The sequence below is a fragment of the Alphaproteobacteria bacterium genome, from assembly GCA_017308135.1.
Classification (GTDB): domain Bacteria; phylum Pseudomonadota; class Alphaproteobacteria; order CACIAM-22H2; family CACIAM-22H2; genus Tagaea.
The window spans coordinates 905,293-961,090 of the sequence record JAFKFM010000008.1; the positions used below are offsets into that span (position 1 = coordinate 905,293).

At 65.6% G+C, this 55,798-nt stretch carries 58 protein-coding genes (2 of these 58 running past the window's edge); 20 read left to right on the top strand and 38 right to left on the bottom strand.

Translation table 11 applies throughout. The features are described from left to right. From J0H39_12535 to J0H39_12550, 4 genes are all read right to left on the bottom strand, one after another. Positions 1-429, bottom strand: partial view of a PAS domain-containing protein gene (locus J0H39_12535; protein MBN9497575.1) — the beginning only. The gene continues 693 nt to the left of window position 1, outside the view; only the first 429 of its 1,122 coding nucleotides appear in the window; it begins with the start codon at positions 427-429; its stop codon lies off the left edge, out of view. Next, positions 429-1,460, bottom strand: a complete 1,032-nt coding sequence (gene dusB / locus J0H39_12540; GenBank protein ID MBN9497576.1) for a tRNA dihydrouridine synthase DusB — start codon at positions 1,458-1,460, stop codon at positions 429-431. Before dusB ends, J0H39_12535 begins: the two co-directional genes overlap by 1 nt. Positions 1,461-1,627: 167 nt before the next feature. After that, a complete protein-coding gene (gene ccsA / locus J0H39_12545) occupies positions 1,628-2,419 on the bottom strand; it encodes a cytochrome c biogenesis protein CcsA (protein ID MBN9497577.1) in 792 nt (263 codons plus the stop codon). Between the two features lie 22 nt (positions 2,420-2,441). Beyond that, positions 2,442-2,732 carry a DUF1330 domain-containing protein gene (locus tag J0H39_12550; GenBank protein ID MBN9497578.1) on the bottom strand — a complete coding sequence of 97 codons (291 nt, stop codon included), beginning with the start codon at positions 2,730-2,732 and terminating at the stop codon, positions 2,442-2,444. Between the two features lie 56 nt (positions 2,733-2,788). Here J0H39_12550 and J0H39_12555 point away from each other — a divergent pair, with 56 nt between their 5' ends. The 3 genes from J0H39_12555 (at position 2,789) to J0H39_12565 (ending at position 4,930) form a co-directional block, all read left to right on the top strand. Then, positions 2,789-3,934, top strand: a complete 1,146-nt coding sequence (locus J0H39_12555) for a bifunctional 2-C-methyl-D-erythritol 4-phosphate cytidylyltransferase/2-C-methyl-D-erythritol 2,4-cyclodiphosphate synthase (GenBank protein ID MBN9497579.1) — start codon at positions 2,789-2,791, stop codon at positions 3,932-3,934. Between the two features lie 62 nt (positions 3,935-3,996). After that, entirely contained in the window at positions 3,997-4,461 is a 465-nt protein-coding gene (locus J0H39_12560) for a phosphatidylglycerophosphatase A (GenBank protein MBN9497580.1), read from the top strand. After that, complete coding sequence (locus J0H39_12565; protein MBN9497581.1) at positions 4,436-4,930, top strand: CinA family protein; 495 nt, start codon at positions 4,436-4,438, stop codon at positions 4,928-4,930. Before J0H39_12560 ends, J0H39_12565 begins: the two co-directional genes overlap by 26 nt. Here the strand turns inward: J0H39_12565 and J0H39_12570 are convergent. The 7 genes from J0H39_12570 to pdhA are packed head-to-tail and all read right to left on the bottom strand — an operon-like array spanning position 4,927 to position 12,432. Then, the gene (locus J0H39_12570; protein MBN9497582.1) at positions 4,927-5,799 is read right to left on the bottom strand and encodes a pirin family protein; all 873 of its coding nucleotides are present in this window, start codon (positions 5,797-5,799) and stop codon (positions 4,927-4,929) included. The genes J0H39_12565 and J0H39_12570 overlap by 4 nt on opposite strands. After that, complete coding sequence (locus tag J0H39_12575; GenBank protein ID MBN9497583.1) at positions 5,796-6,254, bottom strand: type II toxin-antitoxin system RatA family toxin; 459 nt, start codon at positions 6,252-6,254, stop codon at positions 5,796-5,798. The genes J0H39_12570 and J0H39_12575 overlap by 4 nt, the downstream gene beginning before the upstream one ends. Positions 6,255-6,296: 42 nt before the next feature. Then, positions 6,297-7,253: a lipoyl synthase gene (lipA, locus tag J0H39_12580; protein MBN9497584.1), complete on the bottom strand. Its 957-nt coding sequence runs from the start codon at positions 7,251-7,253 to the stop codon at positions 6,297-6,299. 3 nt (positions 7,254-7,256) lie between these two features. Continuing rightward, on the bottom strand, positions 7,257-8,672 hold the full coding sequence (gene lpdA, locus J0H39_12585; protein ID MBN9497585.1) for a dihydrolipoyl dehydrogenase: 1,416 nt from the start codon (positions 8,670-8,672) through the stop codon (positions 7,257-7,259). A gap of 37 nt (positions 8,673-8,709) precedes the next feature. Continuing rightward, positions 8,710-10,020, bottom strand: coding sequence for a pyruvate dehydrogenase complex dihydrolipoamide acetyltransferase (locus J0H39_12590; protein ID MBN9497586.1), 1,311 nt, complete (start codon positions 10,018-10,020; stop codon positions 8,710-8,712). 24 nt (positions 10,021-10,044) lie between these two features. Beyond that, positions 10,045-11,409 carry a pyruvate dehydrogenase complex E1 component subunit beta gene (locus tag J0H39_12595; protein MBN9497587.1) on the bottom strand — a complete coding sequence of 455 codons (1,365 nt, stop codon included), beginning with the start codon at positions 11,407-11,409 and terminating at the stop codon, positions 10,045-10,047. Positions 11,410-11,421: 12 nt separating this feature from the next. Continuing rightward, the gene (gene pdhA / locus J0H39_12600; protein MBN9497588.1) at positions 11,422-12,432 is read right to left on the bottom strand and encodes a pyruvate dehydrogenase (acetyl-transferring) E1 component subunit alpha; all 1,011 of its coding nucleotides are present in this window, start codon (positions 12,430-12,432) and stop codon (positions 11,422-11,424) included. A 351-nt stretch (positions 12,433-12,783) separates the two neighbouring features. Between pdhA and J0H39_12605 the strand changes: the two genes are divergently transcribed. After that, entirely contained in the window at positions 12,784-13,335 is a 552-nt protein-coding gene (locus tag J0H39_12605) for a PAS domain-containing protein (GenBank protein MBN9497589.1), read from the top strand. Here J0H39_12605 and J0H39_12610 read toward each other — a convergent pair. After that, on the bottom strand, positions 13,332-13,772 hold the full coding sequence (locus J0H39_12610) for a hypothetical protein (GenBank protein ID MBN9497590.1): 441 nt from the start codon (positions 13,770-13,772) through the stop codon (positions 13,332-13,334). The genes J0H39_12605 and J0H39_12610 overlap by 4 nt on opposite strands. Beyond that, a complete protein-coding gene (locus J0H39_12615; protein ID MBN9497591.1) occupies positions 13,769-14,107 on the bottom strand; it encodes a hypothetical protein in 339 nt (112 codons plus the stop codon). The genes J0H39_12610 and J0H39_12615 overlap by 4 nt, the downstream gene beginning before the upstream one ends. Positions 14,108-14,237: 130 nt before the next feature. Here J0H39_12615 and J0H39_12620 point away from each other — a divergent pair, with 130 nt between their 5' ends. Next, the gene (locus J0H39_12620) at positions 14,238-15,170 is read left to right on the top strand and encodes a LysR family transcriptional regulator (protein ID MBN9497592.1); all 933 of its coding nucleotides are present in this window, start codon (positions 14,238-14,240) and stop codon (positions 15,168-15,170) included. 10 nt (positions 15,171-15,180) lie between these two features. Here J0H39_12620 and J0H39_12625 read toward each other — a convergent pair whose 3' ends face one another. Next, on the bottom strand, positions 15,181-16,944 hold the full coding sequence (locus J0H39_12625) for a DUF3365 domain-containing protein (GenBank protein MBN9497593.1): 1,764 nt from the start codon (positions 16,942-16,944) through the stop codon (positions 15,181-15,183). A 222-nt stretch (positions 16,945-17,166) separates the two neighbouring features. Then, positions 17,167-18,198, bottom strand: coding sequence for an ABC transporter substrate-binding protein (locus tag J0H39_12630; protein ID MBN9497594.1), 1,032 nt, complete (start codon positions 18,196-18,198; stop codon positions 17,167-17,169). Between the two features lie 43 nt (positions 18,199-18,241). On the opposite strand from J0H39_12630, the gene J0H39_12635 reads away from it, so the two are divergent. The 3 genes from J0H39_12635 (at position 18,242) to J0H39_12645 (ending at position 20,857) form a co-directional block, all read left to right on the top strand. Continuing rightward, a complete protein-coding gene (locus J0H39_12635; protein MBN9497595.1) occupies positions 18,242-19,300 on the top strand; it encodes a ring-opening amidohydrolase in 1,059 nt (352 codons plus the stop codon). A 134-nt stretch (positions 19,301-19,434) separates the two neighbouring features. Further along, the gene (locus tag J0H39_12640) at positions 19,435-19,869 is read left to right on the top strand and encodes a DoxX family protein (protein MBN9497596.1); all 435 of its coding nucleotides are present in this window, start codon (positions 19,435-19,437) and stop codon (positions 19,867-19,869) included. Between the two features lie 142 nt (positions 19,870-20,011). Then, on the top strand, positions 20,012-20,857 hold the full coding sequence (locus tag J0H39_12645; protein MBN9497597.1) for a fumarylacetoacetate hydrolase family protein: 846 nt from the start codon (positions 20,012-20,014) through the stop codon (positions 20,855-20,857). A gap of 27 nt (positions 20,858-20,884) precedes the next feature. On the opposite strand, the gene J0H39_12650 is transcribed toward J0H39_12645, so the two are convergent. From J0H39_12650 to J0H39_12685, 8 genes are all read right to left on the bottom strand, one after another. Beyond that, positions 20,885-21,211 carry a septum formation initiator family protein gene (locus J0H39_12650; GenBank protein ID MBN9497598.1) on the bottom strand — a complete coding sequence of 109 codons (327 nt, stop codon included), beginning with the start codon at positions 21,209-21,211 and terminating at the stop codon, positions 20,885-20,887. A 115-nt stretch (positions 21,212-21,326) separates the two neighbouring features. After that, on the bottom strand, positions 21,327-21,839 hold the full coding sequence (locus tag J0H39_12655; protein ID MBN9497599.1) for a MerR family transcriptional regulator: 513 nt from the start codon (positions 21,837-21,839) through the stop codon (positions 21,327-21,329). A gap of 6 nt (positions 21,840-21,845) precedes the next feature. Next, on the bottom strand, positions 21,846-22,220 hold the full coding sequence (locus J0H39_12660; GenBank protein MBN9497600.1) for an integration host factor subunit alpha: 375 nt from the start codon (positions 22,218-22,220) through the stop codon (positions 21,846-21,848). Positions 22,221-22,335: 115 nt separating this feature from the next. Beyond that, positions 22,336-23,325 (bottom strand): ketoacyl-ACP synthase III, encoded by a 990-nt coding sequence (locus J0H39_12665; GenBank protein MBN9497601.1) that lies wholly within the window; start codon positions 23,323-23,325, stop codon positions 22,336-22,338. A 26-nt stretch (positions 23,326-23,351) separates the two neighbouring features. Beyond that, on the bottom strand, positions 23,352-24,404 hold the full coding sequence (plsX, locus tag J0H39_12670) for a phosphate acyltransferase PlsX (protein MBN9497602.1): 1,053 nt from the start codon (positions 24,402-24,404) through the stop codon (positions 23,352-23,354). 38 nt (positions 24,405-24,442) lie between these two features. After that, positions 24,443-24,643 (bottom strand): 50S ribosomal protein L32, encoded by a 201-nt coding sequence (rpmF, locus tag J0H39_12675; protein ID MBN9497603.1) that lies wholly within the window; start codon positions 24,641-24,643, stop codon positions 24,443-24,445. Positions 24,644-24,776: 133 nt separating this feature from the next. Further along, positions 24,777-25,316, bottom strand: a complete 540-nt coding sequence (locus J0H39_12680; protein MBN9497604.1) for a DUF177 domain-containing protein — start codon at positions 25,314-25,316, stop codon at positions 24,777-24,779. Continuing rightward, on the bottom strand, positions 25,313-25,873 hold the full coding sequence (locus J0H39_12685; protein MBN9497605.1) for a ubiquinol-cytochrome C chaperone: 561 nt from the start codon (positions 25,871-25,873) through the stop codon (positions 25,313-25,315). Before J0H39_12685 ends, J0H39_12680 begins: the two co-directional genes overlap by 4 nt. Positions 25,874-25,951: 78 nt before the next feature. Between J0H39_12685 and J0H39_12690 the strand changes: the two genes are divergently transcribed. Then, complete coding sequence (locus tag J0H39_12690) at positions 25,952-26,437, top strand: outer membrane protein assembly factor BamE (GenBank protein ID MBN9497606.1); 486 nt, start codon at positions 25,952-25,954, stop codon at positions 26,435-26,437. An 8-nt stretch (positions 26,438-26,445) separates the two neighbouring features. Next, entirely contained in the window at positions 26,446-27,879 is a 1,434-nt protein-coding gene (locus tag J0H39_12695; protein MBN9497607.1) for a GGDEF domain-containing protein, read from the top strand. 8 nt (positions 27,880-27,887) lie between these two features. Here J0H39_12695 and J0H39_12700 read toward each other — a convergent pair whose 3' ends face one another. Both J0H39_12700 and J0H39_12705 read right to left on the bottom strand, forming a co-directional pair. Then, positions 27,888-28,703 (bottom strand): TIGR02391 family protein, encoded by an 816-nt coding sequence (locus J0H39_12700; GenBank protein MBN9497608.1) that lies wholly within the window; start codon positions 28,701-28,703, stop codon positions 27,888-27,890. 126 nt (positions 28,704-28,829) lie between these two features. Further along, positions 28,830-30,905, bottom strand: a complete 2,076-nt coding sequence (locus tag J0H39_12705) for a sodium-translocating pyrophosphatase (protein ID MBN9497609.1) — start codon at positions 30,903-30,905, stop codon at positions 28,830-28,832. 224 nt (positions 30,906-31,129) lie between these two features. On the opposite strand from J0H39_12705, the gene J0H39_12710 reads away from it, so the two are divergent. Both J0H39_12710 and J0H39_12715 read left to right on the top strand, forming a co-directional pair. After that, positions 31,130-32,443, top strand: coding sequence for an outer membrane protein transport protein (locus J0H39_12710; GenBank protein ID MBN9497610.1), 1,314 nt, complete (start codon positions 31,130-31,132; stop codon positions 32,441-32,443). 70 nt (positions 32,444-32,513) lie between these two features. Further along, the gene (locus tag J0H39_12715) at positions 32,514-32,996 is read left to right on the top strand and encodes a hypothetical protein (GenBank protein MBN9497611.1); all 483 of its coding nucleotides are present in this window, start codon (positions 32,514-32,516) and stop codon (positions 32,994-32,996) included. Here J0H39_12715 and eno read toward each other — a convergent pair. Next, entirely contained in the window at positions 32,986-34,263 is a 1,278-nt protein-coding gene (gene eno / locus J0H39_12720) for a phosphopyruvate hydratase (protein MBN9497612.1), read from the bottom strand. The two genes, J0H39_12715 and eno, sit on opposite strands and share 11 nt — an antisense overlap. 16 nt (positions 34,264-34,279) lie before the next feature. Then, positions 34,280-34,984, bottom strand: a complete 705-nt coding sequence (locus J0H39_12725) for a haloacid dehalogenase type II (protein MBN9497613.1) — start codon at positions 34,982-34,984, stop codon at positions 34,280-34,282. A 59-nt stretch (positions 34,985-35,043) separates the two neighbouring features. Between J0H39_12725 and cdd the strand changes: the two genes are divergently transcribed. Beyond that, complete coding sequence (gene cdd, locus J0H39_12730) at positions 35,044-35,811, top strand: cytidine deaminase (GenBank protein MBN9497614.1); 768 nt, start codon at positions 35,044-35,046, stop codon at positions 35,809-35,811. On the opposite strand, the gene J0H39_12735 is transcribed toward cdd, so the two are convergent. Further along, positions 35,805-36,503 carry an RraA family protein gene (locus tag J0H39_12735; protein MBN9497615.1) on the bottom strand — a complete coding sequence of 233 codons (699 nt, stop codon included), beginning with the start codon at positions 36,501-36,503 and terminating at the stop codon, positions 35,805-35,807. The two genes, cdd and J0H39_12735, sit on opposite strands and share 7 nt — an antisense overlap. 66 nt (positions 36,504-36,569) lie before the next feature. Between J0H39_12735 and J0H39_12740 the strand changes: the two genes are divergently transcribed. Both J0H39_12740 and J0H39_12745 read left to right on the top strand, forming a co-directional pair. Then, the gene (locus J0H39_12740) at positions 36,570-37,025 is read left to right on the top strand and encodes a PAS domain-containing protein (GenBank protein MBN9497616.1); all 456 of its coding nucleotides are present in this window, start codon (positions 36,570-36,572) and stop codon (positions 37,023-37,025) included. 26 nt (positions 37,026-37,051) lie between these two features. Then, the gene (locus tag J0H39_12745; protein ID MBN9497617.1) at positions 37,052-37,315 is read left to right on the top strand and encodes a GIY-YIG nuclease family protein; all 264 of its coding nucleotides are present in this window, start codon (positions 37,052-37,054) and stop codon (positions 37,313-37,315) included. Here the strand turns inward: J0H39_12745 and kdsA are convergent. The 3 genes from kdsA to secG all read right to left on the bottom strand — a co-directional run bounded on the left by kdsA (position 37,284) and on the right by secG (position 40,368). Continuing rightward, positions 37,284-38,114, bottom strand: a complete 831-nt coding sequence (kdsA, locus tag J0H39_12750; GenBank protein MBN9497618.1) for a 3-deoxy-8-phosphooctulonate synthase — start codon at positions 38,112-38,114, stop codon at positions 37,284-37,286. The two genes, J0H39_12745 and kdsA, sit on opposite strands and share 32 nt — an antisense overlap. Before the next feature lie 158 nt (positions 38,115-38,272). Next, entirely contained in the window at positions 38,273-39,901 is a 1,629-nt protein-coding gene (locus tag J0H39_12755) for a CTP synthase (GenBank protein ID MBN9497619.1), read from the bottom strand. 137 nt (positions 39,902-40,038) lie between these two features. Then, positions 40,039-40,368 carry a preprotein translocase subunit SecG gene (gene secG, locus J0H39_12760; GenBank protein ID MBN9497620.1) on the bottom strand — a complete coding sequence of 110 codons (330 nt, stop codon included), beginning with the start codon at positions 40,366-40,368 and terminating at the stop codon, positions 40,039-40,041. A gap of 171 nt (positions 40,369-40,539) precedes the next feature. Here secG and J0H39_12765 point away from each other — a divergent pair, with 171 nt between their 5' ends. Further along, the gene (locus tag J0H39_12765; GenBank protein MBN9497621.1) at positions 40,540-41,688 is read left to right on the top strand and encodes a hypothetical protein; all 1,149 of its coding nucleotides are present in this window, start codon (positions 40,540-40,542) and stop codon (positions 41,686-41,688) included. Between the two features lie 139 nt (positions 41,689-41,827). Next, positions 41,828-42,529 (top strand): pirin family protein, encoded by a 702-nt coding sequence (locus tag J0H39_12770; protein ID MBN9497622.1) that lies wholly within the window; start codon positions 41,828-41,830, stop codon positions 42,527-42,529. Positions 42,530-42,551: 22 nt separating this feature from the next. Here J0H39_12770 and J0H39_12775 read toward each other — a convergent pair whose 3' ends face one another. Together J0H39_12775 and J0H39_12780 are read right to left on the bottom strand one after the other, a co-directional pair. Beyond that, the gene (locus J0H39_12775) at positions 42,552-45,818 is read right to left on the bottom strand and encodes a CHAT domain-containing protein (protein MBN9497623.1); all 3,267 of its coding nucleotides are present in this window, start codon (positions 45,816-45,818) and stop codon (positions 42,552-42,554) included. 98 nt (positions 45,819-45,916) lie between these two features. Then, positions 45,917-46,672, bottom strand: coding sequence for a triose-phosphate isomerase (locus J0H39_12780; GenBank protein MBN9497624.1), 756 nt, complete (start codon positions 46,670-46,672; stop codon positions 45,917-45,919). Positions 46,673-46,805: 133 nt separating this feature from the next. Between J0H39_12780 and J0H39_12785 the strand changes: the two genes are divergently transcribed. Further along, positions 46,806-48,701: a SurA N-terminal domain-containing protein gene (locus J0H39_12785; protein ID MBN9497625.1), complete on the top strand. Its 1,896-nt coding sequence runs from the start codon at positions 46,806-46,808 to the stop codon at positions 48,699-48,701. 4 nt (positions 48,702-48,705) lie between these two features. Here J0H39_12785 and J0H39_12790 read toward each other — a convergent pair whose 3' ends face one another. From J0H39_12790 to J0H39_12810, 5 genes are read right to left on the bottom strand one after another with little or no spacing between them, the layout of a single operon-like run. Next, entirely contained in the window at positions 48,706-49,359 is a 654-nt protein-coding gene (locus tag J0H39_12790; protein ID MBN9497626.1) for a LysE family transporter, read from the bottom strand. 3 nt (positions 49,360-49,362) lie between these two features. Further along, complete coding sequence (locus tag J0H39_12795; protein MBN9497627.1) at positions 49,363-49,539, bottom strand: heavy-metal-associated domain-containing protein; 177 nt, start codon at positions 49,537-49,539, stop codon at positions 49,363-49,365. 5 nt (positions 49,540-49,544) lie between these two features. Next, positions 49,545-50,735: a divergent polysaccharide deacetylase family protein gene (locus J0H39_12800; GenBank protein MBN9497628.1), complete on the bottom strand. Its 1,191-nt coding sequence runs from the start codon at positions 50,733-50,735 to the stop codon at positions 49,545-49,547. A 45-nt stretch (positions 50,736-50,780) separates the two neighbouring features. Then, the gene (gene cueR / locus J0H39_12805; protein ID MBN9497629.1) at positions 50,781-51,206 is read right to left on the bottom strand and encodes a Cu(I)-responsive transcriptional regulator; all 426 of its coding nucleotides are present in this window, start codon (positions 51,204-51,206) and stop codon (positions 50,781-50,783) included. Beyond that, positions 51,203-53,410, bottom strand: a complete 2,208-nt coding sequence (locus J0H39_12810; protein MBN9497630.1) for a copper-translocating P-type ATPase — start codon at positions 53,408-53,410, stop codon at positions 51,203-51,205. The genes cueR and J0H39_12810 overlap by 4 nt, the downstream gene beginning before the upstream one ends. Positions 53,411-53,541: 131 nt before the next feature. Between J0H39_12810 and J0H39_12815 the strand changes: the two genes are divergently transcribed. Both J0H39_12815 and J0H39_12820 read left to right on the top strand, forming a co-directional pair. Then, complete coding sequence (locus tag J0H39_12815; protein ID MBN9497631.1) at positions 53,542-53,943, top strand: hypothetical protein; 402 nt, start codon at positions 53,542-53,544, stop codon at positions 53,941-53,943. Next, positions 53,940-55,798, top strand: the 5' portion of a protein-coding gene (locus J0H39_12820) for a PAS-domain containing protein (GenBank protein MBN9497632.1). It continues 760 nt past the right edge of the window; only the first 1,859 of its 2,619 coding nucleotides appear in the window; its start codon is at positions 53,940-53,942; its stop codon lies beyond the right edge, outside the window. The genes J0H39_12815 and J0H39_12820 overlap by 4 nt, the downstream gene beginning before the upstream one ends.

A 55,798-nucleotide genomic window follows, 5' to 3' on the forward strand; every position in this document is an offset into this window, starting at 1 on the left:
CGAACGCACCGTGTTGCGATGGACGAGCTGGCGGCCGATCGTGCGCGCGATCGAGCGGCGTTGCAGGACCAGCGCGATCTGCCCTTCCCCGCCCTCACCGACATAGCCCGCGCGCACCGAAACCAATTGATGGCCGATGCGCGGCGTTTCGATCGCGACTTCTTCTTCGGACACCGAAGCCCCATGTTTGCGCGCCTGATGCAGCACGCCGAACACGGGATTGTCGTCGGGAATGAACTCGGTCAGCGTCTTGCCGATCAGCACGCTCGCACCCGCTTCGAAAAAGCTTTCGGCGGCGGGATTGGCGAGCAGGATCGTATCGCCCGCGTCGACGACCAATACGGCGTCGGGGATCGCGGCCAGCACGGCGGAATGATCGAGCTTCACGTCGGGCAGCGGCGTCACGGGCATCGGCACGACGAGCGCCATTATGCGGCCTCCTGCAAGCCGGCGACGGGTTCCGATCGCGCGGGCGGTTCCCAGCCCGCCTCGATCCCGCGGCCCCAGGCCGCGCGCACCATTTCGCGCACGTCGGCGGGTTCGGCGACGGTCATGACCTTCGAGCGGAACTCGACAGCCCCCGGAAACCCGCGCGCATACCAGCCCAAATGCTTGCGCGCCACGCGCTTGCCCGCGTCCAGCCCGTAATGCGACAGCATCGCTTCATAGTGTTCGAGCACCACGTCCATCTGTTCGCGCAAAGACGGGTCGCGCGCGCGTTCGCCCGTCGCCAGGAACTTGATGACGTTGGCCGGGAACCACGGCCGCCCGCAAGCGCCGCGCCCGATCATCACGCCGTCGGCCCCCGATTGGCGCAAGGCTTCGGCCGCGTCGTCGTAGGTTTGGATATCGCCATTGGCGACGACCGGGATCGACACCGCGTCCTTCACGCTACGGATCGCCGACCAATCGGCCTTGCCGGTGTAGAATTGCTGGCGCGTGCGGCCATGGATCGCCAGCGATTTAATCCCGCATTCCTGCGCGATGCGCGCGAGCTTGGGCGCGTTCAGCGAATTGTGATCCCAGCCCAAGCGCATCTTCAGCGTCACGGGCACTTTCACGGCCTTGGCGGTCGCTTCCAGAATGCGCGCGGCCAGCAATTCGTCGCGCATCAGCGAGGATCCCGCATGGCCGTTGACGATCTTCTTCACCGGGCAGCCGAAATTGATGTCGATGATCTGCGCGCCGCGATCTTCGTTGAGCTTCGCCGCTTCGGCCATCACCGACGGCTCGCAGCCCGCAAGCTGCACGGCCATGGGGAATTCCTCGGGCTCGAATTGGGCCATCAGCAGCGATTGGCGGGTTTCGCGGATCATCGCTTGGCTCGCGATCATCTCCGAAACCACCAAACCGGCGCCGAAGCGCTTCACCAGCTTGCGGAACGGCAAATCCGAAATGCCAGACAACGGAGCCAGAACCACCGGCGCGTCGAGTTGAATGGGGCCGATTTGAATGCTCATTGATTGTGCAGGTCGCCCGGGGTGATTAGAGTTTGAGCGGTTTTACCCCGACCAAAGCCGTCTGGCAAGCGGCTGTTACACTGTCAGTATATTGCACTGCAAAACAAAGGATTTTCTAAGTACACGGCGATTCGCTGGGAATAATTCCGCAGCGCAAAAGTCCGCCGCTAACCCAAAATCACGTCCGAGACAAACTTCACGCCCGGATAGGCCAATGTGAGCAGCAAATAAGCGAACAGCACATAACGCGCGGCGCGGCGCCCCGAGATGCCGCCCCGGTGATGGACCCAGAGCAGGCCCGAAATCGCCAGGAACGCCGCGAAGGACAGCACGGTCTTGTGGTCGAGCTTCATCGGGGCGGCGAAAGTCAGCCACGACAACACGCCGCCGGAGATCAACGCGACAGCCAAAACCGCGCCCGACGCGAGAAGCAGCTCGGCCAACAACCGCTCCCCGTCGGCGATCGACGGCAGGCGGCGGGTGAAATCCGTCGGCCGTTTGTTTTTGAGCGCGCGTTCCTGCAGGAACACCGCAAGCCCCGCCATCGCCGCCAGCGTCAGCAAGCCATAGGCGACCAAGGCCACCAGGATATGCGCGATCAACCAGCCTTCCGGAGCCTGGCCCATCAGCGGGCGTTCGGGGGCGTGCTGCCACACGGTCGCGATGGCCGCGAGAATCACCAGATAAAACGCCAAGAGCGGCGCCAATCGCTCCGCCCCGCGCCGCAAGGCGACCACGCCAGCGAACAACGCCATGCTGACCAGAATCGCCAGCCACAAGGCGGTGGCAAGGCCGGTGCGCCAGCCCCCGGCGAAGGAATGGGTCAGCAGCACCGCAGGCCCCGCGATGGCGATGGCCAGCGCCAGCCAGGGCGCGCGATGCGCGTCGATGCGCGCCAGTCCCAACGGGACCAGCGACACGAGGGCGGATAGCGACAGAACGAAACCGGCAACCGACATAACGGCCGGGATAATGCCGTGGTTAGAGCCCTTGCACCACGATCATGTTGAACTTCGCCGTCGCCCCTTCGCGCGCCTTGCGGGCCTTCACGTAAAGGGCTGAATCGTAGAACGCCTTGGCGGTGGCGAAATCCGGGAACTCGGCGACGATCACCCGCGACGGGCGCCAATCCCCTTCCAGCACCTGGCTCTCCCCGCCGCGCACGATGAATTTGCCGCCGGCGGCGGCGATGGCGCCGGGCGACAACGCCTTGTAGCCTTCGTATTTCGCGGGGTCCGAGACGTCGACATCGGCGATGATGTAAGCGGGCATGGTTCCCTCCCCTCGAAAATCTTGCCGTGAGCTTCGCGCTAGAATACGACCGGATGATGACCGACACCATCGCGCTTGTTCTCGCGGCCGGTAAGGGTACGCGCCTGCCCGGCGCGGTGCCCAAGCAATATCGCGATCTCGGCGGCGCGCCGGTTCTGCGCCACACGCTGCGCGCCTTCGCCGAACATGCGCGCATCGACGCCGTGCGCGTCGTCTACGATCCCGCCGACGCCGATCTCTATGCGCGCGCGACACAAGGTTTGGCGCTGCTCGATCCCGTCGCGGGCGGACGCGAACGGCAAGACAGCGTGCGGCGCGGGCTCGAAAGCCTCGAAGCCCTCACGCCCAAGCGCGTGCTGATTCATGATGGCGCGCGCCCCTTCGCGAGCGGCGATCTGATCGATCGGATGATCGCCGCCCTCGACGATGCGCCGGCGGCCATCGCCGCAATCCCCGTGACCGACACGTTGTGGCGCGAAGCGGACAAGGCGGCCGACACGCTCGTCCCGCGCGACAAACTCTGGCGCGCGCAAACGCCGCAAGCCTTCCGCTACGCCGATATTCTCGCCGCCCATCGCAAAGCGGCAGGCTTGGCGCTGACCGACGACGCGGCGGTCGCGCGCCATGCCGGATTGAAGGTATCTTTGGTCATGGCGTCGGAGAGCAATTTCAAGATCACGACCGAGGAAGACCTTGCGCGCGCATCGCGCGACGTGGCGCGCGGCGATATCCGCACCGGCACGGGTTTCGACGTGCATAAATTCGGCCCCGGCGATGGTGTGTGGCTCTGCGGCGTGAACGTGCCGCACGAGGCGGGGCTCGACGGGCATTCGGATGCCGATGTCGGCCTGCACGCGCTGACCGACGCGCTGCTGGGGGCGATCTGCGAAGCGGATATCGGCGCGCATTTCCCGCCTTCCGATCCGCAATGGCGCGGCGCTTCGTCCGACCGCTTCTTGGCCCATGCCGCCAAGCTGATCCGTACACGCGGCGGCGTGATCCGCCATGTCGATGTCACGCTGATCTGCGAACGGCCCAAGGTCGGCCCGCATCGCGACGCGATGCGGGCGCGGATCGCCGAAATCCTCGGCATCGATATTTCGCGCGTTTCGGTCAAAGCGACGACGACCGAAGGCCTTGGCTTCGCCGGGCGGCGCGAAGGGATCGCCGCACAAGCCGCCGCGACCGTGGCGCTGCCGTGAAGCTGCAATTCACCTATGGCCGCTTGCCGGACGGATTCCGGCTCAGCGATCCGGCCGCGTTGCTGGCGACTTGGTTCGGCTCGGGCCTCGTTCCCTTCGCGTCGGGTACGTGGGGCACGCTTGCGGCCCTGCCCTTCGCCTATGTGATTTGGATCATCGGCGGCTGGACATTGCTGCTGCTGGCGACGATCGCCGTCTCGGCGCTGGGCATCTGGGCCTCCGCGCGCGTCACCGACAAGCTTTCGGTGAAGGACCCCGGCTTTATCGTGATCGACGAAGTGGCGGGCATGTGGCTCACACTGCTCTTCGCGCCGTTCGAGATTTGGGCCTGGGTTCTGGCCTTCCTGCTGTTCCGCGCGGCCGATATCGTAAAGCCCTTCCCCGCGAGTTGGGCCGATCGCAACGTGAAAGGCGGGCTCGGCGTCATGCTCGACGATCTGCTCGCCGCTTTGTGGTCGGGTGTGGCGATCTGGGCCGTTTCGACGTATCTACCGGTGCAAGATGTCATCGACCGAATCAAATTTTGAAGCCGCCCTCGCCTTCGACGTGCTGAACGCGTGCCGCCGGGCGGGCGTGATGCTCGCGACGGCAGAATCCTGCACCGGCGGTTTGGTCGCGGGCGCGCTGACCGCCATTCCCGGCTCGTCCGACGTGGTCGATCGCGGCTTCGTGACCTATTCGAACGAAGCGAAGATGGACATGCTGGGCGTGCCCGAAGCGCTTTTGCGCGCGTTCGGCGCCGTCAGCGAACCGGTCGCGCGCGCGATGGCGGAAGGGGCGCTGGCCAAAAGCCGTGCCGGTATCGCCGTGTCGATCACCGGTGTCGCAGGCCCCGGCGGCGGCACGCCGGAGAAGCCCGTCGGCCTCGTCCATTTCGGTCTCGCGCGCAAGGACAAGCCGACGATCGCGACGCACCGGATTTTCCCCGGCGATCGCGACGCCGTGCGCCGCCAATCGGTACAGCAAGCGCTGACGATGATCGTGGAGAACGTTTAGTCCGGCAGCGGGATAAATTCCGTTTCGCCGGGGACCTTCGGGAATTGACCGGCCTTCCACGCCGCCTTCGCGCGCTCCAGCCGGTCCTTGTCCGACGACACGAAATTCCACCAGATGGTGCGCGCGCCCGGCAATGCCTTGCCGCCGAGCAGCATCGCGCGCGTTTGTTCGCTCGCGCGCAAGGTCACATTCGTTTCGCCGTCGCGCAACACGACCAGTTCGCCCGGCCCGTAGCTTTTGCCCGCGACATCCAGCTTGCCCGACACGACATAGAAGCCGCGTTCTTGGTGTTCGTCGGTCATCGTCAGCGCCGTCCCCGCCGCGAACTCGGCATGGACATAGAAGATCGGCCATGCCGACGGAACCGGCGAAACCAGACCATAGGCGCTGCCGAGGATGAGCTTCAGCGCCACGCCGCCGATCTTGGTTTCGGGCAGCGTTTCCGCGGGATGATGCGAGAAGCTCGGTTCGCATTCCTCCAAATCCGGCGGCAGCGCCACCCAAGTCTGGATTCCGTGGATCTTCAACCCGCCGCCGCGCAACGCGGGATCGGTGCGTTCGGAATGGACGATACCCTTGCCCGCGGTCATCCAGTTGAGCGCGCCGGGCTTGATCGCTTGCACGAAGCCCAGCGAATCCCGATGCAGGATTTCGCCGTCGAACAGATAGGTCACGGTCGACAGGCCGATATGCGGATGCGGGCGCACATCCATGCCCTCGCCTTGCTTCAGCGTCGCGGGGCCGACCTCGTCGAAAAACACGAAGGGGCCGAGATGGCGGCGCTTGGCTTGCGGCAATGTACGCCGGACCATGAAAGCGCCGATATCGTGCGTCTTACCGCCCAGAACCAGTTCGACCGGATCGCTCATTTCGGCTTCTCCCCGTACAGCGCCTGGGCGCGGGTTTCGAACGCGGTGACCATGCGGCGCACGGCCTCGTTGAACAACATGCCCATGATCGATTGCAGCATGCGCGAGCGGAATTCGAAATCGACGTAGAAATCGATCTCGCAAGATCCGTCGTCCTGCGGCACGAAGATCCAATGGTTGTTGAGGTAGCGGAACGGGCCGTCGGCATAGGCGACGTCGATGCGCGCAAGGCCCGTGGGATCGGGCGGTGCGAGCGTCACCTTGCTGGTGAAGCGCTCGCGGATCATCTTGAAGCCGATGACGAGGTCCCAGGTATCGACATTCGCGTCGCGGTTTTTGAGGCGCGCGGCGATGCACCAAGGCAGGAATTCGGGATAGCGGTCGACCTCCGCGACCAGCTTGTAAAGCTGGGCGGAGGAATACGGCATCTTTCGCTTCTCGGCGTGCGTGGGCATCGTCAACGCGGATAGCGCGGAAGCGGTACCGGGGGCAATGCCCTATTCGGCGGCCGGCTTGGCCGAGGCCGACAATTTCGCTTCCCGCGCCGCGCGCAACGCCGCGAAATCGCGGTCCGCGTGATAGGACGAGCGCGTCAGCGGCGTCGAGGCGACCAGCAAAAAGCCCTTGGCCTTGGCCAGCGTAGCGTATTCTGCAAATTCGTCGGGTGTGACGAAGCGATCGACCGCCGCGTGCTTGGCCGTGGGCTGGAGATATTGACCGATGGTCAGGAAATCCACGTCGGCGACGCGCAGATCGTCCATCACCTGCATGATCTCGATCCGCGTTTCGCCGAGGCCGACCATCAAGCCCGATTTGGTGAAGATCGACGGGTCGATCTCCTTCACCCGCTGCAACAAGCGCAAGCTGTGGAAGTAGCGCGCGCCGGGGCGGATCGTCGGATAGAGACGCGGCACGGTTTCGAGATTGTGGTTGAACACGTCCGGCCGCGCTTCGACGACGATTTCCAAGGCGCCGTCTTTGCGCAGGAAATCGGGCGTGAGCACTTCGATCGTCGTGCCGGGGTTGCGCTGGCGGATCGCGCGGATCGTGCGCGCGAAATGCGCCGCCCCGCCGTCCGGCAGATCGTCGCGATCGACCGAGGTCAGAACGATGTGGTTGAGCCCCATCTTCTCGACCGCCGACGCGACGTTGTCGGGCTCGTGCGGGTCGAGCTTGTCGGGCATGCCGGTCGCGACGTTGCAGAACGAGCAGGCGCGCGTGCAGATGGCGCCCAGCAACATCATCGTCGCGTGCTTCTTCTTCCAGCACTCGCCGATATTGGGGCAGGCCGCTTCCTCGCAGACCGTGACCAGATTGTGCTCGCGCACGATCTTGCGCGTTTCCGCGTATTCGGCGGAGACCGGCGCTTTGACGCGAATCCAATCCGGTTTGCGCACCTGAACCGGATTGTCGGGCCGGTGCGCCTTTTCGGGGTGACGGACGCGCTGTTCCATCACCTAGAAATGGATCGCCCGGCCGTAAGCGTCAAGGACGCTCTCGTGCATCATTTCGGACAGGGTCGGATGCGGGAAGACCGTGTGCATCAGCTCGGCTTCGGTCGTTTCCAGCGTCTTGGCGATGCCGTAACCCTGGATCATCTCGGTGACTTCCGCACCGACCATATGCGCGCCGAGCAATTCGCCGGTCTTGGCGTCGAACACGGTCTTCACCATGCCCTCGGGCTCGCCCAGCGCGATCGCCTTGCCGTTGCCGATGAAGGGGAAGCGGCCGACCTTGACAGTGTGGCCCAGCTCCTTCGCCTTCTTTTCGGTCAAACCGACCGACGCGACCTGCGGCGTGCAATAGGTGCAGCCCGGAATATTGGTGACGTCGAGCGGATGCACGCCTTTGAGGCCCGCGATCGTTTCGACGACCATCACGCCTTCATGGCTCGCCTTGTGCGCCAGCCACGGCGGCCCGGCGATATCGCCGATCGCGTAGACGCCCAGCTCGCCGGTGCGGCCGAACTGGTCGATCACGACATGCGTGCGATCGACCTTCACCTTGGTGCCTTCGAGGCCGATCTTCTCGACATTGCCGACGATGCCGACGGCGGAGATCACGCGCTCGACGGTGATTTCCTGCGCCTTGCCGTTCGCCTCGACCGTCACGGTCACGCTGTCGGCGTTTTTCTTGAGGCCCTTCACGGTCGCCGAAGTGAGGATCTTCATCCCCTGCTTCTCGAACGCCTTGCGCGCGAAAGCGGAGATTTCCTCGTCCTCCACCGGCAACACGCGGTCCATCATTTCGACCACGGTCACGTCCGCACCCATGTTCTTGTAGAACGACGCGAACTCGATGCCGATGGCGCCCGAGCCGACGACGAGCAGCGATTTCGGGATGCCCTGCGGCACCATCGCTTCCTTGTAGGTCCAGACGAACTTGCCGTCGGGCTCCATGCCCGGCACCACGCGCGCGCGCGCGCCGGTCGCGAGGATCACGTTCTTGGCGGTCAAATCCGCGACCGGCTTGCCGTCCTTGGTGACGGCGATCTTACGCACGCCCGCCGCACCCACGCCGTTCAGAGCACCCTGCCCGTCGAACACCGTGACCTTGTTCTTCTTCAGGAGGTGCTTCACGCCGCCCGACAGTTGCGCCGCCACTTTGCGCGAACGGTCGACGACCTTCTTCGCATCGAACTTTATGTTCTCGACCGAGAAGCCGAACTGGTCGACGTGATGCAGCAGATGGTGGATCTCGGCCGAGCGCAGCAGCGCCTTGGTCGGGATGCAGCCCCAGTTGAGGCAAATACCGCCCAGATGCTCGCGCTCGACCAGCGCGACGTTCATCTTCAACTGCGCCGCACGGATCGCGGCGACATAGCCGCCCGGCCCGCCGCCGACGACGATCAGATCGAAATTCTGTTCGGGCATGTCCCGCGTCTCCTGAATGTTTCGACGGCGCGCGCGATTACAGCAGCATCGCCAGCGGGTCTTCGACGATCTTCTTGAACGCGGACAGGAACTCGGCCCCGACCGCGCCGTCGACCACGCGATGGTCGACCGACAGCGTGCAGCTCATCACCGTGGCGATGGCGAGCGCGCCGTTCTTCACGACCGGGCGCTGTTCGCCCGCCCCCACCGCCAGGATGCAGCCCTGCGGCGGGTTGATCACGGCCGCGAAATCCTTGATCCCGAACATGCCGAGATTGGAGATCGAGAACGTGCCGCCCTGGAATTCCTCGGGCTTCAGCTTGCCGTCCTTGGCGCGCGCGGCGAGGTCCTTCATCGTGTTCGAGATGTCGACCAGGCCCTTCTTGTCGGCGTCCTTGATGATCGGCGTGATCAGACCGCCGGGGATCGCGACGGCGACCGAGATGTCCACGTTGTCCCACAGCAGCATGCCGTCATCGGAGAACGAGGCGTTGGCGTTGGGCACTTGGCGCAACGCCACGGCCACGGCCTTGATGATGAAGTCGTTGACCGACAGCTTGAAGGCACCCGGGCCCTTCTCGGGCGCCTTGGCGTTCAAGGCCGCGCGGCCGGCAAGCAGCTTGTCGATCTCGCAATCCACCGTCAGATAGAAATGCGGGACCTGCTGCTTGGATTCCGTCAGGCGGCGCGCGATGACTTTGCGCATCGTCGACAGCGGAACCAGCTTGTGCGGCCCGATGCCCGCGATCGCCGACGACGACACGGCGGCCGGCGCCGGTGCCGACGAAGCAGCGGCCGCAGCGGCCGGGGCCGCCGCCTTCTTGGCGCCACCGCCCGCGACGGCGGCTTCGATATCGTGCTTCACCACGCGGCCGCCGGGGCCCGAGCCCGCGATCTTGGAAAGATCGAGACCCGCCTGCTCCGCCATGCGCTTGGCGAGCGGCGATGCGAAGGTACGCTCGCCATGCGACGCCGCCGCCGGGACGGCGGCAGGCGCTGCGGCTGGCGCAGCCGCCGCAGCGGGTGCCGCAGCAGCCGGTGCCGCCGCCTTCGGCGCCGGCGCGGCAGCGCCGGCGCCCGAGGCCGCAACCGCCTTCGCGTCTTCGCCTTCGCCGGCGATCAACGCGATCAGCTGATTGACCTTTACGCCTTCCGTGCCGCCGGCGACGACGATCTTGGCGAGGATGCCTTCGTCCACCGCCTCGACTTCCATCGTCGCCTTGTCGGTCTCGATCTCGCAGAGCACTTGGCCCGACTTGACCGCATCGCCTTCGGCCTTGAGCCAGCGCGCGATCTTGCCCTCGGTCATCGTGGGCGAAAGAGCCGGCATCAATACTTGGATCGGCATGATGTGTTTCCCCGGGTGTTTTTCTTAGTTGCGGTAGAGCACGGATTTGGCAGCGTCGACGATCCATTCCGCCTGCGGCAGCGCCAGCTTTTCCAGATTGGCGGCGTAAGGCAGCGGAATGTCGAGGCCGTGGACGCGCTTCACAGGTGCATCGAGCCAATCGAAGCATTCCTCCATCATGCGCATGCCGATTTCCGAGCCGATGCCGGAGAACGGCCAGCCTTCCTCGCACGACACGAGGCGATTGGTCTTCTTCACGCTATTGACGATCGTCTCGGTGTCGAGCGGACGGATCGAACGCAGATCGATGACTTCCGCGTCGATGCCGATCTTGGCCAATTCCTCGGCCGCGGCGAGCGCCTTGCCGACCATGATCGAGAAGGCGGTAATCGTCACGTCCTTGCCCGGACGCACGATCTTCGCCTTGCCGATCGGGACGACGTAATCCGCCGACACGGGCACCGGGCCCGAAGTGCCGTAGAGGATTTCGTTCTCGAGGATCAGCACCGGGTTCGGATCGCGGATCGCGGCCTTGATCAGACCCTTGGCATCCGCCGGCGACCAGGGCGACACGACCTTCAGGCCCGGGCAATGCGCGTACCACGACGCATAGCATTGCGAGTGCTGCGCGGCCACGCGGCTCGCCGCCCCGTTGGGACCGCGGAACACGATCGGGCAGCCCATCTGACCGCCGGACATGTAGAGCGTCTTGGCGGCGGAGTTGATGATCTGGTCGATCGCCTGCATCGAGAAGTTCCAGGTCATGAACTCGACGATCGGCTTCAAGCCCATGAAGCCCGCACCGACCGCGAGGCCGGTGAAGCCCTGCTCGGTGATCGGCGTATCGACCACGCGGCGCGGCCCGAATTCCTGCAGCAGGTTCTGGCTGACCTTATAGGCGCCCTGATATTCGGCGACTTCTTCGCCCATCAGGAACACCGCTTCGTCGCGGCGCATTTCTTCGGCCATGCCGTCGCGCAAGGCTTCGCGCACGGTCTGGACCTTGGTCTCGCCCATATCGGGCTCGTCGGCCGCTTGCACGGCGGCGGGTGCGGCATGAACCGCCGGGGCCGCGAGCGGTGCCGCAGCGGCAGGGGCCGCCTTGGCGGCGGCGGGGGCGCCCGACGACGCGGCCGACACGCTTTCGCCGTCGGCGGCGATGATCGCGATCGGCTCGTTGACCTTCACGTTCTCCGTGCCTTCGGGCACGAGGATCTTGGCGAGCGTGCCTTCGTCGACCGCTTCGACTTCCATCGTCGCCTTGTCGGTCTCGATCTCGCACAACACTTGGCCGGACTTCACTTGATCGCCTTCGGCCTTCAGCCAGCGCGCGATCTTGCCTTCGGTCATCGTCGGCGAAAGGGCGGGCATCAATACGTTAATGGGCATGTTGCCGCTCCTTCAGCGCGCTTCGACGAGGACGTCGGTGTAGAGTTCTTCGACCGGCGGCTCGGGCGAGTTCTGCGCGAACTCCGCCGCGCGCGAGGCGATGTCCTTCACCTCGCGGTCGATTTCCTTGAGCTTCGCCTCGTCGGCGTATTTGCCCTCGATCAGCACCTTGGCGAGGTTTTCGATCGGATCGCGCTGGGTGCGCATCTTCTCGACCTCCTCCTTCTGGCGGTACTTCGCGGGGTCGGACATCGAGTGGCCGCGATAGCGATAGGTCTGCATCTCGAGGATGATCGGGCCTTTCGTGCGCGCGTGCTCGACCGCGCGGATCGCCGCGTCGCGCACCGCGAGCACGTCCATGCCGTCGACCGCTTCGCCCGGAATGCCGTGTGCGGCACCGCGATGGAAGAAATCGGTCGTCGAAGAGGCGCGCTCGATCGACGTGCCCATGCCGTAGCGGTTGTTCTCGATGATGTAGATCACGGGCAGCTTCCAAAGCTGCGCCATGTTGAAGCTTTCGTAGACCTGGCCCTGGTTGACGGCACCGTCGCCCATATAGGTCAGCGAAACGTTCGGCAGACCGCGATACTTGTAGGCGAAGGCGAGGCCCGTCCCCAGCGGCACCTGCGCGCCCACGATGCCGTGACCGCCGTAGAAATTCATTTCCTTCGAGAACATGTGCATCGAGCCGCCCTTGCCTTTCGACAAGCCGCCGATGCGCCCGGTGAGTTCGGCCATCACGCCGCCCGGATCCATGCCGCAGGCGAGCATATGGCCGTGATCGCGATAGGAGGTGATGACCGAGTCCGCTTGCGTGATCGCGGATTGCATGCCCACGACGACCGCTTCCTGGCCGATATAAAGATGGCAGAAGCCGCCGATCAGACCCATGCCGTACATCTGGCCCGCCTTCTCCTCGAAGCGGCGGATCAACAGCATGTCGCGATAATATTTCAGCAGATCGCCCGAGTTCGGGACGACGTCGTCGGCTTTCGATTTCTTTTTCGGCGGCAGGGGTGCCATGGGTGCTCCTCGCGCGGACAGCCCGATCCTGGGCGTTGTCTCGGAAGTAGCTTATTGGGGCCCAAAAACGCAAGCACGCCAAACCACAAGTGACTGACTTTTCAGGTATAAAAATCATTTAACCGATTGTCGGTTAAGTGCGCTGCAATGCAGCACTAATATCCGGCAAATCCCGGCCCTGACGACGGATTGTTTATTGCGCGCAGCACCATTTCCCGCCGGCAAACCCCGCACGCACTCCGGCACCATCGCGGCGCTTCCGGCGAAAAGCGCATTCAAAATGCAACCGCAAGCGATCTTCACCAATCGCTAATAACTAGCCGCGATAGTCCTCGCCAGGGAAGCTTCATAATGAATCTAACGCCGCATCATGCGCGCTTCGTCGCGTATTGGGAGTCGCGACGCCAGGGCCGGAACATGCCGGCAAGGCGCGACGTCGATCCGCTGCTCGACCTGCCGGAATTCGCGGCCTGGCTGTTGATCGTCCAGAATCACGACGGGCGCATCTTCTATCGCGTGCTGGGCAGCTCGATGGAGGAATCGAACGGCCCGCGCACGGGCACCTATCTCGACGAGGTGCGCGCCCCGCCCTTCCGCGACTATCTGCAAGCGATGTACGCGCTGTGCGTCGCCAAGCGCGCTTGCGTGTTCGCGCGCAACAATTTCCATCACGACGGCGATAAGCGCGCGCTGACCAGCCGCATCGTGGCGCCGCTGTCGAGCGACGGCGAAACCGTCGATATGTTCTTAGGCTTGCAAATCTCGCACGATCTGGCGGGCGCGCCGCTGCCGCCCGCCTGGGACCGCGTGCCGAAATTCCGCGAAGACCTGCCCAACGATCTCGCTTGGCGCGATCCCGCCACCGGCGAATGGCACGCGGTCGATTGGCGGGATTGGGCTTAGACGAAAACGGCCAATTTTCCGGCGACCGCGACGGTCGCCCAGCATCCCAACGACACGGCGCCGTGCAGCGCGGACGCGCCAGCGCCGCGATGGTGCAAGGCGGCGTTCGCGGCCGCCAACACCAGCGCGGCGAGTTTCACCAAAAAGATCGGATTGGCGATCAGCGAAATCGCTCCGGCGGCGAACAGCGGTGCGCCGCTCGCCACGCAAAATACCGCCGCGATCAGCGCGACGCGCACCGCCAAAGGCTGCAACGCGGCCACGGCGACGCCCTTGGCGAAGCCGAGCAAACGCAGATCGAGCAACGCGATGGTCCCGATCAACAGCGCGGCCCCCAGCACGTGGATCGACGCCATCGCCGGATAGAACCACGCCGAGCCGCGCGCGAATTGCGCGAGCTCCGACGCGTGAAGTGCAGCGGCGGCTTCGCCGATCAACGCAGTTCCGTCGTCATTCCGGCGACGACGATCCGCTCGGCGCGCAACAGCCGCGCGGTCCGGCTATGGGCGTAACCCTCGAGAACGGCTTGCGTGCCCGGCGCCATCGCGTCCGGCTCCAGCCCACGCGCGCGCATGCGGAACGGCGGCGCCAACTCGACCGACCATTCCCCGTCGGCGGCGGCCAAGCGCAGCATGCCGTGCGGATTGTCGTAGGTCATCGCGACGATGCGCCCGTCGATCCGGACGATGCGGGTGGAATCGAACCCCGACCAGCCATGATGCGCCAAGACGGGTGCCGCGAACGGCAGGGACAGGATCGTACCGGCGAACAGGCGGCGGGAAAGGTTTCGGGCCATTTTGCAACCTCCGGGGGATGTCCGGCCTTCGATATGGGGCAAGGGCGCCCGCCCGGCAAGCCCGCGCACTGGCTTAAAGCCGTGTGCGCATGCGAAAATCGGCGCCATGGATAAATTCGCCGCCCTTCGCACCTATGTCGCCGTCGTGGGAACGGGCTCGTTCTCGCGCGCCGCCGAAAAACTCGGCCTGTCGCGCGCGATGGCGACCAAACATGTGCAGACGCTGGAGGAGGAGCTGGGTGCCCGCCTCCTGAACCGCACCACGCGCAAATTGTCGGTGACCGAAGCCGGGCGCGATTTCCACGCCCGCGCCGAGCGCGTGCTGGCGGATTTGGAGGAAGCGGAGAACGCGGTCGCCGATACGTCGGCCAATCCGCGCGGGGTGCTGCGCGTCGCAGCACCCATGTCGTTCGGCTTCCGGCATCTGGGCCCCGCGATCGCGGATTTCATGCGCGAATGCCCCGACGTCGCGGTCGATCTGTCGTTGAACGATCGCGTCGTCGATCTGGTCGACGAAGGGCTCGACGTCGCGGTGCGCGTCGGGCGCTTGGCGGAGTCGAGCTTGGTCGCGCGGCGCATCGCGCGCGCGCGTTTGATCGCGGCCGCCACGCCCGAATATCTGCAACGCAAGGGCAAACCCAAAACGCCCGCCGATCTCGCCTGGCACGATTGCTTGGACTACACGCTGTCCTCGCTGGGCCCGGAATGGCGCTTCTACGATCGCGACGGGAAAATGCACGCGGTGCGCGTCGCGGGGCCGTTGAAGGCCAATAACGGCGACGTGCTGCTCGAAGCGGCGAAGGCCGGGCGCGGCATCGTGCTCACGCCCAGTTTCTTGGGCGGGGCCGAAATCGCGTCGGGCCAACTGGTCGATGTGCTGCCCGATTTCCAGGGCGAGGAATTGCCGATCCACGCGGTCTATCCCGCCGCGCGGCATTTGTCGGTCAAAGTGCGCCGCTTCGTCGACTTCCTGGCGGCGCGCTTCGCGCAAGCCCCATGGGAGATCGGCAATCCCGCAAGGCGCAAGTCGAAGGCTTAAGGACCGATCTTCAGAACTCCTCGTCCCAATCGTTCGACTTCGCGCGCGCGACCGTCTTCGCCGGTTGCGGGCTGGGCGCGGACGGGACCGCCGGCGCCGCCTCGGCCATCGGGGCCGCCGGGGCGGCTTGCATGCCATCGCCCCGGAAATTCGACACGACCTCGACGAGTTGCGAGGCCTGATCCGCAAGCGAAGCGGCGGAAGCCGAACTCTCCTCGACCAGCGCCGCATTCTGTCGCGTCGCCATATCGAGGTCCGCCAGCACCTTGTTGATTTCGGCGATGCTGCGCGACTGCTCGCGGCTGCCCGCCGCGATCTCCGGGGCGATCGCCGCGACCTTGCGCACCATCTCGACGATTTCTTCGAGCGCCTCGCCCGCCCCGCCGGCCAGTTTCACGCCCTGGCCCACCTCGCGCGTGCTCGCCGCGATCAGATCGCGGATCTGCTGCGAGGCTTGGCGCGAGCGATCCGCGAGCGAGCGCACTTCCTGCGCCACCACCGCGAAACCCTTGCCCGACTCCCCGGCCCGTGCGGCTTCCACCGCCGCGTTCAGCGCCAGCAACTTCGTCTGGAACGAGATCTCCTCCATCACCTGGATGATCTCCGATATCCGCGACGAGGAGCCCGCGATGCCGGACATCGCCGCGACCATGCTCGACACGGCCGTGCCGCCGCTCTCCGCGCGCGCCAGCGCGTCTGCGGCGAGCTTGCGCGCCTGTTCGGAGTTCTGCGCGTTCATCGACACCGTCGCCTCGATCCCGGCCATCGTCGCGACCGTCTGCTGCAAGGCCGACGCCTGGCGCTCCGTCCGCGTCGCGAGATCGTTCGAACCTTGCGATATCTCGCTCGCCGTATAGCGGATCGCGTCCACGGACTCCGCGACGCGGATCGCGGTTTGCGACATCTGTGCGAGCGCATCCTGCTCCTTGCGCTGCAGCTCTTCCGCGATGCGCGTGCGTTCGAGCTGCCCGTCCAACGCCACGCGCGTCGCTTCGACGCGCCGGCGCGCGGCGGTCAAAACCAGCAATGTCAGGATGCCGATCGCCGTCGCGACGACGATATAGATCGTCATCCAGCGGAACGACGACAGATCCAGGATGATCGGCCGCTCGACGATGATCTCCTGGAAGCCGCGCACATCGCCGACCTTCCAGTCGCGCTTGGGGCTTTCGGGATGCGAATTGTGGCAGGCCACGCAACCCGGCAGCATCATCACGGGCGTCATGTAGCGCACGACGGACGTGCCGCCGACCGTGCGCTCCTCGATCACGGGCCGGTCGGGGGCGCGGCGCAGCGCCGCGAGGCCTTGCGCCTCGAACTCGTCCAGCGGAATAGGCTTGCGATTGGCGAAGGGATAGTCGGAGCCGAAGCGATAGCGCATCTGCTTCTGCCCGGCGGAAATGACGCCGCCCAGCGCCAGCGACAACGACGCCGGAATCGGGATGGCGCCCGGCGTGTCGAGATAGTTGTGGATGACGCTGACGTTCTTGCCCTCGACGGACAGAACGCGCGCGACGACGTCGGACGCGTAGTAAGCGCGGATCGAACTGATGATGGCGTCGAAGTTGCGCGCCTCGCGCTCCAGCGCTTCGACGGTGTGGTTGCGGGTATCGATCCAGATCGCCGCCGGCAGTGCGGCCAGAAGTGCCGCCAGGATCAGGAACTTCGCGGCACTGGGTGTGCGCGCCGCGAGATCGAGTATGCGCGACCAGCCGCCGCGCGGCCGCGCCCCGGCGGAATGCGCCGGTGCAGTCTCAATATCTTTCGTCGGCATGGTCGCACGCACTCCGGGAGGCCCGCAAAATTCGATCTGTCCCAGGCAAGCGGTTTTTCCGCTTCCGATTGTCGATGATGCGAATCTATAGCGATTCGACGCGTTGGATCGTCGAAAGATGACGGAAAGCGCGTTGGCGGATCAGGGCGAAGGCGTTTGCATTTTGGGAAAAGGCGGTACGCCGCGGGGGATCGGCCATCCCCCACGGCGCAAGGCGAAACCTTAGATCTTCCGATCGGCCAGCGGCGGCAGATACTTGTCCGTCCACACTTCGGCGACGGTCGGCACGCGCGGCAGCTTCATGGCGCCCGCGACCTGCTCGATCGAGCGGCCCAGACGGCCCGCATCGACCGTGCCCAAGCCATATTGCTTGGTGTGGTCGTTGACGACCTGGTTGGCGAGCACCCATTCCAGACGCTCGATCTCGTTCGCGCGTTCGACCAGCGGATCGACTTTGATCAGCGCGTCGATCGTCGCGGCGGGATCGGCGATCGTGTCCTTCCAGCCCTTCAGCATGGCGCGCACGGCGCCGGCGATCTTGCCTTCGTTCTCGCGCTGGAACTTGCGCGAGACATGCATGCCGTTCGAATAAAAGTCGAGGCCGTGATCGGAGAAATACATGAACTGGATATCCTCGCGCTTCATGCCGATGCGCTTGAGGTTGAACCAGGTCGTGGAATCGAAGCCGGTGACCGCGTCGACGCGGCCGGTGGCGAGCGTCGACTCGCGCAAGGTCAGGTCGATCGCTTCGACCTGGATCTTCGACACGTCGAGCCCGGTCATTTGCGCGAAGGCGGGCAACAGCAGATAGCCCGCATCGGTCGGCGGCGCGCCGAGCTTCTTGCCTTCCAGATCCTTCGGCGCCTTGATGTTCGCTTTGGTCAGGCTGATGATCGCGATGGGCGAGCGCGTGTAGATGCCCATCACGCCCAACGGGGCGGCGGTCGGGTTGGCGGCATGGAACTGGACGGCCACCGTGAAATCGGCGAAGGCGAAGTCGTAGGTGTCGGAGCCGACGCGCTGAAGCGCATCGCCCGCCCCGCGCGACGGGTCGAGCGTCGGCTCGAGACCTTCGGCGGCGAAATAGCCCTTGGCGGCGGCCAAGAAGAACGCCGCGTTCGATCCGTCGCGCGGCGCGTTCAGCGAAACGCGGATGGGGGTGCGCGCCTGCGCGAGTGCCGGCGCCGAAAGGGCGCCCGCGAGCGCGGCGGTTCCCGCCATGAAACCACGACGGCCGATACGGTATTTGTGCATAATCGCCTCCGAATGTTGGAAGACCGTCAACAAAGCAATTCCCATGCCCGCAATGTCGAAGCCCGCCCGTGAAGTCCTGATCGTTCGCGCTCCGCTGCCCGGCGCCGCCGATAAGGACGGTTTCGCGGCAGCATTGGATCGCTTGCCGGCGGCGGCGGAAATCGTCGCGATCCTCGCCAAGACATCAGGCGATGGCGGCCCCAAGGATACGTCGCGTGCCGAATTCGTCGCCGCGGCCTCCGCCCTTGTGGCCAAACGTCAGGCAAGCGCGCCGGCCTTCGTCGTGTCGGGCGGTGTGGAAGGCACGACGGCGCCCCATGCGTTAATCGTGGCGCGCGCACCCGCCCGCAAATCGCCGGGCAAGGCGCTGGCGGTCGGTGCGGCGATCGGGTCCGAAATGGATTTGACGCTGGCGGGCACGGCCGCACAGATCGCATTCGCGCGCGATGCGGCGCTGGCGGCGCTGCGCGAAGGCGGCTTTACCAGTCCGCACGACATACATTTCGTCCAGATCAAAGGCCCCGCCCCGGCCAAATACGACGGCCCGTCCGAAGCAGCGATCGGGCGCGCGCGCGCCGCGACCGTGCTCGGCACGATGGTGGCGCTGGGCGAGCTGACGCTCGCGCAAGCGCGCCGCGTTTTCGACACGCGCGATCTGTCGGTGTGGACGGCGCGCGTCAGCGTTTCCTCGGCCGCCGAGTTTCCGTGCCACGAAGTGATCGCGTTCGGCCATGCCGCCGGCTGGTCGGGGCCGCTTCGTATTGCGCATGGCGCGCTGGCCGATCCTTTGGACCTGCCGGCGGTCGGCAAAGTGCTGGCGAAGCTCGGCCTCAACGCCGCCCCGCAATTGTCGAAGGGCGATCGGGCACGACTTGTCGCCTGCCTCGCCAAAAGCGGCCCGCCGCCGGATGGACGCTTGCGCGGCGTCGATCTGGCGCTGACCGCCGATCCCACGCAATCGCCGCTGCGGCGTATTCGCGGCGGGCTCGGCAGCCTGATCGCCGCGGCAACCGGCGAGCCGCAAGTCTTCGTGTCCGGCGGCGCTGAGCATCAGGGCCCGCAAGGCGGCGGCGTTTTCGCGGCGATCGCCCGGACACGCTGAGGTCGCGCCGCACACTGTTTCAATTTTCTAAACAATCATTTCAAAACAAATCGGATTATCTACCGGCCGATTTAGGGCCATGTTCCCGTCATCCGAGGCCGACAGCGGCCTCCCCCCAAACGACGGAGTCCACAATGTCCCTCTCGACCCCCAACGGCCAAGCCGCCTATGCCGCCCTTCTCCTTCGCGTCTCGCTCGGCGTGATGTTCCTGGCGCATGCCGGGCTGAAGCTGTTCGTCTTCACCCTGCCCGGCACGGTGCAGTTCTTTGAAAGCATCGGCTATCCCGGCTTCCTGGCGTATCTCGTGGTGTTCGGCGAATTGCTCGGCGGCATCGCGCTGATCGTCGGCTTCCAGGTCCGCGCCGTGTCGGTGCTGCTGATCCCGATCATGATCGGCGCCACGCTCCAGCATTTGCCGGCGGGCTGGTTGTTCTCGAGCCCGAATGGCGGCTGGGAATTCCCGGCTTTCTGGACGGTCACGCTGGCCGTGCAGGCGCTGCTGGGTGCGGGCGCCCATGCCGTCCGCCTGCCCGGCTTGCCGGAAATCGGCGAACCGCGCACCGCCTGAACCAAAACCTGCCGCGACGCACCCGGTCCGCCCACTCGGCGGGCCGGGTTTGCGTTTTCGGAATACCGTTCCGGAATGCTTCCCCCGGGGCGACGCGATCTGTAAATTCCCGTTTCCGCCAACGACAACACGGAAACGCCAAATGAAACTGCTCCGCTACGGCGCCCCCGGTCAGGAAAAGCCCGGCCTGGTCGACAAGGACGGCACGATGCGCGATCTGTCGCAGATCGTGCACGACATCGACGGCACGACGCTGCTGCCCGAGAACCTCGCGCGTCTCGCCAAGATCGATCCCAAGACGCTGCCGGTCATCCAGGGCAATCCGCGCCTGGGGGCTTGCGTCGCCAATATCGGCAAGTTCATCTGCATCGGCCTGAACTACGCCGATCACGCCGCCGAAACCGGCGCCACCGTGCCGCCGGAACCCGTGCTGTTCCTTAAGGCCAACAGCGCGATCTGCGGCCCGAACGACGCGGTCATCATTCCGCGCGGCTCGCTGAAGACCGACTGGGAAGTCGAACTCGGCGTCGTCATCGGCAAGCCGGCGAAGTACGTGACCGAGGCGAACGCGCTGGACTACGTCGCGGGCTATTGCGTCATCAACGACGTGTCGGAACGCGCCTTCCAGACCGAGCGCGCCGGCCAGTGGGACAAGGGCAAGGGCTGCGACACGTTTGGCCCCACCGGCCCCTGGATGGTGACGAAGGACGAGATCGCCGACCCGCAGAACCTGAAAATGTGGCTGACCGTCGACGGCGTGAAGCGCCAGAACGGCTCGACCAAGACGATGGTCTACGGTGTGAAGCACCTGGTCGCGTATCTGTCGCAGTTCTTCACGCTGAACCCGGGCGACGTGATCTCGACCGGCACGCCGCCGGGCGTGGGCATGGGCCTGAAGCCGCCGACCTATCTGAAGCCGGGCCAGACGATGGAGCTTTCCATCGAAGGTCTGGGCACGCAGAAGCAAGTCACGGTCGCGGACATCTAAGTCCGCTTCGGATCGCGCGAGGGGCGCTTAACGGCGCTTCTCGCGCGGCTCCAAAATCACGATTTCGTCGGGACGGGCGTAGTTCAAAACGGCGCGCGCCTGTTCGTCCAGCATATCGCGGTCCAGCGAATTGGGCCGCATCAGCGCCACGCGGCGCTCCATCGCCAAACGCTCGGCGCGAATATCGTCCAGATGCGAACGCGCGATCGCCACCTGCTCGTTCAAGCGCACATAGGCGAAGACGCCCCGCTCCCCTTCGAAGGAGTGGTAGGCGAAATAGCCCACGACGCAGAACCCGAGTGCAGGACCGATCGCCGCCCGCAAACTTCGCTGCAAAAACTGGAAGAAACCCATCGCGACTCGGAGCGAATCACGCATCGAGTCGCGGCGTCAACATGTCGTTTATGAAAACGAGTCAAGCGATTCTATCGATTCGCTTTTTTCGACTTTAAGCCGGACGACTTAAAGGTTAGCGCGGCCGCATTTTCAGCAGCGACGCGAGCGCTTCCATCTCGGTCAGCGTCGCCATCACCACGCCGCGATCGACCTTTCCGCGGTCGAACAGCGGCAATTCCGGCGGCTTGTTGTGGATCGGCGACGGCTTGGCCGCGACGGGGGCCGGAGCGGGCGGCGGCGGCGCCACGACGGGCGCCGGGACGGGTTCCGGCGCTTGAACGACGGGCGGCATCTGGTCGAGGCCGTGGTCCTTCAACAGGCGCTGGACGCCCTTGATCGTGTAGCCGTGTTTGTAGAGAAGCTCGCGGATCCGGCGCAGCAGCTCGATATCTTCCGGGCGGTAATAGCGCCGCCCGCCCGCGCGCTTCAGCGGCTTGATCTGCGCGAAACGCGTTTCCCAGAACCGCAGCACATGCTGCGGCACGTCGAGATCGTCGGCGACCTCGCTGATCGTGCGGAACGCGTCGGCGGATTTGCCCGAGCGCCGCGCGGCCGGTGTTGCGGTTTCGAAGGCCGGTTCGGCCATCGCCCTTTAACCCTTGGCGGGCGGGGCGGACGGCGCCGCCGGCGTGGGCGGCTTGGGCGCGGCCGGGGCGGCTTGGGCCGCCTTGGTCAGCGCGCGATTGATCTTGTTCTTCAACACATGTGAGGCGCGGAAAACCAGCACCTTGCGCGGCAGAATGGGAACTTCGTCGCCGGTCTTCGGGTTGCGGCCGATGCGGCGGCCCTTCTGGCGGACCGAGAAGCTGCCGAATGACGAAATCTTGACGGTTTCGCCGCGGGTTAAAGCCCCGACGATCTCGCCCAACACGGTCTCGACCAGCGTCGCGGAATCGTTCCGCGACAATCCGACTTCTTGATAGACCGCCTCGGCCAAATCGGCGCGCGTAACCGTCGTCTCCGACATCGGCAATCCCCCGGTGCTAGTGCCTCGCTTCAAGAAACGTTAACCCGCCCGGGGAAAGCGGTCAATTCCAAAGGGATGGGGGGCGCTCTTGAATCAGGATGGGATTTCTACACCCCTACCACCTGATGACGCTGGCACCCCAGGTCAAACCGCCGCCGATCGCCTCCAGCAGCACCAATTGCCCCGGCTTGATCCGGCCATCGGACGCGGCCTCGGCCAGCGCCAGGGGGATCGACGCCGCCGAGGTATTGGCGTGGCGCGCGACGGTCGAAACCACGCGCTCGCCCGGCAGGCCCAGTTTCTTGGCCATGCCGTCGATGATGCGCTGATTGGCCTGGTGCGGGACCAGCCAGTCGATGTCCTTGCCGGTCAGGCCGTTGGCGGCGAGCGCCTCCTCGACCACGTCGGCGAGCTTCTGGACGGCGTGGCGGAAGACCTCTTGCCCGTTCATCCGCACGACGCCGACTTGGCCATTCGACCCCGCCCCGCCCGACACGAACAGCGCGTCCTTGAACCGGCCGTCGGAATGCAGATGGGTCGACAACACGCCCGCCTTGGCCTTGTCGGGGGCGCCGTCCTCGGCCTGGAGGATCACCGCCCCGGCCCCGTCGCCGAACAGCACGCAGGTGGTGCGGTCCTGCCAGTCGAGGATGCGGGTGAAGGTCTCGGCGCCGATCACCAGCGCCGTCTTCACCTGCCCCGACTTGATGAAATTATCCGCGACCGACAGCGCGTAGACGAAGCCCGTGCACACCGCCTGCACGTCGAAGGCGAAACCGGTCGTGTTGCCGAGCTTGGCCTGAACCTGCGTGGCGGTCGCCGGAAACGTGTGGTCGGGTGTGGTCGTCGCCACGACGATCATGTCGAGGTCTTCGGCCTTGAGCCCCGCTTGCGCCAAAGCCTTCTTGGCGGCTTCGGTGGCGAGATCCGAGGTGCGCTCGTTTTCCGCCGCGATATGGCGCTGGCGAATACCGGTGCGCGACGCGATCCATTCGTCGGACGTGTCCACGCGCTTGGCCAGCGCGTCGTTCGACACGATATCCGCGGGCAGGTAGCCGCCCCAGCCTTTGACGACGGAATGGCGCGCGGCAGGCAAAGCGGTCATGGCGTGGAAATCCGATCCGCGGGAGTTCAGCCCGACGCCGCTTCGGCGGCCGGGGCAGGCGCCGTCACGCCCAGGCGGGCGAGCTCGGCCTTGATCTTGTCGTTGAAGCCGTGGGTCGCCATATCGACGGCCACGCCGATCGCGTTGGCGAAGCCCAGCGCGTCCGTGCCGCCATGGCTTTTCACGACGATACCGTTGACGCCGACGAACATGGCGCCGTTGTAGCGGCGCGGATCGGTGCGCAAGCGCACTTTGGCCAATGCGGAACGCGCGAACAGATAGCCGATCTTCGACAGGATCGACGAGGAGAACGCGCCGCGCAGGAAGCCGCCGAACAGCTTGGCCGTCCCTTCCGCGATCTTCAGCGCGATATTGCCGGTGAAGCCGTCGGTCACCACGACGTCGACCGTGCCCGCGGGCACGTCGTCGCCTTCGATGAAGCCGTGGAATCGGATCGGCAGATGCGTTTCGCGCAATTGTGCGGCGGCCAAGCGCAGTTCCTCGTGGCCCTTCATTTCTTCCGAGCCGACATTGAGCAAACCCACGCTGGGCTGGGTCAAACCCAGCACGGTGCGCGCGAAGACTTCGCCCATCAGCGCGAATTGCACGAGATTATTGGCGTCGCATTCGACATTGGCGCCAAGGTCGAGCATCACGCTCTCGCCGCGCGTCGTGGGGAACATCGTCGCGATCGCCGGCCGGTCGATGCCCGGCACCATGCGCAACGCGATCTTGGCCATCGCCATCATGGCGCCGGTGTTGCCGGCGGAAACGACACCCGCCGCCTCGCCGTCCTTCACCGCGTCGATGGCCAGACGCATCGAGGATTTGCGGCCGCTGCGCAACGCGACCGACGCCTTCATGTCGCCGGTCACGACATCGGGCGTATGGACGATTCGCGCGCGCGACTTCAGGTAGCGCGTCTGCGCCACCAGCGGCGCCAAGCGCGGCTCGTCGCCAAACAGCAAAAACTCGACGAACGGGAATCGTTCGGACGCGAGTTCGCAGCCATCGACCGCCATCGCGGGCGCGGCATCGCCGCCCATCGCGTCGATCGACAGGACGAGTTTCTGTGTCACCCGCGCATGTCCCCGCTCACGCGCGCGCTTCCGTCAGCTCAGCCGCCCTCGGCAGGCGCGGCGGCGGCGGCGGCGACGACCTCGCGGCCGTCGTAGAAACCGCAGGCGCCGCAAACGTGGTGCGGGCGCTTCACTTCGCCGCAATTCGGGCATTCGACATAGGCCGAGCCCTTCAGCGCTTCATGCGAGCGACGCATGTTGCGACGCGAGGGGGAGACCTTCTTTTTAGGAACCGCCATAACACGACCTCTTCCACTGAGCCGCCGCGACTGGCGAAGCGGCCCGAAAACTCGTTTTCCACGATAGCTTGGAAACGGCGGTCTCAATAGCCGATTGCCGCCGCACGCGCAATTGCGAATTAACCCGTTGGGGTTATTTGTTTTTCTCCAAACGGGCCTTCAAATCGGCGAATGGGGAGACCGGTTTCGGGGCCTCGCCCCACTCCGCTTTGAACCCCGCCCCGTCGGCGCGGGGGTATGGGTCGAGCGCCACGGCGAATTCCTGGGCCGCGATTTCACCAAGATCGAGCGGGCCTTCGGGGAGCGCTTCTTCGAGTTCCTCGTCGCCCAAAAAGGCGTCGAGATTGACCGCCCCTTCCTCGTCCAGCTCGATCGGCTTCAGATCCTGCTCGGGCACGAAAACCGTCGCGAAAGTTTCGCTGATCTCCTGCGCCACGGGTTGCAGGCTGACGACGCAAGCCTGGCGCGCCTTGCCTTCGACCGTGCCCTCCAAACGCACGCCCCGGCCCGCGCGCACGCGCTTCAGCGTGAAGCGCGCCGTCAGCGCGTCGATCCCCAACACGCCGAAACGTTTGGCAAGGGCTTCGCGTTCGGCGGGTTTCGCCTCGATCGTTTGGGTGACCGCGCGATCGCCCAATTTATCGAGCGCGAAGGGGCGTTCGAACTCGCTCATGGCGTTGCCTCAGGCGTTGGCACCTCGGGAAAATTCGGCTCGCCCGCCAACAGGGCGGCGCCTTCGCCCGCCGCCAGTGCGGCGACCGCTTGGCGCACGTAATCGGCCATCGCCGCCACGCCGGCGGAATCGGGCGACTCGACGGTGCCATAAAGGTTGCGTCGCAGCGCTTCGTCCAACGCGCCGGGTTCGGCGCCGTTCAGCGCCGCGGAATAGATCGCCGCGCGCCCGTACAAGGCTTGCGCCATCGCCTTGACGCGGCGTGCGACGCCCATATCGCCCACGCCCAATTCGCGCACCGTGCGATCCATATCCTCGACGAAGGTGTCGACCAAATGCTGCGCGGTTTCGGCCGCTTGCGCCGAATCCTCGCGCTTCAAACGGTCGAGCACCAGAAAGGCGTGCAGCGCCACGCAATCGAATCGGCCATCGAGCGTGTCGGGCACGCCGTGTGCGGCATAGAACGCCGGCTGGCGCGCTTGCGCGGACAATGCCACGTAAAGCCGCCTTGCCGCGTCGAGGGCCGGTTTAGGGCCGAAGAATCGTGCGAATACCATGGACTTGACCGACATTGACAAGCGCGCCCCATGCCCGCACTTTGCGGACGCAATCGAGAGGGCGCGCCGGACGAAGACATGGCGCATCCGCGCCCGGAGAGCAAGACGATGCGGCTGGCAATGTGGATTTTCGTGGGCTTAGCGGCTCTGGCTTTGGGCGGCTGCAACTTGGCGCGCGTGGACGTGCGCGGCTACGTGCCCAACGACGACGATCTGGCGCGCCTGGAACCCGGCCGCCAAACGCGCGACGACGTGCAGCAATTGCTCGGTTCGCCCTCCACGACCGGCGTCTTCGACGCCGAACAGAGCTGGTACTACATCTACAAGAAGACCAGCAAAGTCTCGTTCTTCGAAGCCGAAACGCTGGAGCAGCGCGTCGTGGTCGTGCATTTCGACCGCGAAGGCACGTTGCGCGACGTGCGCCGCTACGCGCTCGAAGACGGGCTGATCATCGATCCGGTGACGCGCATTACGCCCTCGCCCGGCCGCGAAATGTCGTTCCTCGAACAGCTACTGGGCAACGTCGGCAAGTTCAACGCCCCCAGCAGCAGCCCGAGCCGCTGATCGTCACGATGGAACACGCCGCTCGCGAAAGAAGCCTGCTCGCCGCCGCCGTTGCGGGTTTGTTGATCGTCGGCTTTCTCGCGACGTCGCTCGGCAGCTATTTCGTCTCGCGCAGTTCGGTGCGCGAAGCGGTGCTGCGCGCCGAGTTGCCGCTGACCTCGGACAGCGTCTATTCGGAAATCCAGCGCGATCTGATCCGCCCGATCCTGATCTCCTCGGTCATGGCGGCCGATACGTTCATGCGCGATTGGGTGATGGACGGCGAGAAGGATTCGGCGCCGATCGTCGCCTATCTCAACGAGATCAAGCGCCGCTACAGCGCCTTCACCGCGTTCTACGTTTCCGACCGCACCAAGGTCTACTACCACGCCGATGGCGTGCTGAAATCCGTGCGCGAGGACGAGCCGCGCGACGAATGGTATTTCCGCGTGCGCAAGATGCGCGAGGATTACGAGATCAACGTCGATCCCGACCTCGCCAATCACGACGCGCTGACGATTTTCATCAATTATCGCGTCTACGATTACGCCGGCAATTTCATCGGTGCGACCGGCGTGGGGCTGACGGTCGATGCGGTGCGCCGCCTGCTCGACGATTATCAGGCGCGCTTCGATCGCACGATCTTCTTCACCAACGAAGCCGGGCGCATCGTCATGGTCGGCAAGGGCGGCGACGTGCCCGAGGACCATATCGCCAAGCGCGGCGATCTCGCGCGCATCGCGGGGCAATTGCCGCGCGACGGCACGCACGCTTTCGAATATCTCTATAACGGCGAATCGCGCCTGGCGAACGCGCGCTACATCCCCGAACTGCACTGGTACCTGTTCGTCGAGAAATCGGGCGAAGCGGGCCAAGCCGCCGTGCGCCGCACGCTGATCTTCAACCTCGCTTTGGCCGCGATCGTCACCTCGCTCGCCTTGTGGGGGGCACTCGCCACGCTCGGCCGCTATCAGCGGCGCATCGAAATGCTGGCGACGACCGACCCGTTGACGGGCCTATCGACGCGCCGGGGCTATCGCCTGCTCGCCGAGCAGATGGAGAAGGAATTGCGCCGCAGCCCGCAGCCGGTCACGGTGCTGATGGCCGATATCGACCGCTTCAAGACGATCAACGATTCGCGCGGCCATGCGGCGGGCGACGTGGTGTTGCGCGCCGTGGGCTTGGCGTTGCGTAAAGAGTTACGCGCGAGCGACATCGTCTGCCGCTGGGGCGGCGACGAATTCGTCGCGGTCTTGCGCGGTTGCGACGCGCCGCGCGCGATCGATCTGGCCGAGCGCGTGCGCGCGGCGGTGAAGCGCAGCGACAGCGCCAACGGCGCCACGATCACCGTGGGCATCACCGAACGCAAATCGGACGAGCCGTTCGAACGCGCCATCGTGCGCGCCGACGAAGCGATGCTCAAAGCCAAGCGCGACGGCCGCGACCGCGTGGCGCAAGGGTAGAGATATCTTCAGCCTTGAATCATTGCGTCGTCTATTCGGCGACAAAACAATGACGCCATCACCAAGTATTCAAATGCTTTTTGCGCATCTTCATGTTTTCCGTGACTATGGGCGATTGGATTTCTGACGCCTTTTCCAAATCCAACAAGCATTTCCATAAAGCCAACTTGCTCATCTCTTTTTGTCTGATCGGCAAGATCGCTAAACGCTAGTTTTGGCTTTGCTGGACTAAACGCTTGCTGCGCCAGCGTAACTCCATCGACAGTAAGGCCTGTCTTATTTCGTATGTATTGAAAGATAGCCTTCGACGCCTCCCCAACCGATTGGGAGTAGTGTCTGTCCCGATAAAGCGCGCCGCATCCGTTGACGATGAATGGATGAAGGCAGTTTAGATACGACAACATTAGCTGATCTACATTTGCATACGGCTTCAAGGGGGCATTAGGGTCTATTGGAATCTCGGTCTCTTGATCCAATGTCTCAAGATGCCCAAGGACTCTCTCCAGTCGCTCAACAACCGCACGTAACGATGCCCCTTTTACAAAGGCGATATCAGTTAGGCCAACTGCAGACTCTAATGTATCCCAAGTCTGTCCCGATGCTGCCTGCCCCATAAGCCAGTTAGCCTCAAAGCGCTCGATATATGGCCTCAATGCTCCGAGCCGACGAGAAAGCCAGCGAGATTGACGCGTCAACTCCTCTTTGTTTTTTATTGGGTAGTCGGGAATAGCGCGACTTAGAGATCCACCCCAAAGCGTATGATGCTCATCAAGCTTGCACTGAAACTCTTCGAGCGCATTGATGAGCTCTTGAACCTTCATCATCCGCCTCCTGTCTATAGTGAAGACCGATACGCAAACGGCGACGTAGACTAGATTGATATGAGCCAAAACGAAAACGGCCCCGGGATCGCTCCCGGGGCCGTTTCGCTTCGACGTTCGCGGCTTCGCTTAGCTGGCGAGGATCGCGAGCAGCAGGATGGCGACGATGTTGATGATCTTGATCATCGGGTTCACCGCCGGGCCGGCCGTGTCCTTGTAGGGATCGCCGACCGTATCGCCCGTCACGGCGGCCTTATGGGCGTCGGAGCCCTTGCCGCCGTAATGGCCTTCTTCGATGTACTTCTTGGCGTTGTCCCAAGCGCCGCCGCCCGAGGTCATCGAGATGGCGACGAAGAGACCCGTCACAATCGTGCCGAGCAGCATCGCACCCATCGCGGCGAAGGCTTCCGCCTGACCCGCGATGATCGAGATGACCACGTAAAGCACGACGGGGGCGAGAACCGGCAGCAACGAAGGAATGATCATTTCCTTGATCGCGGCCGCGGTCAGCATGTCGACGGCGCGGCCGTAATCGGGCTTGGCCGTGCCTTCCATGATGCCCTTGATCTCGCGGAACTGACGGCGCACTTCCTCGACCACCGCGCCGGCGGCTTTGCCGACCGCGGTCATGCCCATCGCCGCGAACAGGTACGGCAGCATGCCGCCGATGAACAGGCCGATCACCACGTAGGGATTGGTGAGGCTGAAATTCACCTTGTCGGCGATGTTGGGGAAGTAGTGCTTCAGGTCGTAGATGTAGGCGGCGAACAGCACGACGGCCGCGAGGCCCGCCGAACCGATCGCGTAGCCCTTGGTCACCGCCTTGGTCGTGTTGCCCACCGCGTCGAGCGCGTCGGTGAACTTGCGCACTTCCTTGGGCAGACCCGCCATTTCGGCGATGCCGCCGGCGTTGTCGGTGACCGGGCCGTAGGCGTCGAGCGCCACGACGATACCGGCCAGCGCCAGCATGGTCGTCGCCGCGATCGCGATGCCGTAAAGGCCCGCGGTCAGGTACGACACCAGGATGCCCGCGCAGATGACCAGCACCGGCAGCGCCGTCGATTCCAGCGAGACCGCGAGGCCCTGGATGACGTTCGTGCCGTGACCGGTCTGCGAGGCCTTGGCGACCGAGCGGACCGGGCGATAGTCGGTGCCCGTGTAGTACTCGGTGATGACGACCAAAGCGGCCGTGACCACGAGGCCCACGAGGGCGCAGACGAACAAGCCGTTGCCCGTAACGGCGCCGATCTTGGTCGACATGCCGATCATCGTCGAGGTGACGAAGTAGATCAGCACGGCCGAGATCACGCCCGCGACGATCAGCGCCTTGTAAAGCGCCTTCATGATCGCGCCGTCCGCACCCAGCTTGACGAAGTAGGTGCCGATAACCGACGCGATGATGCACACGCCCGCGATGACGAGCGGATACATCATCATCGTGGCGACGTCGCCGCCCGTGAACGCGATGCCGGCGAGCAGCATCGTGGCGACGATCGTGACCGCGTAGGTCTCGAACAGATCGGCGGCCATACCCGCACAGTCGCCCACGTTGTCGCCGACGTTGTCGGCGATCACGGCGGGGTTGCGCGGATCATCTTCGGGAATACCCGCTTCGACCTTGCCGACGAGGTCGGCGCCCACATCCGCACCCTTGGTGAAGATGCCGCCGCCAAGGCGCGCGAAAATCGAGATCAGCGAAGCGCCGAACGACAAAGCGACCAGCGCTTCGATCGTCGGACGGCTGTCGATGCCCTTCCAGCCCGCCAGCACGCCGTAATAGCCGGCGACGCCGATCAGGCCGAGGCCGACGACCAGCAGGCCGGTGATCGCACCCGCCTTGAAGGCGATGTCGAGGGCCGGCTGCAAACCGTTGCGCGCCGCTTCGGCCGTGCGCACATTGGCGCGGACCGAGACGTTCATGCCGACATAGCCTGCGGCACCCGAAAGCACCGCGCCGACGACGAAGCCGAGCGCCACGTGAAGCCCCAGCGTCGCCGCCAGGATGATCGTCACCACCACGCCGACGATCGCGATCGTCCGGTACTGGCGATTGAGATAGGCGGCAGCGCCTTCGGCGATGGCGCCGGCGATTTTCTGCATGGTTTCGTTGCCCGCAGGGGCGGCGACGACCTGGCGATACGCGACGATCCCGTAAAGGATCGCGAGCACACCGCAGGCGATAACAAGCCAGAACGCGGCTGACATGGACTGGGTTTCCTCTATCAATTCTTATCGGTTGGCATTGCGCCGCGAAGATGGGGTATTCCGCAGCGTGGAGCCCGGACCATGCCAGACGAATCGGGGCGAGGCAAGAAATTGGGCCGTATTCCGCCTGTAGAATCGATTCGCCTCCGGCCCGCCGCCCGGCTAGAAATCCGGCAACGATAAGCGGCGAATTGACGCCAATTTCCGTCCCGGAGCGTTGACACTTGCCCCCCCAATTCATTCCGCTGGCCGGTATCGCCGTCGCCGTTCTGCTTGGCGCATCGGGGGCCGCCCTCGCCTCGGGCTTTCAATTGCGCGAGCAAAGCGCCACCGGCCAGGGGACGTCCTTCGCGGGCATGACCGCCGGCGGCGAAGACATCTCGGCCATGTATTTCAACCCGGCCGCTTTGGGCCGCTATCGCGGCAGCCAGATCATCGGCTCGGCCGCCTATGTGGCCCCCCAGGCCCGGCTCAAGAATGGCACCGCCACGCGCAGTACGGGTGTGGCGATCACGGGGCCGAGCGCGCCGGGCGATGCCGCGACCGATGCGGCCGTGCCCTCGCTCTACGCGATGTGGGATTTCGGCGGGTCCTTGAAGCTCGGGCTGTCAGCCAACGTGCCCTACGGGCTCGAAACCGATTACGGCGCCGATTGGGTCGGGCGCTATCACGCCACGAAAAGCGCCATCCAGACGCTGGCCATCGCGCCGAGTGCGGCCGTCGATGTCGGCAATGGCGTCACGCTGGGGGCGGCCATCGTGTTCCAGCAGATTGATGCGCAGCTCGGCAAGGCGGCGAACGTCAACCAGATTTCCGGCGGCGGCTTGACCGGCGATGCGTGGTCGAACCTGCAAGGCTATGACGGCCACGGCATCGGCGGCCGCTTCGGCCTGATCTGGGAAATCACGCCGCAAACGCGCGTGGGCGCCGCGTACCATACGGAAACCCGCCATACGCTGAAGGGCGACGCCGTATTCTCGGGCAATGCGTCGGCGACGCTGGGCACGCTGCTGCGCAATTCCAGCATCACCGCGAATGTCGCCTTGCCCGACACCGCGTCGTTCGGCGCGCAGCACGATATCGGGCCCGTGACGCTCGCGGCCGAAGCCGCGTTCACGCGCTGGTCGAAGGTGCAGGAATTGCGCATCCGTTTCGCCACGGGCCGTGCCGACGACGTCACACCGCTCAAATGGAAGGACACGTACTTCCTGGCGCTGGGCGCCACCTATCGCGTGCCCGATACGCGCTGGACGTTGCGTACCGGCGTCGCCTTCGACAAATCGCCCGTGCCCGACGCCGATCGCACGCCGCGCATTCCCGATCAGGACCGCACCTGGCTGTCGCTGGGCGCCTCGTTCAAATGGAACCAAGCGCTCGATTTCGACGCCGGCTATTCGCATATCTTCGTCAAGAAGGCGCGTTTACAATTGACCGATAGCGGCGTGGCCGGCGATCCCAATCGCTTCCGCGGCAATCTCAACGGCGAATACGAATCGTCGATCGATATCCTGGCGATCCAGGCGCGCTTCAAATTCTGAAACAACGCGGCGTTTGGCGCGATCACGGCGGCCGGGTTATAAAGTAGCAACCCGGTCAGGAGATTCGCCCATGATCACCCGCCGCGCCGCTTTCGGTCTCGCCGCCGCCCTTCCCGCCGCGACCCTGGCTTTGCCCGGCCGCGTTTGCGCCGCCACGCCCCAGCCCGCCGCGACGGATTGGACAGTCATTCCGCCGCGCCAAGGCGCGCTCGACTGGCATATCCCGATCGCGCATGCGCGCCAGGGCGGCTGGGCGGCCCCGGTCGAACTTTCGCGCGAGATGCTGGCGCTGAACCGCACGACGGTCGAGGTCGACGGGTTCTTCCTGCCCTATCTGCCGGAAGCGAGCCCGGTGTTCCTGCTGACGCCTTACCTTACGCATTGCGAAGGCTGCCTGCCGAACAAGCCCTTCTCGGTGATCGGCATCGCGGCCAAAACGCCGCGCGAGGACGCGACCGGGCCGCTCAGCTATCGCGGCACGCTGGTGATCGCGCCCGAGAACCCCTCGGGCTATCCGTTCTGGCTGCTGGACGCCGAAGAAATCAGCGCTTGAGCGCCGCCGATCCCGGATAAACGGCCGCCGAACCCAGCTGCTCCTCGATGCGGATCAGCTGGTTGTATTTCGCCACGCGGTCGGAGCGCGACAGCGAGCCCGTCTTGATCTGCCCGCAATTGGTGGCGACCGCGAGATCGGCGATCGTCGTATCCTCGGTTTCGCCCGAGCGATGCGACATGACCGAGGTGTAACCCGCCCGGTGCGCCATCTCGACCGCTTCCAGCGTTTCCGACAGCGTGCCGATCTGGTTGACCTTCACGAGGATCGAGTTGGCGAGGCCTTTTTGGATGCCCATCGCCAAGCGCTTCGGGTTGGTCACGAACAGATCGTCGCCGACCAATTGCACCTTGCCGCCGATCGTTTCGGTCAGCGCCTTCCAGCCGTCGAAATCGTCTTCGGCCATGCCGTCTTCGATCGACACGATCGGATAGCGCGACACGAGATCGGCGTAGAACTTGACCATGCCGGCGGCGTCGAGCGTCTTGCCCTCGCCTTCCATCTCGTATTTGCCGTTCTTGAAAAACTCGGTCGACGCGCTATCGAGGCCGAGCATCACGTCCACACCGGGCTTGTAGCCCGCCGCTTCGATCGACTTCGCGATGAAGCCGAGCGCCTCGTCGGCCGATTTCAAATTCGGCGCGAAGCCGCCTTCGTCGCCCACGTTCGTGGCGTGACCCGCATCCGACAGGCGCTTCTTAAGCGCGTGGAAGACTTCCGCACCCACGCGCACCGCTTCGGCCAGCGTCTTGGCGCCGACCGGCAGGATCATGAATTCCTGGAAGTCGATCGGGTTATCGGCATGGGCACCGCCATTGATGATGTTCATCATCGGCACGGGCAGCACATGCGCCCGCGCCCCGCCGACATAGCGATAAAGCGGCAAGCCCCGCGACGCGGCGGCGGCCTTCGCCACCGCCAACGACGTGCCGAGAATCGCGTTGGCGCCCAAGCGCGCCTTGTTCGGCGTGCCGTCGAGATCGATCAGGATGCGGTCGATCTTCAGCTGGTCTTCGGCGTCGAGGCCCGAGACCGCGTCGAAGATTTCGGTGTTCACGGCGCCGACGGCCTTCGTCACACCCTTGCCGAGATAGCGCTTCTTGTCGCCGTCGCGCAACTCCACTGCCTCATGCGCACCGGTCGAAGCGCCCGACGGCACCGCCGCGCGGCCGAAGGAACCGTCGTCCAAACGCACATCGACTTCGACCGCGGGGTTGCCGCGCGAGTCCAGAATTTCGCGGGCGCGGATATCGGCGATGGCGGTCATGGCGGTGGTCTCCGTTTCAGACGTCGAGCAATTCGGCGAGATGGACGAAATCGCGCGCGACGAGGGTCCATTCCCCTTCCGGCGCGAAATCGACCTTTTGATGCGGCCCGTATTCGGTGGGGCGCGGAACGAACGCGGTCTGCAACCCCAGCTTCTGGGCCGCGAGAAGATCGTTGTTGTGCGCAGCGACCATCATCACCTGGCCGGGCGCGCAACCGAACATGTCGCACGCCCCCAGATAGGTCTGCGGCTGCGGCTTGTAACCTTTGAACACTTCGGTCGATAGCACCGTGTCCCAGGGCAGCTTGGCGTGACGCGCCATATCGACCAGCAGGCGCACATTGCCGTTCGACAAGGGCGACAGCAGATAGCGCGTTTTGAGGCGCGTGAGCCCCGCGACCGTATCGGGCCACGGGTCGAGCCGGTGCCACGCGAAATTCAAATCGTCGATTTCGGGTTCGCTTAGCGTCAGCCCGTATTTGCCGAGCAGATCGACCAGCGTTTCGCGATGCAGCGTGTCGAGCTTCGTGTAAGGCCGCTTGCCGGAGCGCACGACTTCCATCGACGGCTGGTAATTGGCGCGCCAATCGTCGGCGAAGGCGAAGAAGTCGAAGCGCTTGCCCTTGGCCAAGGCGGCCTTCGCCACGTCGCGCGCAATCGACGCGCGCCAATCCACGCAAGTGCCGAAAACGTCGAAGAGCAGGGCGACGGGCTTGATCATCGGGCCCTTCGCGTAGCAGAGGATGGCGCAAGGGACAAGCGCCGGGGTAGACTCGCCCCATGAAAATCAAACTCCCCGCGCCCGCCTTGCTGATCGACCTCGCCCGCGAAGCCGGGGCCCGCTTCGCAGCGGTACCCGTCTCGCGTTTTCCCGTCGGCGCCGCTTTGGTCGGGGCAACGACCGGCAAGGTCTATTTCGGCGCCAATTTCGAAATCGCCGGCCCGTCGATCGCCCAGACCGTGCACGCCGAACAAGCCGCCTTCGTCAACGCCTGGCATGCGGGCGAACGCGGGATCGCGGCGCTCGCGGTCACGCATAACCCCTGCGGCCATTGCCGCCAGTTCCTGGCCGAAACGCTGGGGGCGGATTTCCCGATCTATGTCGCGGGCGAAAAGCCTGCGACCTTGACCACGCTGCTGCCGCGCGCCTTCGGGCCGCGCGACCTCGGCAAGTCGAAGCCGCTGATGGCGGCGGCACCGGTCAAGCTGGCACTTCAAGGAAAACACGACGCGCTGACGGCGGCGGCCTTGGATGCCGCGCGCAAATCCTACGCGCCGCACAGCAAGGGCCATATGGGCGTGGCGCTGGAACTCAAAGACGGAAGCGTCTTCGCCGGGCGCTACGCCGAGAGCGCGGCCTACAACCCGTCGCTGCCCGCCCTTCAATCGGCGCTGATCCTGCGGCACCTCGCCGATACGACGTCGCCGATCGCGCGCGCTTCGATTGTGGGATCGCGCAAGGCGCAATTCGACGAGACCTTGCGCGCCCAGGAAATGCTCGCCTGGCTCGCCCCCAAAGCGAAGGTGATTGTTTCGCTGGCTCAGTGAATATCGTCGGCCGTTTCGATGGCCTTGACGAGTTTCGCGGCGGTGAAGCCTTTCTTCTTGGCTGCCGAAATGATCACCTTCTCGCGCCGGACCAGCAGGTCGATCATCTTGGGGATTTTGGCGATCGCCTCGGGCGGGATCACCACCGCGCCATGACGATCGGCGTGGATCAGGTCGCCTGACTCCACTTCCATCCCGTGGACGCTGACCGGCTCGCCGAACGATACCGAATGCACCCAGGCATGCGACGGGCCGACCGAACCCGCCAGCGCCTGAAAGCCGCGCGCCCAGACATGCGTGTCGCGGATCGAACCGTCGGTGACGACGCCGAGCGCGCCGAGGCCGCGATGGATGTTCGACTGCACCTCGCCCCAAAACGCGCCAAAGCCTTTGGGATCGTCGAGGTCTTCGATCACGACAATCGAGGGGCGCGGGCCGCCGTTTTCGATATAGTCGTAATAGTCGATCTTCGAACGTTTGGACGCGGCCTTGTCGAGCGTCGATTTGGTCCGCGCGCGGATTTTGACCGTACGCGCATAGCCGACGATGGGCTTGGCGTTCGGATACTGGCAGACCAGCGGTGCGGTCGTGAAATAGCGTGTGCGCCAGCGCGGGTCTATCACCTCCAGCGCGTTGCAGATCGTCGGCGTGTCCCACTTCGTGAGCCGTTCCAGCGCCTTATTGTCGGCCATGTTTCCCCCTAGGATTTGTTCATCGAACCTTAAGCACTCCCGGCCTTCACTGCAATCCGCACCGCTATGACCGCCACCACTCCGACACCGCGCGCGAAAGCGCTCCTCGATCTTTGGCACGCCAAACGGCGCGACGGGCGGCTGCCCGCAAGGCGCGATTTCACGTTCGAGGATTTTCGGCCGTGGCTGGGCTGGATCACGCTGCTCGAAGTGCGCGATGACGGCGCGGATTTCTATTTCACGCTTCACGGCACGGCGGCGGTCGATCGCTATCGGATCGACATGACCGGCAAGAAAGCGAGCGAGCTGCCCGCCAATTGGAGCAAAACGATCATCCACGGTTATCGCGATGTCGTGCGTCTGCGACAACCGGCCATCAGCCGGCATCGGTTGAAGGATTCGCAGTTCGAGTACAGCTGGCTGCGCCTGCTGCTGCCCTGCGCCGACGACGGCAGCAACGTCGATCGCATCATCGCGCTGATCGAGGATATCGAATACGTGACGAAGTCGCCCGCGCTATAAAGGCGGGCGATGGAATGGTTCGTCCCATGACTTGGTATGTTTACGTGATCGTGAACGCGTCGCGCGTTGCCTATACCGGCATCGCGGCAGATGTGAACGCGCGGCTTTCGCAGCATAACGGCGAGAAGCGCGGCGGGGCCAAATTCACGCGCGGGCGCGGACCTTGGCATATCGCGCATGTCGAAGGGCCGATGACGAAGGGCGACGCGCTCCGGCGCGAAGCGGCGATCAAGAAGGATCGCGCGTTCAAAAAGTCGCTTAAGACTTCGCCAATTCGTCGAAAGCCTTAAGCCGCGCGAGCACCGCCGGCATTTCCTTGATCGGCACCATATTTGGCCCGTCCGATGGGGCGGAGTCCGGGTCCTGGTGCGTTTCCATGAACACGACGGCGACACCCACGGCGATCGCGGCGCGCGCGAGGACCGGCACGAATTCGCGTTGCCCGCCCGAGGACGTGCCCTTCCCGCCCGGCTGCTGCACCGAATGCGTGGCGTCGAACACGACCGGATAACCGCTTTCCGCCATCGTCGGCAGCGCGCGCATGTCGGAAACCAGCGTGTTGTAGCCGAACGACACGCCGCGCTCGGTTTGCAGAACCTTGTCGTTGCCGGTACTCGCGACCTTGGCAACGACGTTCTTCATGTCCCAGGGGGCCAGGAACTGGCCCTTCTTCACGTTGACGACGCGGCCGGTATTGCCCGCGGCCAACAGCAGATCGGTCTGGCGGCACAGGAAGGCCGGGATCTGCAACACGTCGACCGCTTCGGCGACGGGCGCGCATTGCGCGGCATCATGCACGTCGGTCAGCACCGGGCAGCCGTATTTCTCGCGCACCTCGGCGAGGATCGGCAGGCTCTTTTCCATGCCCAGCCCGCGCCCGGCGGTGACCGACGTGCGGTTCGCCTTGTCGAAGCTGGTTTTGTAAATGAGTGGAATGCCGAGCTTACCGGTCAACTCGACCAGCGCGTGGCTCATCTCCAGCGCATGGGCGCGCGATTCGAGCGCGCACGGCCCCGCGATCAACGCGAAGGGCTTGTCGTTGCCGACGAGGAAATTGCCGATGGGAACGTGTTTGGGTGCGACATTCATGGCCGGGGATTACCGCGTCGAAAACAGCTGGTCAATCCGTACCCCTCGTCACCCCGGACAAGGCGAAGCGCAAGCTTCGCCGCGATCCGGGGTCTCGAGAAACACGAAAGTCGGATCCCGGGTCTCGCTGACGCTCGCCCGGGATGACGGAAAAGACCTCAAACCAAGCGGCTCTGCACCAGGGCCGCTTTCACGAAGCTCGCGAAAAGCGGGTGCGGATCGAAGGGCTTGGATTTGAGTTCGGGGTGGAACTGCACGCCCACGAACCACGGGTGATCGGGGATCTCGACGATCTCCGGCAATTGCCCGTCGGGCGACATGCCCGAGAAGCGCAAGCCGGCGCGTTCGAGCTGCACCTTGTAATTGACGTTCACCTCGTAGCGATGGCGATGGCGTTCCTGAATGCGGCTCGCCCCGTAAATCTCGGCCACGCGGCTGCCGGGAACGAGATCGCATTCGTAGGCGCCCAGGCGCATCGTGCCGCCGAGATTGTCGCCCGCCCCGCGCCGTTCCAGCGAATTCCCGCGCGTCCATTCGGTCAGCAGACCGACGACCGGCTCGGGCGTCGGCCCGAATTCGGTCGTGTTGGCGCGCTGCAAGCCGACGAGATTGCGCGCCGCTTCGATGCACGCCATCTGCATGCCGAAGCAGATGCCGAAATACGGCACCTTCTTTTCGCGCGCGTAGCGCACCGCGCGGATCTTGCCTTCCGAACCGCGTTCGCCGAAACCGCCGGGCACGAGGATCGCGTCGGCGCCGTCCAACGCCGAGAACGCCGGTTCGATGCCTTCGAACAGCTCGCTCTCGATCCAGTTGAGATTGACGCGCACGTTGTTGGCGACACCGCCATGGGCGAGCGCTTCGGCGAGCGACTTATAGGCGTCGAGCAAATTCGTATACTTGCCGACGATCGCGATATTCACCTCGCCCTCGGGCTCGGTGATGCGCTTGACGATATGCGACCAGCGGCTGAGATCGGGCTCGACCTGCGGCAAGCCGAAATGGCGCAGCACTTCGCGGTCGAAGCCTTCGCGATGATAGGCGATCGGAACTTCGTAGATCGTGCGCGCGTTGAGCGCGGGGATCACCGCTTCTTCGCGCAGATTGCAGAACAGGGCGATCTTCTTGCGCGCCGAGGCCGGAATCTCGTGTTCCGAGCGGCACAGCAGAATGTCGCAACGGATGCCGACCGATTGCAGCTCCTGCACCGAATGCTGCGTGGGCTTGGTCTTGAGCTCGCCCGCCGAGGCGATCCACGGCACGAGCGTGAGATGCACGAAACACGCGCGCTCGCGGCCAAGCTCGTTGCCGAGCTGGCGGATCGCTTCGAGGAACGGCAGGCTTTCAATATCGCCCACCGTGCCGCCGACTTCGCAGAGCAGGAAGTCGGTGTCGCCCAGATCGTTGGTGACGAATTCCTTGATCCCGTCGGTGACGTGCGGAATGACCTGGACGGTGGCGCCCAGATAATCGCCGCGCCGTTCCTTGGCGAGGATGTTGGAATAGATGCGCCCCGTGGTGATGTTGTCCGATTGCCGGGACGGCACGCCGGTGAAGCGCTCGTAATGGCCGAGATCGAGGTCGGTCTCCGCCCCGTCGTCGGTTACGTAGCACTCGCCGTGCTGATACGGGCTCATCGTGCCCGGATCGACATTGAGATAAGGGTCGAGCTTGCGCAGGCGGACTTTATAGCCGCGTGCTTGCAGGACCGCGCCGAGAGCTGCGGAGGCCAGACCCTTGCCGAGAGAAGAGACCACGCCGCCGGTGATAAAGATGAACCGCGTCATGGAAGGCCGTTCTAGACCCCGGTCGCGCGGAACCCAAGCGATTCCGACGCGAAGCCGTGGACTTATCTACAGAATTTCGATGTTGACGCGATTCAGGAACGGGCCCCGAGTCGCATCGACGAATTTCGCCGGAAAACTTAGCGCGCGACCGGCGGCGCGGGTGCGGCCGGAACCGCCGGCGCGGCGGGCGCGGTCGGAATCGGACCGTCCATAACCGCGGGCGCACGGCGCGAATGACCGCCGGCGAGGATGGCGAGCGTCAGACTCGTCACCATGAACGCCGCCGCCAGGATCGCCGTGGTGCGAGTCAGCAGGTTCGCCGTGCCGCGCGCGGTCATGAAACCGCCCATGCCGCCCGAACCGCCGCCGCCCAGGCCCAGCCCGCCCCCTTCGGAGCGTTGGACGAGCACCACGCCCACCAGGGCGAGGGCGATCAGCAGATGGACGACGGTCAGAACGAGTTCCATGAGGCGAGGATGCTTTCGGTTCGGAGAGGCCGGGTATTTAGCCCGTCGGCGGGGGCCGGTAAAGGGCAAGAACCCTGAAATTCCGCCGACCCCGCCAATTACCGACTCTTTTACGGGGTTTATTCTTGCGACTCCGGACGCTAGATTTCGACATCCAAGGGATGATCGAATATGCGTACCACTCTCCTCGCCTTTCTCGCCGCCGCGATTTTGGCCCTGCCCGCGCAAGCCCAATACACGATCCAAGACGGCGTGCCGAACGCGCAAAATCGCGGCCCGGAAAAGGCGCTTGGACTCATCATTTGGAATCACGGCCTTCTCGGCAATCACGATCAATCGCGTTTTGGCGTGCCGAAATTCGTCGAGCGCTTGCATAGTGCCGGCTGGGACGTGCGCAAAATCGCGCGCGACGGCTTGCACGAGAATAACTGGACGGCCGCCGGCCGCTTGCATGTCCGCCGCACGATCGAGGAAGCCAACGCGGCGACCGCGCAAGGCTACAAACGGATCGTGTTGGCCGGGCAAAGCTATGGCGGTGGCATCACCCAGGAAGCCGCGCGGGAGATCGCGGTCTGGGCGATCATCCCCAGCGCGTCGGGCTTCGGCACGCCGATCTCGAGCGTGGGAACGTCGGCCTCCGGCACCGGATCGACGGCCGAAGCGCGCGCTGCTTATTCGGATACGAAGGCCCAACGGATCGTCGGCATCTATCCGCATCACGATGCCTACGCGCTGGGTTCGGCCGATCGCGGGCGGGTCCTTCGAAACATCGCCGAAGAACGCGGCTTGATTTATTTGCCGCTCGACGAACGCAGCGCGTTGATCGGCCATGGCGGATCGTCGTCGGCGCAGATGGATTTCTCCTACGGCGCTTGCGTCGTTCGTTTCCTCGATCCGGTGTTCGAGCCCAAGCGCGGAATCAATGTTTGCGGCGACGGCGGTTTGCCGGTCGGGCCGGTGCGCCTACAGGAAACCGACACGCTCAAACCCGCCGACCTGCCGATGCACGAGCATTGGGGCAAATTTCGCGGCGTTTGGATCGGCGCCTGGAGCAATCCCTACCTCGTCTCGGTCGCAATCGAACGCGGCGAAAAAGGCTATATGCTCACGATGCTCGAAGGCTTGACCAATTCGGGCAAGCTGTGGCGCCGGCGCAGCGTTCCGGCCGCGTTGGAAGGCCGTGACGTCGTCGCGCAATTCGACGCGACCAGCTATGCGCTGGTCCAAGACATCACGACGGGCCATATCGGCCTGCGCTGGCAGCGCGACGGCAAATCGGGGACCCTCGTCATGCGGCCGGATACCGGGCCGGGACGCTAAATCGCTCGCGCCTTATTGTTTCTCAATAACAAACAAAGTTTTCCAAAATCGGAGAATTGTAAAACGGTACCGGTGGAGCCAATTTCTCCTTCGAACGCGGCGGTCTTTCGCCGCACCAACGAACGGAAGGAACTCCCCCATGATCACGATCCGCCCCTCCGAAGAACGCGGCCCCGCCGATTTCGGCTGGCTCAAGGCGCGCCATAGCTTCTCGTTCGGGAACTATTACGACCCGCGCCATATGGGGTTCCGCAATCTTCGCGTCATCAACGAAGACCGCGTCGCCGCCGGTGCGGGGTTCCCCACCCACGGCCACCGCGACATGGAGATCGTGACCTATCTGCTCGACGGCGAACTCGAGCATAAGGATTCGATGGGCAATGGCGAGGTGATCCGCCCCGGCGAAGTCCAGGCGATGAGTGCGGGCACGGGCGTGTTGCATTCGGAGTTCAACCCCTCCGACATCAACCCGACGCATCTGCTGCAGATCTGGCTGCTGCCCGACAAGCAGGGCCACAAGCCGCGCTACGACCAGAAGGTGTTCGGCCGCGAGGAGAAGCTCAACAAGCTCCGCCTGGTCGTGTCGCCCGACGGCGCCGACGATTCGATCTTCATCCACCAGGATTCGAAGATCTACGCGTCGATCCTGGAAGCGGGGAAGAGCGTGTCGCTCGATCTCGCGCCGAAGCGCCATGCCTGGGTGCAGGTGGCGCGCGGCGAGATCGCCCTGGGCGAGACCGTGCTGAAAGCCGGCGATGGCGCGGCGATCAGCGATCTCGCCAAGCTGGAGATCAAGGGAATCGCGGACGCCAGCGAATTCCTGGTCTTCGATCTGAACTAACGCGTCAAGCGACGGCGGGTTCTTACCCGCCGTCGCCCACCAGCAGGAACGGCGCCCAGAAGATCGGGTGGGCGTAAACGAAGCCTGCCCCTTCGGGCCCCGTGCCGATCAATCCCAACATCGACTGACGCAACGCGGTGGCCCGATCGAGTTTCGGGTCCGCCGCTTGGCGCGCGAACAGGTCGGTCGTCAGCGTGCGCGCCGAGACGGTCTCGACCGGCCAGGACGTGACCAGCAACGCGCGCGCCCCGGCATAAAAGAACGCGCGGCCGAGGCCCGAGATCGCTTCGGCCCCTTCCCCGTCGCCCGACGCCGTGTTGCACGCCGACAGCACGACCCAATCGGCGTCGAGCTTCAGGCGCAGAATCTTCTCCATTGTCAGCAAACCGTCACCTTCGCCGCCCGAAACCTCGGGGGCGGACAACGCAAGGGCTGGCTGCACCAGCCCGTCGAGATCGCCGGGGACGAGCCCGTGCGTCGCGAACATCACGAAACGGCGATGGATGAGATCGGCTTCACGCACCCCGCGTTCGCTGGCGCGTGCCCCCAGGAACACGTCGCGCGCCGGATCGGCATGCAGCGCGTTGGCGACCGACATCACCTCGTCGGCCGTGTCGGGCAAAGGCGGCAGGTCGGCGAGCCGTGCGCTCGCCGCCGCGTCGACGACCGGCGCGTTGCGGCGCACGAGGCGCGCGCCGCGCGTGGCGACTTGGCCGGCACTCGCGGTTTGCGCCGGCATCGCTTGCGGCGAAAACTGCGGATCGCCGAAGCCGGCGAATTCGCGCCGTCCGGCGGCGGGTGCGCGCAAGCCCCGCAACGCGCGCAACGCCGACGCCGACGGCACTTGCAGCACGGCGTAATCGCGCACCAGCCACGACGCGTCGCGATATTCGGCGAACATCGGCGCGTTGGACACGGCGCGCGGGCTGCCGGGCTTGGTGGTCAACACGCCCAGCGGCAATTGCCCCAGCGGTCCGTGCGGCACGGCGACGATGGCACGCGCCCCCGACAGCGACGCCGCGACCGGCGCCACCAACGCCGTGTAGAGTTTATGGCTGCGTGCCGTATCGAACGCGGGAATATCGGCGAGCGTGGCGGCATTGGGATCGAGTGCTGCGCGCAGCGCCTTCACGTCGTCGGCGATCTGCGCGTCGCCCATCGCAACCGCGGCGAAGCGCGGGGCTTGGCCCTGGCGCACCGCCCACACATAGCTCGCGCGCTGGCCGACGAAAAACGCCAGCATCGCCTCATCCGGCTTCAGCGCTTGTTGCGTTTCGGCCGTCGTCGGCGGGCGCGGGAAGCGCAGCTGCGCGTAATCGGGAAAGCGCCGCGCGATATCGTCGGCCAAGCGCTTGCGCTCGGCATCTTGCGCCGTCGCTTGCGCGCGCAACTGTGCCTCGACATTCGCATCGCGCTGCTCGGCTGGGGCGGCGGATGCGTCGGCAAGGATCGCGCGCGTCGCTTGGACCTGTTGCGCCAGATCCTGTTCGCGGCGGATCGCGTCTTCGAGCGCCGGGTCGCCCGCCCCGGCGCGCGAGCTCATTTGCGCGATCGCACCCTGCACCGAAAGCCCACGCGCCACGTCGGCGAGGCGGAACGCCTTCTCCGCCGCGTCGCCCTGCCCTTTGGCGGCCAGATCGGCGTAAAGCGCCACGATCTCCTCGATCAGCACGCGGCGCATGCGATTGGCGACCGCGCCATTCGCGTCGCTCGACGCCGCGTCGCCCGCCGGCCCGCGTTCGAGCACGGGCGCGATCGCATCGAGTTCGGTCAACGCCGCGTTCGTATCGCCGGCACGCGCGACCGACAATGCGCGGAAACCGCGCGCCATCGCCGCCCCGAACGCGTCCACGCCATAGCGCGCGACCACGCGCTCGGCGTTGACATCCAGCACCTTGCGCGCCGATACGGCATCGCCCGTCATCAGCAGCGCCACGCCGTAATTCATCGTCGCCGTCACCCAGCGCTCGGCGAGATTGGCGTTGCCCTCGCCGATCGCCTGCAACATGCGCCGGTATTCGCCCAGCGCCCCGGCGTAATCGGCCTGCCACAGCCGCGACGCCGCCAATTGGATATGCGCGCCGAGATAGGAGTTGGCCGCACCCGCGATTTTCATTTCGCGCTGGATGCCCATCGACACCGTCGCCAAACGCCGTGCCTCGGCGAAGCGCCCCTGCTCGACCAGCGTGCGCGTCAGCGCCTGGATGCGGAACACCGTCGTGACGTGATAGGGGCCGTGCAGGTCGATCATCGCCTGCAAGGATTGGCGGGCGTAGATCTCGGCCTCGACGAAACGCTGCTGATCGTTCAGCAGATTGGCGAGTTGCTGGCGATAAAGAGCGAGCTGATTTTCATGGAAGCCCGGCTTCGCATCGAGCCCGGCTTTCACCGAAGCGACCATGCGTTCCATTCGCGCGATCGCGACGCGCAGATGGGCTTCGGCGGGTTCGAGCTTGCCTTCGCCCAGATCGACGAGGCCGCGCGCGAAGGAAAGCCGCGCCTCGAATTCCGGCATGAACGGCACGAGGCCGCGCCGGGCGCCCAGTTGCGTGCGCAGGCTTTCGGCGCGATCGAGCATTTTGCGCGCGTCCTCGCGCCGCCCGCCTTGCGCCAGCACGCGCGCGGCGTCCGTCGCCAGCACGAAGCCGGGGCGCGGATTGGGCATGCCCATCGCCGCATCCGCCGCTTCGATGAATAGCGCGTAGCCGCGCGGGCGCACGCCGAAATCCGTTTCGGCGTGCGCCGCGAGAATCAGGTAGTTGAACAGATTGCGCGGCTGACCTTGGCGCGCGAGGGCCAGCGCTTCGCGGGCGAGCGCGAGATGCGCGTCGATCTTGCCGTCGCGGCGCGCATCGTTCGCTGCCCGGCGCGCTTCGTCGGCACGCGCGCTGTAACTCGCGCGATCGGCCTCGATGCGTTCGGCGGGGCTAACCCGCAACGCGCCTTGAGGCTGCTGCTGTTGCTGTTGCTGTTGGCGGCCGCGTTGCTGGTTCTGCGCCGCACCGGGCGCGCGCGGTACGGCGGCCGGTGCCGCCTCATCCTCCGCATCGGCTTCGGCGGGATCGCTGTCGTCGAGCATCGTCGCGGCGTCGGGGCGGCGCTGGGCGAGTTCGCGCTCCAGCCGTTCGATCACGTCGGCGATCGAACGCGGCGGCGCCACGAAGGCGTTTTGCGCGCGCGCGATCGCCGTGGCACCCGCCGTATTGGACGTCACCGGCTTCGCCGCGTCTTGTTGGCAGCCCAGCAGCAACGCGGCGCTGAAAACCGCCGCCACGATTTTGCACTTCATCGAAACCCCTCGGACGACTCGTCCGTTGTACCGGCGCTATTTACGCGCCGATCCCGGGGTTTCGGAAGTGACCTCGATCACGCGCTCATTTTGGCGCGTTACGTGCGATCCGGCGCGGCGGCGGCGATGGCGAGGAATTCGTCGGCCTTCAACGAAGCGCCGCCGATGAGCGCGCCATCGACATTGTCGATCGCCAGCAATTCGGCTGCGTTCGATCCCTTGACCGAGCCGCCATAGAGAATGCGGAACGCGGCGCCATCGGCGAAGCGCGCTTCCAGATCGGCGCGGATCTTGGCGTGGACTTCGGCGACCTGCTCCACCGTCGGCGTGCGGCCCGTGCCGATCGCCCAGACGGGTTCATAGGCGATGACGACGGTCGCGGCCGTCGCCGTTTCGGGGATCGAATGCGCGATCTGGTCGGCGACGACGCCCAAGGTTTGCGCCGCGTCGCGCTGGGCCAAAGTTTCGCCGACGCAGACGATCGGCTTCAAACCGGCGCGCAACGCCGCTTCGGCTTTCGCGCGCACTTGGCCGTCGGTTTCCTCATGGTCGGTGCGTCGTTCCGAATGGCCGACGATCACATAGGCACAGCCCACGTCGCGCAGCATTTCGGCGGCGACGTCGCCGGTATGCGCCCCCGAAACCTTGGCGTGGCAATCCTGGGCGCCCAACGCCACCGGCGCCGAGGCGAGCACGCCCTTCACCGAGGCCAGCACGGGAAACGGCGGGCACACCAGCAATTCCGCCCCGCCCGCTTTGGCGCCCTTCGCCACGGCTTGGGCAAGCGCCGTCGCCTCGCTCAGGCGGCCGTTCATCTTCCAGTTTCCGGCGATCAACACGCGAGGGCTCGACATGGGCGCTTCTCCCTTGAATTGACGGCCGTTTTAGGCGCCCGGACCGGGGCCTGACAAGGCCCAACGGGTTGTTGCGGCCCCGGCCTTCGCGCCCTATTCTCGCCAACCTTTTGGTTTCCCCTCGCGAGTACACATGCTTCAAGCGATCCGCGCGAAGACGACCGGCGTCGTCGTCAAAATCTTCTTCGGTCTTATCGTCCTGTCCTTCGCGGTGTGGGGGATCGGCGATTACGCGTTCCTGCGCACCACCGACGATACGGCGATCAAGGTCGGCGAGACGAAGGTTTCGCTTGCCGCGCTCGACACCGATTACCGCGCGGCGCGCGACCGCCTGCGTGCCGCACTGGGCGGCGAACTCGACGAAAACCTCGTGCGCACCTTCGGCTTGCTCGACCAGACGGTCGAGCGCGCGACGACCCAAGCCGCGTTGGACGAGGAAGCGCGCCGCCTGGGCATCGTCGCGAGCGACGCCCAAGTGCGCCAGCGCATCGCCGCCGATCCCGCCTTCCGCGGCGCCACCGGCCAGTTCGATCGTTTCCAGTTCCAGCGCGTGCTGTACGAGAACGGCCTGTCCGAACAGCGCTACATCGAACTCGTGCGCGGCGAAACGCGCCGCCTGCCGCTGATCGAAGCGCTCGACACCGGGGCCGCCGTGCCCGCCGCGCTGGTCGACGCGATCTACCGCCATCGCAACGAGCGCCGCTCGGGCGAGCGCGTGTTCGTCCCCGCCTCGGCCTTCACCGATATCGGCACGCCGACGGACGATCAGTTGAAAGAGACCTACGAGACCAATATCGACCGTTTCACCGCGCCGGAATATCGCGCGGCGTCGGTCGCGCGCGTCGGGATCGACGAGGTTCTCGCGACGATCGAGCCCGACGAGAAGGCGCTGGAAGACGAATTCGCCGCGCGTAAGGCCGAATTCGACGTGCCCGAGCGGCGCGAATTGAAGCAGATGTTGTTCGCCGACGAAGCCGCCGCCAAGACGGCACTGGCCGCCATCGAAGGCGGCAAGAGCTTCGACGACGTCGCCAAGGAAACGCCGGGCCAATCGCCCGAGCGCACGTCGCTGGGCGAAGTCACGCGCGGCGAGACGATCCCCGAAATCGCCGACGCCGCCTTCGCCGCCGGTGCGGCGGCGGGCAAGACGATCGGCCCGGTGCGCACGCCGTTCGGCTGGCACTTGGTGGAGATCGTCACGGTCAAGCCGGGCGAGGAAGCCACGCTGGCGTCGGTGCGCGACAAGCTGCTGCCGGATTTGAAGCGCCGCATGGCGGCCGAGCGCGCGTTCGAGATCGCCAACAAGCTGGAAGATCAAATCACGCGCGGCCGCACGCTGGACGAAGCGGCCGAAGCCGCCGGCGCCAAGGTCGTGAAGCTCGACGCGGTCGATGCGCGCGGGCGCGACGCCAAGGGCGATGCGGTGACGCTATTCTCCGGCGCGCCCGAAGCGCTGCGCGCCGTGTTCGACACCGCCGTGGGCCGCGAAAGCCAGTTGATCGAAACGCGCACCGGACTTTATTTCCTGGTGCGCCCCGATGGCGTGACGCCGTCGCAGCGCAAGGATTTCGCCGCCGTGCGCGACGAGGTCGCCACGTTGTGGGCCGCGCAGCGCCGCGACGAAAAGGCCGCCGAGCGCGCCAAGGAAGTGCTGACCGCCATCGCGGGCGGCGAGGCGCTGGAAGCCGTCGCACTGCGCTTCAATCTGCGCATCGAACCGATCGAGCCGGTTCTGCGCACCGGCGACACGTCGCGCAACATGCCCGCGCAAATCGCCGCGCGGCTGTTCGCGCTGAAGCCGGGCGAAGCGGCGGTGACGCCGGGGCTGGAAGGCCAATATGTCGTGCGCATGAAGGAAATCGTGCCCGCCGACCCGGCCGCGGATGCGGCGGGCGTCGAGCAGATCCGCACGCAGCTTCGCCAGGACATGGCCAACGATCTGGTCGCGGAATACACGCAAGGTCTGCGCACGCGGCTCGGCGCGCAGATCAATCGCGCGGTCGTCGATCGCTTGAACGCGCCGAACTAAAGGATCAGCTCGCCGTCCGGACCATCAACTCGCGGCGGACCTCGTCGGCGAGTTTGAGGCCGAGTGCGATCATCACCGCGCCTGCGAACAGGTCCAGGCGGCGCGCCAAGCGCAGATATTGCGCGCGCGCGAAACCGGTCGAGAAGAACAGCGCCAAGAAGCCGTACCACGCCGACGACTGCACGGCGATGATCGCCAGAATCGCGGCATAGACCCAGCCAGGTGCGTGCGGCGGCACGGCGAGCAGGAAGGCGCTGGTCCAGAACACGGCGGATTTGGGATTGCTGAGCGTCGTCGTGAGGCCCATCACGAACGGGCTTTTGCCGAAGATGCGCGGCGGGGCCGCCGCCATCTCCCCCGCCCCTTGGCGGAACCCGGCGCGGACCATCCTGATCCCGACATAGACGAGATAGGCCGCCCCCACCAAACGCAGCGTGCGATAGAGCCAGCCGGCTTCGAGCAGCAACGCGCCCACGCCCCAAAGTGCGAGCGCCACCCAGATCAGCGACGCGACGACCACGCCCGCGACGGTCAGCAAGCCTTCTCGGCGCGAACGCGTCGCCGATTGCCAACTGACCACCACCGTATTGGGGCCGGGCAGCATCGCCATCAGGATATGCATGCCCGCGAGGGCGAGCAGATTGGGGAGGAATTCCAAAATTCAGACCGGGCCGGCGTAGCCAAAACCGGCTTTCTCGATCGCGATCTGCACGATCGCTTCGCTAGGCCCGCCGGCGACATGCACGATACCGTCGTCGAGATCGATATCGATCTTCGCGGCCGGGGCCGCCGCGTTCACCGCTTTCGTCACCGCCCGCGCGCAACCGCCGCAGGTCATACCCGTCACTCGATAGGATACCGCTTCCAAGGCACTTCGCCTCCGTTCCAAACCGGCGCCGACGATTCGGGCGCCACACGGGCCGTTTGCCGGATGGCCGGCTGCGCGGCCGTCGCAACTTCTTGAATATTACGGCTTACCGGCGCGGGAAGCTCAAGCGCCACCAGTGGGGCCGAAGGGGCCGGCGTCTCGCGCAGGCGCTGGCGCACGATCGCGGACGCCGCGACCAATTGCAGCCCGCGCGCTTGCATGCCCGGCAGGAATTGGGCGAGCGCTTCGATCGTCGCCTCGTGCGGATGGCCGATGGCGATGGCCGAGCCGCGGCGCGAGGCCACACGCTCCAGCTCCGCGAGTTGGACGCGGATCGCGCGCGCGTCGATCTCGTTGTCGAGGAACACGTCGCGCCCGGCGGCGGCGACACCGCTTTGCTTGGCGACGTCGAGCCCGACCGACGAACCGGACGTGCGGCTATCGACGAACAGCAGCCCGCGCGCCGCGAGTTCGGCGAGCACGGGGCGCATCGCGCGCAAATCGCGCGTGAACTTGCTGCCCATATGGTTGTTGAGCCCAACGGCGAGCGGCAAGCGATCGAGCGAGGCCGCCGTGCGCGCGCGGATATCTTCATCCGTCAGCGACACGCGCAAGGCCCCGGGGCCCGGATCGTCGCGGCCCTCCGGCTCCATCGGCAGATGCAGCATGATCTCGTGCCCGTTGGCGCGGGCGCCGCGCGATTGCGCGTCGATATCGGGCGCATAGGCGAGGTAGGAGAAAGTCAACGGACCCGGCAGCGCCGCAAGACGCGCGGCGCGCGCGCGGTCCATGCCCATATCGTCGATGATGATCGCGACGTAAGCGCCCGTGCGGATCGAAGGGGCCGGAATGGCGCGGCTTTCCCAGCCGCCATCGCTTGCGACCGCGACGGGGCGCGGCGGTACCGGTGCGGGTGCCGCGACCACGCCTTCGCGGCGAATGCCGAAGAAAGGTCCGGCCGGTTCGCGCGCCGGTTCGGCAGGGGCGGCGATCTGCGGCTCGACGACGGGTTCGGCCGCCGGGACGGCCGCATTCTGCGGCGCGACTTGCTGGGTTGCGGCGGCTTGGCTCGCCTGGAACTCGGTCCAGCCCCACGCCAACACGGCGGCCAACGGGACCGCGATCACCGCGGCCCGGCCGAACTCGCGCACGAATCCCCCGGACATGGCCATGGAGGCTCCATACACCGATTCGCGCGCGACTCCGGCACGCTAGTCGCCCTGCGGCTTGCCGCCCCCGCAATGAGTCTTGCCGGAGGCGAGGTCTTCGAGGATCGGGCAATCCGGCCGATCGTCGCCGTGGCATTTGGCGACCAGCGTGTGCAACGTCGCGCGCATCGATTGCAGCTCGGCGATCTTGCGTTCGATATCGTCGATATGGCGCTGGGCGACCTCGCGCACCTGATGGCTCGCCCGCTTGCGGTCGCGCCACAAGGCCAGCAGATCGCCGACTTCCTTCACCGAAAACCCGAGCGACCGCGCGCGATGGATGAAGCGCAGCTCCGCGATCTCCTGGTCGCCGTAGTCGCGGTAGTTGTTATCGCGCCGCGACGCGCGCGCGATCAAACCCACGCTTTCGTAATAGCGGATCGACTTGGCGCTGATGCCCGCCTTCTCCGCCGCTTGGCCGATATTCATTTCGTCTCTCCGTCGAATTTCCAGCCGCGCAGGCGCAGCGAATTGGCGACCACGCTGACCGAGGACAGCGCCATCGCCGCCCCCGCGATGGCGGGGCTGAGCAAGCCCAGCGCCGCGAGCGGCACGCCCGCGACGTTGTAGGCGAAGGCCCAAAACAGATTGCCGGCGATGCGTTTGCGGATCGCGCGCGACAAATCGATCGCGGCAGGCACCAGCATGGGATCGGCGCGCAGCAGCACGATGCCCGCCGTCCCGATGGCGGCGTCGCTGCCCGTGCCCATCGCGAAACCGCAATCGGCGGCGGCGAGGGCCGGCGCGTCGTTCACGCCGTCGCCGACCATGCCCACGCGCTTGCCCTGCGCTTGAAATGCGCGGATCGCGTCGGCCTTGCCGGCGGGCAAAACCTCCGCGCGCACATTATCGATGCCGAGTTTCGCGGCCGTCGCGTGCGCGGCCGCCTGACGGTCGCCCGACAGCAGAGCCACATCGACGCCGAGTTTCTTGATTGCGGCGATGGCGGCGGCGGCCGAAGCGCGCGGCGCATCTTCCAATGCGATCAAGCCGAGCGCGCGCGTACCTTCCGCCAGCAAAGTCGGCGTTTGCCCCAAGGCTTCCGCCGCATCGATGGCGCCTTGCAGCGCCGACAAATCGACGCCGCTTTCGCTCATGTAGCGCAGCGAGCCCAAGATAAGGTCGCGGCCCTCGACACGGCCCGACACGCCGCGCCCCGGATGGGCGCGGAATTCTTCGGCCGCAGCCGCCGGGCCGGGTGCCGCTTTCAAGATCGCTTGCGCCAGCGGATGTTCGGAGCGCGCTTGCAACGAAGCCGCCAAGCGCAGCGTCTGCGCATCGCCCGCGACGGACGCGACGCGCGGTTTGCCCTCGGTCAACGTGCCGGTCTTGTCGAACACCACGAGGTCGACATGCGCGGCATGTTCCAGCGCGTCGGCATCGTGGATCAGCAATCCGAATTTCGCGGCCGCCCCCGTCCCCACGACGATCGCCGTGGGTGTCGCAAGGCCCAGCGCGCAAGGGCACGCGATGACCAACACGCTGATCGCGGCGACGAGGCCGGTGTCGAGATCGCCATCGAGCAACCACCAGCCGAGCAGTGCTGCGATCGCGACCAGCACGATCGCGGGCACGAACACGGCCGAGATGCGATCGACCAGGCGCTGGATCGGCGGCTTCGACGCTTGCGCGTTTTCGACCAGCGCCACGATGCGCGACAACGCCGTGTCGGCGCCCGAGGCCGTCACCTTCACGTCGAGCGAACCCGTCCCGTTGAGCGCGCCGCCGACGACATTGTCGCCGCTGTCCTTGGCGACGGCGCGGCTTTCGCCGGTCAGCATCGCTTCGTCGGCTTCCGATTTGCCGGCGATCACCATGCCGTCGGCCGGGAAACGTTCGCCCGGCCGCACGCGCACGACATCGCCGGGGGCGAGCAGATCGGCATCGATCTCGGTTTCTTCGTCGCCCGAAACGCGATGTGCTTTGGCGGGGGCAAGGGCCAGAAGCCCGCGCACCGCATCGCCCGCCGCGCGCTTGGCGCGGGCCTCCAGGAACTTGCCGAGCCGGATCAGCGCGATCACGACGGCGGCCCCTTCCAGGTAGTGGTGCGCGTGACCGCCGGGCGGATGACTTGCGATCAGCCAGGCGCTGTAGAAGAACGCGGCACTCGTGCCCAGCGCCACCAGCAGATCCATATTGCCGGTACCCGCACGCAAGGCGCGCCAGCCCGCGACATAGAAGCGCGCGCCCAGCCAGAATTGCACCGGCGCCGCCAAAGCGAGGGCGAGATAGCCGGGCAGCGAAAAATCGAACCAGCCCCAATGGGCGGCCATCTCAGCGACCAGTGGGGCCGACAAGACGAAAGCGAGGATCGTCAGCCGCTTTTCGTGCGCCAGATCGGCGGCATCCTTGGCGGCTTGCGTCGCCGCGCGTTCGCCTTTGTCCGACCAGGCGGCGGCGTCATAGCCCGCATCGCGCACGCGCTCGATCGCCGCGCGCAGCACATCGCCCGCTGCGCCCGAGATATCGAGCCGCGCCTTCTCGGTCGCGAGATTGACGCGGGCCTGGGCGACGCCCGGCACTTGAGCGAGCGCCTTTTCCACCCGTCCCACACAGGATGCGCAGGTCATCCCGCCGATCTTCAGATCGAGCGTGACGGGCGGAACGGTTCGAGGGATCGAATTTATGGTCATGACCAAAGGATGATCCTTACCGTTCTGGGAAGGTCAAGGTTATATGGCGAAACCGGTCGGACCGGATGGGGTCAACTTGCCGCAGCCCCCGGATTAAGCGTTAATTCGTCAAAACCTGCGCATATGGATGGATGATGATTCGCGCCCGATTTCTGCTGCTCGCCGCCCTCGCCGGGGCGTTGTCCGCCTGCACCGAGCGCCTGCCGCCGGGCGGCGTGGCCACGCTCGACGGGATTTACGAAGGCGACGTCACCCGCTCCTCCGGGCCCGTCTATAGCTGCCCCAATTCGTTCAAACTGCGGGTTCAGGTCGCTTCGGGCGAGGCGCGCGGCGAGATCTTCGACAGCCAGCAGCCCGACCTCGTCGTCGATCGGATCCTCGCCTTCATCGAAGCGGATGGGCGCGTGATCACGGCGTTCCGCAGCGGCGGCGACTCCTACGGCATCGATGGGCGCTTCGGCGCCTCGACATTCACGGCACTCGCCAACGGCCGGGCGTGCAGCTACTCGGCCTTCGCCCGCAAAAGACAGTGACCGATCCCGTCAATCTCCGGCAGACGGTCCGCCTCGGACCGCGTTCGCTGGGCCGCACGCGCTATCGCTTCGCGCTGCTGGGCCTGGCGCTGGCGATGGCGGTGGGGTTCTTCGGCTATTTCGTCTACAGCGCGACGCACGCGACCGACCGCGCGCGCGCCGACGCGACGCGCGAAATGCGCATTCTCGCCTCGGTCCTGTCCGATCAAGCCGACAGCGTGATCGCGCGCGTCGAGTTCGTCGTCGCGACCGTCGCCAACGAAGCGGCGAGCGTCGCCAATCCCGACGGCTGGACGAATACGATCCGCCTGTCCGCGATGCTCGGCCGGTTTCTCAGCGCCGATGGCGGCTTCCGGTCCTTCGCCGTCTTCGACACGCGCGGCAACATCGCCGCCAGTGCCGGCGCGCCGCCGCGCGAAATGCCCGCCGCCGTCGGCGCCGCCGTTATGCGCGCCATCGCCGATCCCGCGAGCGGCACCGCGATCCTGCGCCCGCAATTGGTCGACGAAGGCGCGGCCCTGTTCGCCATCGCGCCGATCACCGGCGTGCTGCCGGGCCAAGTCATCGGCGCGATCGCGGCGGAGATCCCCGCCGCCGCCTTCGCGCGCTTCTATCTCGGTCTCGAAGACGGGCGCGGACGCGAATTGGCGCTGGTCGATACGCGCGGCTGGGTCGTGGTGCGCGCGCCCGACGACATGCGCTATCTCGACCGCGCGCTCGATACCTTGCCTTTCGCCGGTCTCGTGCGCGCGGCCGAGGCGGCGAACGGCGCACCTATCGTCGCCACGCTGCCGGGTCTCGACGGGATCGAGCGCGTGAGCGTGGCGCGGCGCGTCGCCAACCGGCATTTCGCGGTCGTCGCGGGCGCGCCCACGAACAATTTCATGGCCGAATGGCGCGGCACGCTGGGGATCAGCATGCCCTTCTCCGCGCTCGTCGTCGCGGCGTTCCTGTTCCTGCTGCTGTCGCTGGGCCGGCATTTGGGGCGCGTCGAGGATTCGGAAGCCTCGCTGCTGGAATCCGAGCACCGCTTCCAAACGCTGGTCGGCAACGTGCCGGGCATCGTGTTCCAGCGCATCCAGCCGCCCGGCGGCCGGGCGGATTTCGTGTGGATCAGCGAAGGTGTCGAACGCCTGCTGGGCCTGTCGCGCGAAGCGGCGGCGCGCGACGGCGGGCGCATCCTCAACGAATACACCCATCCGCGCGATCTCGAATCCTTGCGCCGCGCCTATAAACGCTCGGCCGAAGATATGCGGCCGATCCACTGGACCGGCCGCGTGCGTCACGCGAACGGCGAGCAGCGCTGGTTCGAAATCACCTCGCGCCCGCGCCGCCAAGCGGACGGCGCGGTGATGTGGGAAGGCATCGCGCTCGACGCGACCGAGCGTAAACGCGCGGAAGACTCGCTCGCCATTCTGCGCGAACAGCTCGAAGCCAAGCGCGCCCAGCTCGAACTCGCCCTCGCCAACATGGCGCAAGGCATCGCCGTCTACGACCGGCGCATGCGCCTGATCGTGCGCAACGCGCGCTATCTCGAACTCTTCAAGCTCAGCGAAAGCGAAGCGCGCGAGGGCGCATCGCTGATCGATCTGCTGCGCGTGTCGATCCGCAAAGGCCATTACGACGACGAAGCCGCGCGCGAGGCGGTCCGCGGACGCATCAAGGGCGCGCGCTCGCGCAAGCCCGTGACGATCATCCAGCGCCTGACGGACGGGCGCGTGATCGACGTCTATATGCGCCCGATCGAGGGCGGCGGCCATGTCGCGACCTTCACCGACATCACCGCGCGCGAAGCGACCGAAGCGGCGTTGCGCGAGGCGAAGGAAACCGCCGAACTCGCCGACCGCGCCAAGTC

Bases quoted from the DNA above. Each gene is read 5' to 3' on its own strand.
- dusB (MBN9497576.1), bottom strand. From the start codon at position 1,460: ATGAGCATTCAAATCGGCCCCATTCAACTCGACGCGCCGGTGGTTCTG.
- ccsA (MBN9497577.1), bottom strand. From the start codon at position 2,419: ATGTCGGTTGCCGGTTTCGTTCTGTCGCTATCCGCCCTCGTGTCGCTG.
- J0H39_12550 (MBN9497578.1), bottom strand. From the start codon at position 2,732: ATGCCCGCTTACATCATCGCCGATGTCGACGTCTCGGACCCCGCGAAA.
- J0H39_12555 (MBN9497579.1), top strand. From the start codon at position 2,789: ATGACCGACACCATCGCGCTTGTTCTCGCGGCCGGTAAGGGTACGCGC.
- J0H39_12565 (MBN9497581.1), top strand. From the start codon at position 4,436: ATGTCATCGACCGAATCAAATTTTGAAGCCGCCCTCGCCTTCGACGTG.
- J0H39_12570 (MBN9497582.1), bottom strand. From the start codon at position 5,799: ATGAGCGATCCGGTCGAACTGGTTCTGGGCGGTAAGACGCACGATATC.
- J0H39_12575 (MBN9497583.1), bottom strand. From the start codon at position 6,254: ATGCCCACGCACGCCGAGAAGCGAAAGATGCCGTATTCCTCCGCCCAG.
- lipA (MBN9497584.1), bottom strand. From the start codon at position 7,253: ATGGAACAGCGCGTCCGTCACCCCGAAAAGGCGCACCGGCCCGACAAT.
- lpdA (MBN9497585.1), bottom strand. From the start codon at position 8,672: ATGCCCGAACAGAATTTCGATCTGATCGTCGTCGGCGGCGGGCCGGGC.
- J0H39_12590 (MBN9497586.1), bottom strand. From the start codon at position 10,020: ATGCCGATCCAAGTATTGATGCCGGCTCTTTCGCCCACGATGACCGAG.
- J0H39_12595 (MBN9497587.1), bottom strand. From the start codon at position 11,409: ATGCCCATTAACGTATTGATGCCCGCCCTTTCGCCGACGATGACCGAA.
- pdhA (MBN9497588.1), bottom strand. From the start codon at position 12,432: ATGGCACCCCTGCCGCCGAAAAAGAAATCGAAAGCCGACGACGTCGTC.
- J0H39_12605 (MBN9497589.1), top strand. From the start codon at position 12,784: ATGAATCTAACGCCGCATCATGCGCGCTTCGTCGCGTATTGGGAGTCG.
- J0H39_12620 (MBN9497592.1), top strand. From the start codon at position 14,238: ATGGATAAATTCGCCGCCCTTCGCACCTATGTCGCCGTCGTGGGAACG.
- J0H39_12625 (MBN9497593.1), bottom strand. From the start codon at position 16,944: ATGCCGACGAAAGATATTGAGACTGCACCGGCGCATTCCGCCGGGGCG.
- J0H39_12630 (MBN9497594.1), bottom strand. From the start codon at position 18,198: ATGCACAAATACCGTATCGGCCGTCGTGGTTTCATGGCGGGAACCGCC.
- J0H39_12635 (MBN9497595.1), top strand. From the start codon at position 18,242: ATGCCCGCAATGTCGAAGCCCGCCCGTGAAGTCCTGATCGTTCGCGCT.
- J0H39_12640 (MBN9497596.1), top strand. From the start codon at position 19,435: ATGTCCCTCTCGACCCCCAACGGCCAAGCCGCCTATGCCGCCCTTCTC.
- J0H39_12645 (MBN9497597.1), top strand. From the start codon at position 20,012: ATGAAACTGCTCCGCTACGGCGCCCCCGGTCAGGAAAAGCCCGGCCTG.
- J0H39_12650 (MBN9497598.1), bottom strand. From the start codon at position 21,211: ATGGGTTTCTTCCAGTTTTTGCAGCGAAGTTTGCGGGCGGCGATCGGT.
- J0H39_12655 (MBN9497599.1), bottom strand. From the start codon at position 21,839: ATGGCCGAACCGGCCTTCGAAACCGCAACACCGGCCGCGCGGCGCTCG.
- J0H39_12660 (MBN9497600.1), bottom strand. From the start codon at position 22,220: ATGTCGGAGACGACGGTTACGCGCGCCGATTTGGCCGAGGCGGTCTAT.
- J0H39_12665 (MBN9497601.1), bottom strand. From the start codon at position 23,325: ATGACCGCTTTGCCTGCCGCGCGCCATTCCGTCGTCAAAGGCTGGGGC.
- rpmF (MBN9497603.1), bottom strand. From the start codon at position 24,643: ATGGCGGTTCCTAAAAAGAAGGTCTCCCCCTCGCGTCGCAACATGCGT.
- J0H39_12680 (MBN9497604.1), bottom strand. From the start codon at position 25,316: ATGAGCGAGTTCGAACGCCCCTTCGCGCTCGATAAATTGGGCGATCGC.
- J0H39_12685 (MBN9497605.1), bottom strand. From the start codon at position 25,873: ATGGTATTCGCACGATTCTTCGGCCCTAAACCGGCCCTCGACGCGGCA.
- J0H39_12690 (MBN9497606.1), top strand. From the start codon at position 25,952: ATGGCGCATCCGCGCCCGGAGAGCAAGACGATGCGGCTGGCAATGTGG.
- J0H39_12695 (MBN9497607.1), top strand. From the start codon at position 26,446: ATGGAACACGCCGCTCGCGAAAGAAGCCTGCTCGCCGCCGCCGTTGCG.
- J0H39_12700 (MBN9497608.1), bottom strand. From the start codon at position 28,703: ATGATGAAGGTTCAAGAGCTCATCAATGCGCTCGAAGAGTTTCAGTGC.
- J0H39_12705 (MBN9497609.1), bottom strand. From the start codon at position 30,905: ATGTCAGCCGCGTTCTGGCTTGTTATCGCCTGCGGTGTGCTCGCGATC.
- J0H39_12715 (MBN9497611.1), top strand. From the start codon at position 32,514: ATGATCACCCGCCGCGCCGCTTTCGGTCTCGCCGCCGCCCTTCCCGCC.
- eno (MBN9497612.1), bottom strand. From the start codon at position 34,263: ATGACCGCCATCGCCGATATCCGCGCCCGCGAAATTCTGGACTCGCGC.
- J0H39_12725 (MBN9497613.1), bottom strand. From the start codon at position 34,984: ATGATCAAGCCCGTCGCCCTGCTCTTCGACGTTTTCGGCACTTGCGTG.
- cdd (MBN9497614.1), top strand. From the start codon at position 35,044: ATGAAAATCAAACTCCCCGCGCCCGCCTTGCTGATCGACCTCGCCCGC.
- J0H39_12735 (MBN9497615.1), bottom strand. From the start codon at position 36,503: ATGGCCGACAATAAGGCGCTGGAACGGCTCACGAAGTGGGACACGCCG.
- J0H39_12740 (MBN9497616.1), top strand. From the start codon at position 36,570: ATGACCGCCACCACTCCGACACCGCGCGCGAAAGCGCTCCTCGATCTT.
- J0H39_12745 (MBN9497617.1), top strand. From the start codon at position 37,052: ATGACTTGGTATGTTTACGTGATCGTGAACGCGTCGCGCGTTGCCTAT.
- kdsA (MBN9497618.1), bottom strand. From the start codon at position 38,114: ATGAATGTCGCACCCAAACACGTTCCCATCGGCAATTTCCTCGTCGGC.
- J0H39_12755 (MBN9497619.1), bottom strand. From the start codon at position 39,901: ATGACGCGGTTCATCTTTATCACCGGCGGCGTGGTCTCTTCTCTCGGC.
- secG (MBN9497620.1), bottom strand. From the start codon at position 40,368: ATGGAACTCGTTCTGACCGTCGTCCATCTGCTGATCGCCCTCGCCCTG.
- J0H39_12765 (MBN9497621.1), top strand. From the start codon at position 40,540: ATGCGTACCACTCTCCTCGCCTTTCTCGCCGCCGCGATTTTGGCCCTG.
- J0H39_12770 (MBN9497622.1), top strand. From the start codon at position 41,828: ATGATCACGATCCGCCCCTCCGAAGAACGCGGCCCCGCCGATTTCGGC.
- J0H39_12775 (MBN9497623.1), bottom strand. From the start codon at position 45,818: ATGAAGTGCAAAATCGTGGCGGCGGTTTTCAGCGCCGCGTTGCTGCTG.
- J0H39_12780 (MBN9497624.1), bottom strand. From the start codon at position 46,672: ATGTCGAGCCCTCGCGTGTTGATCGCCGGAAACTGGAAGATGAACGGC.
- J0H39_12785 (MBN9497625.1), top strand. From the start codon at position 46,806: ATGCTTCAAGCGATCCGCGCGAAGACGACCGGCGTCGTCGTCAAAATC.
- J0H39_12795 (MBN9497627.1), bottom strand. From the start codon at position 49,539: ATGACCTGCGGCGGTTGCGCGCGGGCGGTGACGAAAGCGGTGAACGCG.
- J0H39_12800 (MBN9497628.1), bottom strand. From the start codon at position 50,735: ATGTCCGGGGGATTCGTGCGCGAGTTCGGCCGGGCCGCGGTGATCGCG.
- cueR (MBN9497629.1), bottom strand. From the start codon at position 51,206: ATGAATATCGGCCAAGCGGCGGAGAAGGCGGGCATCAGCGCCAAGTCG.
- J0H39_12810 (MBN9497630.1), bottom strand. From the start codon at position 53,410: ATGACCATAAATTCGATCCCTCGAACCGTTCCGCCCGTCACGCTCGAT.
- J0H39_12815 (MBN9497631.1), top strand. From the start codon at position 53,542: ATGATGATTCGCGCCCGATTTCTGCTGCTCGCCGCCCTCGCCGGGGCG.